General features: G+C 33.7%; 47 protein-coding genes, 3 pseudogenes and 1 other annotated feature (1 of these 51 cut by a window edge). Of the genes and pseudogenes, 26 read left to right on the forward strand and 24 right to left on the reverse strand.

Annotation, left to right across the window (positions count from 1 at the left end; genetic code table 11):
• From HMPREF0528_RS07460 to nagB, 3 genes are all read right to left on the reverse strand, one after another.
• A protein-coding gene (locus HMPREF0528_RS07460) for a deoxynucleoside kinase (protein ID WP_004896404.1) crosses the window boundary here: on the reverse strand, positions 1–82 show its beginning. The gene continues 593 nt to the left of window position 1, outside the view; only the first 82 of its 675 coding nucleotides appear in the window; the start codon lies at positions 80–82; its stop codon lies beyond the left edge, outside the window.
• Positions 83–103: 21 nt separating this feature from the next.
• On the reverse strand, positions 104–754 hold the full coding sequence (locus HMPREF0528_RS07465) for a deoxynucleoside kinase (RefSeq protein WP_034525317.1): 651 nt from the start codon (positions 752–754) through the stop codon (positions 104–106).
• 220 nt (positions 755–974) lie between these two features.
• Positions 975–1,694 (reverse strand): glucosamine-6-phosphate deaminase, encoded by a 720-nt coding sequence (gene nagB, locus HMPREF0528_RS07470; protein ID WP_004896407.1) that lies wholly within the window; start codon positions 1,692–1,694, stop codon positions 975–977.
• A 126-nt stretch (positions 1,695–1,820) separates the two neighbouring features.
• Between nagB and HMPREF0528_RS07475 the strand changes: the two genes are divergently transcribed.
• The gene (locus tag HMPREF0528_RS07475) at positions 1,821–2,660 is read left to right on the forward strand and encodes an aldo/keto reductase (protein WP_004896409.1); all 840 of its coding nucleotides are present in this window, start codon (positions 1,821–1,823) and stop codon (positions 2,658–2,660) included.
• A gap of 96 nt (positions 2,661–2,756) precedes the next feature.
• Here the strand turns inward: HMPREF0528_RS07475 and HMPREF0528_RS07480 are convergent.
• The 3 genes and pseudogenes from HMPREF0528_RS07480 to HMPREF0528_RS07490 all read right to left on the reverse strand — a co-directional run bounded on the left by HMPREF0528_RS07480 (position 2,757) and on the right by HMPREF0528_RS07490 (position 4,920).
• Positions 2,757–3,488 (reverse strand): annotated as a pseudogene (locus HMPREF0528_RS07480) (sulfite exporter TauE/SafE family protein).
• A gap of 61 nt (positions 3,489–3,549) precedes the next feature.
• Positions 3,550–4,455 (reverse strand): N-acetylmuramic acid 6-phosphate etherase, encoded by a 906-nt coding sequence (gene murQ, locus HMPREF0528_RS07485; protein WP_004896413.1) that lies wholly within the window; start codon positions 4,453–4,455, stop codon positions 3,550–3,552.
• A 15-nt stretch (positions 4,456–4,470) separates the two neighbouring features.
• A complete protein-coding gene (locus HMPREF0528_RS07490) occupies positions 4,471–4,920 on the reverse strand; it encodes a serine hydrolase (RefSeq protein ID WP_004896414.1) in 450 nt (149 codons plus the stop codon).
• A 9-nt stretch (positions 4,921–4,929) separates the two neighbouring features.
• Between HMPREF0528_RS07490 and HMPREF0528_RS07495 the strand changes: the two are divergent.
• Positions 4,930–5,538: pseudogene (locus HMPREF0528_RS07495) on the forward strand (PTS transporter subunit EIIC); the annotation flags it as partial.
• A gap of 69 nt (positions 5,539–5,607) precedes the next feature.
• Entirely contained in the window at positions 5,608–6,636 is a 1,029-nt protein-coding gene (locus HMPREF0528_RS07500; protein ID WP_034525373.1) for a serine hydrolase domain-containing protein, read from the forward strand.
• 65 nt (positions 6,637–6,701) lie between these two features.
• Here HMPREF0528_RS07500 and HMPREF0528_RS07505 read toward each other — a convergent pair whose 3' ends face one another.
• The 9 genes from HMPREF0528_RS07505 to HMPREF0528_RS07545 all read right to left on the reverse strand — a co-directional run bounded on the left by HMPREF0528_RS07505 (position 6,702) and on the right by HMPREF0528_RS07545 (position 19,587).
• Positions 6,702–7,772: a BMP family ABC transporter substrate-binding protein gene (locus tag HMPREF0528_RS07505; protein WP_004896417.1), complete on the reverse strand. Its 1,071-nt coding sequence runs from the start codon at positions 7,770–7,772 to the stop codon at positions 6,702–6,704.
• Between the two features lie 93 nt (positions 7,773–7,865).
• Positions 7,866–8,798, reverse strand: coding sequence for a phosphate/phosphite/phosphonate ABC transporter substrate-binding protein (gene phnD / locus HMPREF0528_RS07510; protein ID WP_004896418.1), 933 nt, complete (start codon positions 8,796–8,798; stop codon positions 7,866–7,868).
• 213 nt (positions 8,799–9,011) lie between these two features.
• Positions 9,012–9,938, reverse strand: coding sequence for a prenyltransferase (locus tag HMPREF0528_RS07515; protein ID WP_004896419.1), 927 nt, complete (start codon positions 9,936–9,938; stop codon positions 9,012–9,014).
• 19 nt (positions 9,939–9,957) lie between these two features.
• Entirely contained in the window at positions 9,958–11,703 is a 1,746-nt protein-coding gene (gene cydC / locus HMPREF0528_RS07520) for a thiol reductant ABC exporter subunit CydC (RefSeq protein ID WP_004896421.1), read from the reverse strand.
• A complete protein-coding gene (gene cydD, locus HMPREF0528_RS07525) occupies positions 11,700–13,517 on the reverse strand; it encodes a thiol reductant ABC exporter subunit CydD (protein ID WP_004896425.1) in 1,818 nt (605 codons plus the stop codon). The genes cydC and cydD overlap by 4 nt, the downstream gene beginning before the upstream one ends.
• Positions 13,518–13,535: 18 nt before the next feature.
• Positions 13,536–14,558, reverse strand: a complete 1,023-nt coding sequence (gene cydB, locus HMPREF0528_RS07530) for a cytochrome d ubiquinol oxidase subunit II (protein ID WP_004896428.1) — start codon at positions 14,556–14,558, stop codon at positions 13,536–13,538.
• The gene (locus HMPREF0528_RS07535; protein ID WP_034525319.1) at positions 14,558–15,949 is read right to left on the reverse strand and encodes a cytochrome ubiquinol oxidase subunit I; all 1,392 of its coding nucleotides are present in this window, start codon (positions 15,947–15,949) and stop codon (positions 14,558–14,560) included. Before HMPREF0528_RS07535 ends, cydB begins: the two co-directional genes overlap by 1 nt.
• A gap of 164 nt (positions 15,950–16,113) precedes the next feature.
• Positions 16,114–18,453, reverse strand: a complete 2,340-nt coding sequence (locus HMPREF0528_RS07540) for an ABC transporter ATP-binding protein/permease (RefSeq protein WP_004896433.1) — start codon at positions 18,451–18,453, stop codon at positions 16,114–16,116.
• 12 nt (positions 18,454–18,465) lie between these two features.
• Complete coding sequence (locus tag HMPREF0528_RS07545; protein ID WP_004896435.1) at positions 18,466–19,587, reverse strand: YdcF family protein; 1,122 nt, start codon at positions 19,585–19,587, stop codon at positions 18,466–18,468.
• A gap of 79 nt (positions 19,588–19,666) precedes the next feature.
• Here HMPREF0528_RS07545 and HMPREF0528_RS07550 point away from each other — a divergent pair, with 79 nt between their 5' ends.
• Entirely contained in the window at positions 19,667–20,314 is a 648-nt protein-coding gene (locus tag HMPREF0528_RS07550) for a CPBP family intramembrane glutamic endopeptidase (RefSeq protein ID WP_004896437.1), read from the forward strand.
• A gap of 16 nt (positions 20,315–20,330) precedes the next feature.
• On the opposite strand, the gene HMPREF0528_RS07555 is transcribed toward HMPREF0528_RS07550, so the two are convergent.
• A complete protein-coding gene (locus HMPREF0528_RS07555) occupies positions 20,331–20,840 on the reverse strand; it encodes a DUF1440 domain-containing protein (protein WP_004896438.1) in 510 nt (169 codons plus the stop codon).
• A gap of 50 nt (positions 20,841–20,890) precedes the next feature.
• Positions 20,891–22,345, reverse strand: coding sequence for a PTS galactitol transporter subunit IIC (locus HMPREF0528_RS07560; RefSeq protein WP_034525321.1), 1,455 nt, complete (start codon positions 22,343–22,345; stop codon positions 20,891–20,893).
• A 145-nt stretch (positions 22,346–22,490) separates the two neighbouring features.
• Between HMPREF0528_RS07560 and HMPREF0528_RS09630 the strand changes: the two genes are divergently transcribed.
• The 9 genes from HMPREF0528_RS09630 (at position 22,491) to HMPREF0528_RS09270 (ending at position 27,164) form a co-directional block, all read left to right on the forward strand.
• Positions 22,491–22,685 carry a hypothetical protein gene (locus HMPREF0528_RS09630; protein WP_004896442.1) on the forward strand — a complete coding sequence of 65 codons (195 nt, stop codon included), beginning with the start codon at positions 22,491–22,493 and terminating at the stop codon, positions 22,683–22,685.
• Between the two features lie 91 nt (positions 22,686–22,776).
• On the forward strand, positions 22,777–23,013 hold the full coding sequence (locus HMPREF0528_RS09635; RefSeq protein ID WP_004896443.1) for a hypothetical protein: 237 nt from the start codon (positions 22,777–22,779) through the stop codon (positions 23,011–23,013).
• 64 nt (positions 23,014–23,077) lie between these two features.
• Entirely contained in the window at positions 23,078–23,308 is a 231-nt protein-coding gene (locus tag HMPREF0528_RS09640) for a hypothetical protein (RefSeq protein WP_004896444.1), read from the forward strand.
• Positions 23,309–23,522: 214 nt separating this feature from the next.
• A complete protein-coding gene (locus HMPREF0528_RS07575; RefSeq protein WP_004896445.1) occupies positions 23,523–24,011 on the forward strand; it encodes a DUF805 domain-containing protein in 489 nt (162 codons plus the stop codon).
• A gap of 113 nt (positions 24,012–24,124) precedes the next feature.
• The gene (locus HMPREF0528_RS07580; RefSeq protein WP_004896446.1) at positions 24,125–24,799 is read left to right on the forward strand and encodes a DUF969 domain-containing protein; all 675 of its coding nucleotides are present in this window, start codon (positions 24,125–24,127) and stop codon (positions 24,797–24,799) included.
• A 1-nt stretch (position 24,800) separates the two neighbouring features.
• Positions 24,801–25,724: a DUF979 domain-containing protein gene (locus HMPREF0528_RS07585; RefSeq protein ID WP_004896447.1), complete on the forward strand. Its 924-nt coding sequence runs from the start codon at positions 24,801–24,803 to the stop codon at positions 25,722–25,724.
• A gap of 19 nt (positions 25,725–25,743) precedes the next feature.
• Complete coding sequence (gene pcp, locus HMPREF0528_RS07590; RefSeq protein ID WP_004896448.1) at positions 25,744–26,391, forward strand: pyroglutamyl-peptidase I; 648 nt, start codon at positions 25,744–25,746, stop codon at positions 26,389–26,391.
• A 300-nt stretch (positions 26,392–26,691) separates the two neighbouring features.
• On the forward strand, positions 26,692–26,922 hold the full coding sequence (locus tag HMPREF0528_RS07595) for a hypothetical protein (RefSeq protein ID WP_004896449.1): 231 nt from the start codon (positions 26,692–26,694) through the stop codon (positions 26,920–26,922).
• A gap of 23 nt (positions 26,923–26,945) precedes the next feature.
• The gene (locus HMPREF0528_RS09270) at positions 26,946–27,164 is read left to right on the forward strand and encodes a hypothetical protein (RefSeq protein ID WP_004896450.1); all 219 of its coding nucleotides are present in this window, start codon (positions 26,946–26,948) and stop codon (positions 27,162–27,164) included.
• 369 nt (positions 27,165–27,533) lie between these two features.
• Here the strand turns inward: HMPREF0528_RS09270 and HMPREF0528_RS07610 are convergent, their stop codons facing one another.
• A complete protein-coding gene (locus tag HMPREF0528_RS07610; RefSeq protein ID WP_004896452.1) occupies positions 27,534–28,394 on the reverse strand; it encodes a helix-turn-helix domain-containing protein in 861 nt (286 codons plus the stop codon).
• A gap of 101 nt (positions 28,395–28,495) precedes the next feature.
• Between HMPREF0528_RS07610 and HMPREF0528_RS07615 the strand changes: the two are divergent.
• Positions 28,496–30,072 (forward strand): annotated as a pseudogene (locus tag HMPREF0528_RS07615) (ATP-binding cassette domain-containing protein).
• A 220-nt stretch (positions 30,073–30,292) separates the two neighbouring features.
• Here the strand turns inward: HMPREF0528_RS07615 and HMPREF0528_RS07620 are convergent.
• The 4 genes from HMPREF0528_RS07620 to HMPREF0528_RS07635 all read right to left on the reverse strand — a co-directional run bounded on the left by HMPREF0528_RS07620 (position 30,293) and on the right by HMPREF0528_RS07635 (position 34,681).
• Positions 30,293–31,453, reverse strand: coding sequence for a cation:proton antiporter (locus HMPREF0528_RS07620; RefSeq protein WP_004896455.1), 1,161 nt, complete (start codon positions 31,451–31,453; stop codon positions 30,293–30,295).
• A 49-nt stretch (positions 31,454–31,502) separates the two neighbouring features.
• Positions 31,503–31,551, reverse strand: a sequence feature (sodium ion sensor (DUF1646 type); this cis-regulatory element may regulate processes involved in with the transportation of sodium ions).
• A 61-nt stretch (positions 31,552–31,612) separates the two neighbouring features.
• The gene (locus tag HMPREF0528_RS07625) at positions 31,613–33,493 is read right to left on the reverse strand and encodes a heavy metal translocating P-type ATPase (protein ID WP_004896456.1); all 1,881 of its coding nucleotides are present in this window, start codon (positions 33,491–33,493) and stop codon (positions 31,613–31,615) included.
• 78 nt (positions 33,494–33,571) lie between these two features.
• Positions 33,572–34,060: a cyclic-di-AMP-binding protein CbpB gene (gene cbpB, locus HMPREF0528_RS07630; RefSeq protein WP_004896457.1), complete on the reverse strand. Its 489-nt coding sequence runs from the start codon at positions 34,058–34,060 to the stop codon at positions 33,572–33,574.
• Positions 34,061–34,492: 432 nt separating this feature from the next.
• On the reverse strand, positions 34,493–34,681 hold the full coding sequence (locus tag HMPREF0528_RS07635; RefSeq protein WP_225844763.1) for a hypothetical protein: 189 nt from the start codon (positions 34,679–34,681) through the stop codon (positions 34,493–34,495).
• Between the two features lie 692 nt (positions 34,682–35,373).
• Here HMPREF0528_RS07635 and HMPREF0528_RS07640 point away from each other — a divergent pair.
• From HMPREF0528_RS07640 to HMPREF0528_RS07675, 8 genes are all read left to right on the forward strand, one after another.
• Positions 35,374–36,525 (forward strand): YncE family protein, encoded by a 1,152-nt coding sequence (locus tag HMPREF0528_RS07640; protein ID WP_004896459.1) that lies wholly within the window; start codon positions 35,374–35,376, stop codon positions 36,523–36,525.
• 2 nt (positions 36,526–36,527) lie between these two features.
• Positions 36,528–36,818, forward strand: coding sequence for a hypothetical protein (locus HMPREF0528_RS07645; protein ID WP_004896460.1), 291 nt, complete (start codon positions 36,528–36,530; stop codon positions 36,816–36,818).
• Positions 36,819–36,952: 134 nt separating this feature from the next.
• A complete protein-coding gene (locus HMPREF0528_RS07650; RefSeq protein ID WP_004896461.1) occupies positions 36,953–37,111 on the forward strand; it encodes a teichoic acid D-Ala incorporation-associated protein DltX in 159 nt (52 codons plus the stop codon).
• Between the two features lie 20 nt (positions 37,112–37,131).
• Positions 37,132–38,640: a D-alanine--poly(phosphoribitol) ligase subunit DltA gene (gene dltA, locus HMPREF0528_RS07655; RefSeq protein ID WP_004896462.1), complete on the forward strand. Its 1,509-nt coding sequence runs from the start codon at positions 37,132–37,134 to the stop codon at positions 38,638–38,640.
• A complete protein-coding gene (gene dltB, locus HMPREF0528_RS07660; RefSeq protein ID WP_034525327.1) occupies positions 38,637–39,860 on the forward strand; it encodes a D-alanyl-lipoteichoic acid biosynthesis protein DltB in 1,224 nt (407 codons plus the stop codon). Before dltA ends, dltB begins: the two co-directional genes overlap by 4 nt.
• 29 nt (positions 39,861–39,889) lie before the next feature.
• The gene (gene dltC / locus HMPREF0528_RS07665; protein WP_004896464.1) at positions 39,890–40,129 is read left to right on the forward strand and encodes a D-alanine--poly(phosphoribitol) ligase subunit DltC; all 240 of its coding nucleotides are present in this window, start codon (positions 39,890–39,892) and stop codon (positions 40,127–40,129) included.
• Entirely contained in the window at positions 40,122–41,423 is a 1,302-nt protein-coding gene (dltD, locus tag HMPREF0528_RS07670) for a D-alanyl-lipoteichoic acid biosynthesis protein DltD (RefSeq protein ID WP_004896465.1), read from the forward strand. The genes dltC and dltD overlap by 8 nt, the downstream gene beginning before the upstream one ends.
• Before the next feature lie 26 nt (positions 41,424–41,449).
• Positions 41,450–42,376 carry a serine hydrolase domain-containing protein gene (locus HMPREF0528_RS07675; protein WP_034525329.1) on the forward strand — a complete coding sequence of 309 codons (927 nt, stop codon included), beginning with the start codon at positions 41,450–41,452 and terminating at the stop codon, positions 42,374–42,376.
• Positions 42,377–42,615: 239 nt separating this feature from the next.
• On the opposite strand, the gene HMPREF0528_RS07680 is transcribed toward HMPREF0528_RS07675, so the two are convergent.
• Together HMPREF0528_RS07680 and HMPREF0528_RS07685 are read right to left on the reverse strand one after the other, a co-directional pair.
• The gene (locus tag HMPREF0528_RS07680; RefSeq protein ID WP_004896467.1) at positions 42,616–43,815 is read right to left on the reverse strand and encodes an MDR family MFS transporter; all 1,200 of its coding nucleotides are present in this window, start codon (positions 43,813–43,815) and stop codon (positions 42,616–42,618) included.
• Positions 43,816–43,910: 95 nt separating this feature from the next.
• The gene (locus tag HMPREF0528_RS07685) at positions 43,911–44,147 is read right to left on the reverse strand and encodes a hypothetical protein (protein WP_034525330.1); all 237 of its coding nucleotides are present in this window, start codon (positions 44,145–44,147) and stop codon (positions 43,911–43,913) included.
• A 165-nt stretch (positions 44,148–44,312) separates the two neighbouring features.
• On the opposite strand from HMPREF0528_RS07685, the gene HMPREF0528_RS07690 reads away from it, so the two are divergent.
• The 4 genes from HMPREF0528_RS07690 to HMPREF0528_RS07705 all read left to right on the forward strand — a co-directional run bounded on the left by HMPREF0528_RS07690 (position 44,313) and on the right by HMPREF0528_RS07705 (position 50,426).
• A complete protein-coding gene (locus HMPREF0528_RS07690; RefSeq protein ID WP_004896469.1) occupies positions 44,313–45,632 on the forward strand; it encodes a PTS transporter subunit EIIC in 1,320 nt (439 codons plus the stop codon).
• The gene (locus tag HMPREF0528_RS07695) at positions 45,616–46,533 is read left to right on the forward strand and encodes an alpha/beta hydrolase (protein ID WP_004896470.1); all 918 of its coding nucleotides are present in this window, start codon (positions 45,616–45,618) and stop codon (positions 46,531–46,533) included. The genes HMPREF0528_RS07690 and HMPREF0528_RS07695 overlap by 17 nt, the downstream gene beginning before the upstream one ends.
• 252 nt (positions 46,534–46,785) lie before the next feature.
• Positions 46,786–48,900, forward strand: coding sequence for an ATP-dependent Clp protease ATP-binding subunit (locus HMPREF0528_RS07700; RefSeq protein ID WP_004896471.1), 2,115 nt, complete (start codon positions 46,786–46,788; stop codon positions 48,898–48,900).
• Positions 48,901–49,028: 128 nt separating this feature from the next.
• Positions 49,029–50,426 carry an APC family permease gene (locus HMPREF0528_RS07705; RefSeq protein ID WP_004896472.1) on the forward strand — a complete coding sequence of 466 codons (1,398 nt, stop codon included), beginning with the start codon at positions 49,029–49,031 and terminating at the stop codon, positions 50,424–50,426.
• Positions 50,427–50,569 lie beyond the last annotated feature (143 nt).

The following is a 50,569-nucleotide window of genomic DNA, read 5'->3' on the forward strand; positions in this document are numbered from 1 at the left end:
TAGTACCCAAATATTTAGATAAGATACCTGTTAGACTGGATTTTCCGGCTCCAATGGGCCCGCTTAATACAATAACTGTCATCACGTTCCTTCTATTCGTTAACTAGTTCAAATTACCTATATCAGTAAGTTTCTGATCGATTGTGCTGATAACTTTCTTTCGCGCATCTTCATTGGCAACAAAGTCGTATTTATCACCATCAATCATCATCTTAGGGGATGCATTATATTTTTCGTACCAAGGCTCGTAATATGATAAAAGGCGAGCATAGTAATCTTTTAAACTTGGATCGGTTGACAATTGTTCAAACTTACGACCACGTTTTTGAATTCGATGAAGCATAGTATCAAGAGAAACATGAATGTAAATTAAAAGATCTGGTTTTTTACTTGGATTACCAGGTGCTTGCTCCATCATATTCTCAAGTAAACTATCATAAATCTTGAATTCCGTAGGATCAGCAATACCACTGTCAACATTCATTTTGAAAAATAGGGCATCTTCATAAATGGAACGATCGGACACGCTGTTATGATCGCGAATAGCTTGGTTAATTTGAGCCAAACGATGGTTTAAAAGATAAGTGTTTAAAAGAAAAGTATAGTGAGCCATATCTTTATAATAAAGTGGCAAAATTGGATTGTTATCTACACCCTCATAAAAGGCTTGAGTACCTAAATGTTCGGCAAGAAGACTGGTTAAACTGGATTTTCCGGCTCCAATGGGCCCGCTCAATACAATAACTGTCATCACGTTCTTTCTACAATATATAGTTTGCTTTAATAGTGTAATTCAATATCTGGTAGGTAGGCAAGCTATTTTTAAAAAAAGAGTTAGGTGAAAAAGTCAAGAGTAGATCTGAAAAAATATAGATTAAGGAGAAAAGAATTCTACTAATTTCATTCAATCAAATAAAAAACGAACTAATCTAAAAAGATTAATTCGCTTAAGTAAACGGTCTGATTAATGAGGATTAATTTCTATATTTTGGATCAAGTTTTGCGGCAGCAACTTTATCACAAATAACTGTTACATCTGGGTGATCTTGTAAGATAGATGCTGGCACTTCTTCAGTAACAGGGCCTTCAACTAAGGCTTTAACTGCATCTTGTTTTGATTCGCCAAATGCAAGTAAAACAATCTTCTTACTTTGCATAATGGATTTAATTCCCATACAAATGGCTTGACGAGGAACTTCATCTTCGTTATCAAAGAAACGTGAATTAGCTTTAATAGTGCTCTCAGTTAATTGAACTTTATGAGTTAAGCTGCCAAATGGAGTGCCTGGTTCGTTAAAAGCGATATGGCCATTTCTACCGATACCGAGGATTTGGATATCAATAGGATTAGCAGCAATAATGTCGTTATAACGATCAACTTCTTCATCGATATCCTTGGCCATTCCATTTGGAATATAAGAATGCTTAAATGGCTTCTTATCAAATAAGTGCTTTTGCATGAAATAGTGATAACTTTGATCATTATCTGGATTTAAGCCATAGTATTCATCTAGGTTGATACTAGTCATATCAGAGAAGTCTAGGTTACTGTCACACATATCGTCATACATTGGGATTGGGGAAGAACCAGTTGCTAAGCCTAAAACTTTATCGCCATCTTCCATCCCCTTTTTAATAATTTCAAATGCCTTAGTGCCGCCTTCAATATTATCTTTAGTTACGATGATTTTCATAATATATACCTCCTCATTTATTGGTCTAGTCCATTATAAAATATAAAATTGGTCTAGTCAACTTAAACCGCTAACATTTTTAATTTTATTTTTTTCTGCGGTAAAATTTAGGTGAGGTGAGAAGAGATGGAGAAGAGTTTTCAGGAAAGTAATTTATCAGGTTTAGGTATGGGAACTTGGGGAATCGGCGAAGACGCTTCAAAGAAAAAAGATGAACTTGCTGCCCTTCGTTATGGCTTAGATCATGGAATTAAAGTAATCGATACTGCGGAAATGTATGGTGAAGGAAAAAGTGAAAAGCTAATTGGCGAGGCAATTAGAGGGTATGACCGAAGTAAAATCTTTTTAATTTCGAAATTTTATCCATATCATGCTTCTCCAGAATTAGAGCGGCAAAGCTTAGAAAAAAGCTTAAAAAAATTAGGAACTGATTATTTAGATTTATATTTACTCCACTGGCGGGGAGACAAGCGTTTATCTGAAACGGTTCGGGGACTTAAAGAATTACAAAAAGAAGGACTAATTCGTCATTGGGGTGTGTCAAATTTTGACGTGACTGATTTAGAAGAACTATTTAGCGTTCCTGGCGGAAAAGACTGCTTTGCTAATGAAGACCTATATAATCTATCTGAGCGAGGGGTAGAATACGACGTTTTACCTTGGCAGGAAAAACACGGCGTCGGCTTTATTGGATATTCTCCATTTAATTCAGGTAAGGGTGATTCAATCAGAATTACTAATAATCTTAAGATTGTTGCTCGCGCTCACCATGTAACGCCGCATCAAGTGATGCTTGCTTGGACTTGGAGAAATGGAAATATTTTATCTATTCCAAAAGCAGGCAGTATTGAGCATATGAAAGAGAATATTGCTGCTAAAGATATTAAGTTATCTCCGGATGAAATAAAATTAATTGATAATGACTTTCCGCAACCGACTGAAAAAATGCCGCTTGCGATGATATAAGGGTGAAATGAAAGAAAATTATTTAAAAGTAACTGAAAAAGCTCTACCTGCGTAAAGGTAGAGCTTTTTACGTATTACAAATGAGTTAGAACTGTTTTATCTATATGCAGTATAAGCAAAGTAAGCTGCTTGAATAAGAGCTAAAACGGCAATTCCTAAGCGAATAACTTTAACGGGAATATGACGCGCATGATGCGAGGACCGGAATAACTCCCAATTAAGGCACCAATAGCCAATGGAATGGCGGAATCCCAATAAATTTTTGCAGTAAACATATAGATGATTAGGGCAACTAAGTTTGAAAGAGACCCAATTATATTTTTCATAGCATTAACTGTTAAAAAATCGTCATCACTAATGGCGTTCAATATAACGATCATTAAAACGCCACTTGCTGCTCCAAAATATCCTGCATAGATACCAGTAATCACTAGGCAAAGTAAAGATATAATTTGAAGAAGCCGGTTATTACCATCTTTTTCCAGATGAATTTCCCCACTGAATAAAATCATTAGACCAGAAAAAGCGATACAAAATGGAACAATTTTTTCGAATATTTTCCCGGGAAATTGTATTAAAAGCATACATCCTAAAGCTGATCCAACAATTGTAAAGATTGAATAGAAACTTACTTCTTTCCAATGCCCTTTTAATTCTTTTAGGGATGATGCAGTTGAACCAACTCCAGTCCAAATTAAGGCAGCATCATTGGTTGTATTGGCATATACGGGTGGAATTCCAACTGATAAAAGTATTGGGTAAGTTGCTAGCGATTGTTGATAGGAGGCCTCCTAAAATTAAATAAACAAATAAGAAAAAAGGACTCATAAATTCACCTCTCCTTGTAGATGTAAACATTACAATGGCAGGTATTATAAGCTCCTTACGTTTAGTCAGCAAGCTTCTTATTTAAAACTTCAGCAACATTTCCGTCTGTAGCTGATAATAAATTTTTTGCTTGGCTAAGACTTTGATTGTTTTTAAGCATGATAATAGCTAGGCCAACATCGTTATTGGTTTCTTTCAATGTATCTAGAGCTTTTTCAATAGATACGTTGGTAGTTGCTTGAATAATTCGACAGGCACGGTCAATTAATTTGGAATTTGTTGGTTTAACATCAATCATAATGTTTTCATAGACTTTTCCTTGTTTAATCATTACCCCAGTAGAAATTATATTTAAAATCATCTTTTGAGCAGTTCCAGCTTTCATTCTGGTCGAACCAGTTATTACTTCAGGACCAACAACAGCTTCAATTGCTATATCAGCAGAACGTCCTATTTCTGAATCTTTTACACAGGCAATAGAAATAGTTAAAGCTCCAACTTCATTAGCATAAGAAAGCCCGCCAATGACATAGGGTGTACGTCCACTAGCTGCAAGACCTAAAACTATGTCTTTTTTATTTAACTTTAGAGCATTTAAATCTTTTTTAGCTAATTTTTGTGAATCTTCAGCTCCTTCGACTGCTACATACATAGCTCGCTTGCCGCCAGCAATAAGCCCAATAGCTCGGTCTGGAGTAATTCCGTAAGTAGGAACTAGTTCAGCAGCGTCTAAAACACCAAGACGTCCACTTGTTCCAGCCCCGATATAGATTAAACGTCCACCTTCATGGTAGCGAATAGCTGCTTCATCTATTGCCTGGGCAATTTTTTGATCTTGGTTCTCTACAGCTAAGGCAACTTTTTGATCTTCTTGATTAATGGTTTTTACCATATCCAGAGTTGACATTGAATCAATATGCATAGTTGCTGGATTACGTTGCTCTGTAGTTAAATTCTTGATTTCCATAGTAAATACTTCTTTCTACTGTGTAAGTATTTTTCCAATATTTTGAATCATGTTTAAAATACCTTCGTAGTCTTCTTGATTTTGATAGTTTGTTAAAACACAACAATCAATTACTTCATTTTGTGATTTAAATCTAGCAATATCATGTTGTTCATGTAAAAGTTCACCAGTTTTATTAAATGTTTCAAACTTTGGATTACTATAAGCGACTAATTTATTTCTTACGGTTTGATGTTTTAATGAATTTAGAATTATTTGATTAACTTCGTTATTATCATTTAGCAGCCTTTGAAAAACATTCATTATGGAGTTTGCAGTGCATGTATTTTCTTTAGTGCTTTTCTCCATTAGAAATCTATTCAATGAGATATTTTGAAAATTTTGTTGGAGGAAGGAATTAATAGTATCTAAGTGGTAATAACTTAGCAGAGCATTAGTAGCACTATTGTCAGATAAGGATAACATTAGATCTATTGGTTTGTTTATATTGGGGGTTCAGGTACTATTTTAGGTCTATGTGTTTTATTAGCATTTTTATCTAAGTCTTCATTTGGGAAGACATTAGGCAAAGCTGTTATTATCCCAAGTATCTTCAACATTAATGAACCTATTATTTTTGGATTACCAATTGTTTTAAATCCATACTTTGCAATTCCATTTATTGTAACTCCTATGGTAAACGGTGCATTAACCTACTTTGCTATGGTTCTACATTTAGTATCTCGCCCTATTGCTTTGGTACCATGGACATTACCAGGCCCAATTGGTGCATATATGGCCACTGGATTTGACTGGCGTGCTGCTATTTTATCCATTATTAACATAATTATTTCTGTTATTATTTACTATCCTTTCTTTAAAGTTTGGGATAAAAAACAATTAGAAAAAGAAATGCGGGATAAGGAAAATAACACAGTAACAACAGAAACAAATAAAAACAGTAATGTTGAAACTTTCAACTTAAATGAAACTGGTAGAATATTAGTTGAGCATATATCTGTTAGAGAGTACGTAAAGAAAAGTATGAATTCATGTTTTGGTACTCTAATTAAGTTTAGAAAACTAGCAAAAATGAATGTGTGATTTTAGCTTAAGTAAAGGCCACTATAGCATATGTGTTATAGTGGGCTTTTTTGGAGAAATATAAATAAAATGAAAAATATTAATGAAATATCGATGTTAATGAGATCAGCGATCGAGAATCACGCAACTCCCGGCATTAGTTATACATTAGAAGATATAAAAAATAAGAGAACTGAAACATGCTTTTTGGGATATAGAACTTATAATAAAGAAGTACCTTTAAAAGATGGAGATCTTTATGATTTAGCTTCTTTAACTAAAGTTGTTGGGGTAACAAGTCGCATTCTTCAATTATTGGGGACAAAAAATATACGTTTAAATGACAAGGTAGAGAAATATCTTCCAAAATTTGATTATCATGACATTACTATAAAAAACTTGTTACTTCATAATTCCGGCTTACCAGCTGACATAGATAATGTATTTATGTACAAAAATAAAGCTGATGTAATAGACGCAATCTTTAATCAAAAATTAGTCTATCCAGTTGGTACGGATATGATATATTCAGATCTAAATTTTATCTTATTAGGATTAGTTATTGAAAAAATTGATCATAAAACTTTAGATGAGAGTTTAAAAATTCATGTTTTTGAACCATTAGACATGGAAAATACTGGATATTGCATCGATAAAAGCAAAAGTCATTTTGTACCTACAGAAAAAACACGAAGTAGAGGATTGGTCCAAGGGGTCGTGCATGATGAAACAGCATATATGCTAGAGGGAATTTTAGGAAACGCAGGATTATTATCGACAATTAGTGATCTCAAAAAATTTTGTTTAATGTATTTACAAAAAGGAAAATATAAAAATAGAACGATAATTCCATCGCAGATGATTGATGATTTATTTAAGTATGATTTCATGGGGAGAACTTTAGGATGGAAAAGATGGAAGATAAACAAGAGAATGCTTTGGCATACTGGTTTTACAGGAACATCTATTGCGCTTGATTTAGATAATTTTAGTTTCTTTATTTGCTTAACTAATCGTATAAATCCTACTAGAAAAAATAGAAAATGGATTGATATAAGAAAACTAGCAATAAGTTTATTTTTTAATAGTTTAGAAGAAATACCAGAGAATAGAAAATGATCTCAAAAAATTATTATTTGCAACCAAAAAGAGAGGTAAATAACTACCTCTCTTTTTTCAATCTATTAATCTGTATCAACCTTAATCTTCCCGTCAATGATTTTTTGCTTAGCTTTTTGAACTTTAATCCAGGTATGATAGGATAAATTCCCTTGAGCTAAAGAAATACCTTTGTTTTTAAGACCATACTTCAGAGTTTTACCACCTGGGAATTTTCCACTAGCAGTTTGGGTAGCGATATCTTCAACAGCAAGATCGGCACTTTTGATAACTGAAGTAAGAGTGAAATTAGATGGTTGTCCACCTTTTGCCAGGTAGTCGCCTAATTTTGATTGATCTTCATCAGATCCTATAACCCATACTTTTTGCCTTACAGGTCGAGCTTGATTGATTTCCTGCGCTGCTTTGAATACACCTTGTCCACTTTTACCTGCTGCTTGAAAAATGACGTCAGCTTTTTTATTGTACATTTCCTGGGCAATATCGTGTGCTTTATTAGCATCTGAAAAGTTTCCAACTGTCTGGCTCACTACTTTAATATGTTTATGAAGTTTATGATTTGTTGTTCTTACGCCTTGAATAAAACCTGCTTTGAATGAGGCCATTTCTTTACTATTTTGACCTAAGACTAAACCAACTGTTTGACTTTTAGTCGTGTAAGCAGCTGCTACACCAGCTAAATATGCTCCTTCTTGATTCTTAAAGGAGATACCGGTTAAATTTTTTAGTTTTGGAGTATAGGCATCAATAACGACAAAATTCTTTTTTGGATTATTTTTAGCTGCTTTAATAATATTTGGCTTAAGAGTATAGCCAACACCAATAATAGTTGAGAAATTTTTATCTAACGTTTCATTGATAGTGGTTTGATAATATTTCGGATCTTTAGGTACAAAATAGTTATAGCCTTTGTTTCCTTCTGGAAGATCATTTTTAGTACCATAATCTTTTAAACCATTCCAGGCAGATTGATTTAAAGAATTATCTTTAATGCCGTTAATGTCGGATATAAGAGCGATATGATTGTCTCCCTTTTTATTTGTTGGTTCCTCATGATTAGGTTTGCTACAAGCACTTGCTATTAAAAAGATAGCACTTGTGATCAATAATAGATTAAATTTTTTATTTAGCTTCATTTGAAAACCTCGATTAAAAATCTATTCTAATTTTAAACGAGAAAAAGACCATCCTACAAGTCAAAGTAGGGTGGTCTTTTAAAAATATTAAATTTATTTTTCAGCCTTTTTAGCTTCAGCTTCGTATTCACGAACAATATTGAAGTTAGAATCTTTAGAATCTACATAGCCATAGTGTTGGTAAATATTTTCAAGGATCTTCTTACCCTTCTTAGTCTTAGCAATATCTTTAAAGGCAGTAGCAAGTTTCTTTCTAAATGACTTAGACATGCCGCTTCTAACAGCAACAGTATCGTTTGGAATGTATTTAGTAAAGTAAATTGGAACAACATCTTTCATTACAGCAGGTGCATCTTTAGCAGCCAGAGGACGAGCGTCAGAGAAGACAAAGGCAGCATCGGCATCACCGTTGTAAACTGATAAAACAGCTTGATCGTGACCCTTAACTTGAACTAATTTACAATCTTTTGGTACATTTAAACCTTTCTTGTGAAGTTCCGCAATTGGAAGAACGTAACCAGAAGTAGAGGTTGGATCTTGAACGGCAATTGTCTTACCTTTTAGATCTTTCCAAGATTTGATCTTAGAGCCCTTTTTGACTACGATCATTGAACGGTAGCTATCCATTAATTTGTGGTTTTGCTTACCGCTTGGTTCGTCATAGCCATAACGTTGTGCTTGTAGTAAAACATCCGCTACACCACGTTTGTGAGCTAAGACATAAGCATCAGGTGGTAGGAAACCAACATCAACTTTCTTTGATGCCATTGCTTCAATTAAAGCAGAGTTATCAGTTGAAACAGTCACATGAACAGGCATATGTAATTGCTTTTCAAGCAAGCCTTGTAATGGCTTAGCTTTAGCTTCAAGTTTAGAAGCTTGGACACTAGGAACAAACTGAACGTTTAATTCTTTAGGAGTATAGCCATCATTTGCTTTAGAAGCAGACTTATTGTTTGAACATGCAGCAGTTGATGCGGCAAGTAAAATCATAGCAGCGCCGATTAAAAATTTCTTTATATTCATTTTTTCCTCCAGAACTATTTAATGAAGTTGACGATATAAAGATAGCAAACTATGGGTGTTAATTCAATAGAAAACATGTATATTTTTACAATAAATCAAAAATATTGTTCGTGTTTTGTTAAAGAAAACTAGTGGAATCAATGATTTTGCATACTGAAAGCACGAATTTAAAAACAATAAAAAATCCAGATGACTAACATCTGGATAAAAAGGTTATTTAATTCTAAGATTTAACATCAAACCGATAAAGAGACCTACTGCTTCAGTTACAAATAAAACTTGGGTATTTTGGACTACTTTAGGGAAAGATTTTGGCTTAGTTTGTATTTTCCAAAGAAAGCACATGTTTTTGTAGATTGTTGGAATACAAATCAAAATTAAAGCGACACTCCAAGGAAGGACTCCAACCCAAATTGCCCAACCTGTTAAAAAGAATCCTAAAAAGTAGTTAAATACGAATAAATAAAGACCGCCCTTAATTCCAATATAAGAAACTAAAGTGTGTCTTCCATTTGCGATATCTGCATCATGATCACACAAATTATTTCCAAGCATTAAAGTGAAGTTACAAATTTCAGGAATGCCGGCAGCAAGGATAATTGGCCAAACAAAATTCCAGTTAAATGGTACATGGGGATAAACGTTAATATAGACCATGATTAGAAAAATTCCAAATCCCATTGCAAAACAAGCAGCTATTTCTCCAAAAGGCCCGGCAGAAATTGTATGTGATCCAGTTGAATAGGAAAGAGCAATTGCGTAACAAATAATTCCTAGAATCCAAATATATAAATTAGTTTGAAAACCAATCATAAAAGCACAGGTGGCTGAAATAATAAATAAAATCCAAATAAGAACTAAAACATTTTTGGGATTAAGATGATACTTCCCAATTGGATTCTTTTTATGATCGCCAGTTTTAGCAGCTTTTTCACGCTTATAATCCCAATAACCATCATTTACATTCATAAAAATCTGTAGAACAATTGTAGCGATACACATTTCAATTGTTGGAAAAATTCTAAACAACTGAAAATTATATTCTGTGTACATGATTCCTAATAGGACAGGAATTATGGAGTTAAATAGGGTACGTGGTTCAACTAATTCATAGTAGCCTTGCTTTGCTTCAGCAGACATAATAAACTTCTTTCTATTTTTAAATTAGTCCTTGATCCATTAAATAAAGTTGATGAAAATGCTCATTGTGTTCAAATAATTCGTAAGGATTGCCCTGCATGGTCACTTTTCCATCTTTAAAGAAGAGAACTTCGTTCATATATTTTACACCTTGTAAGTGGTGAGTTACCCAAACTACTGTCTTCTTCTTTAAAACATCAAATACTAAATCTAATAATTTTTGTTCTGTTAGCGGATCTAGACCCACTGTTGGCTCATCTAAGAGGACAATTGGGGTATCTTGTAAAAGTACACGTGCTAATGCTAAACGTTCCTTTTGACCACCAGAAAAACGTGCGCCAGCTTCTGCGACTTCTGTATCCATTTTTTTAGGAAGGGAATTAATGAAATCAGCTAGCTGTACTTTTTCTAAAATTTCCATCATTTGATCAGCATTGGCATCTGGATTAGCCATTTTAAGATTTTCATAGATAGTAGTATTGAATAAAAATGGCTCCTGGTTCAGCACAGAGAATAATTTTGAACGCTCTTTTTGTAAGGACAAAACATTAATCTTATCCAAGGTGACAGTACCTGTATTTGGCTTTAAATCTCCAAGAATTAATTGTAGGATAGTACTTTTTCCAGCCCCAGATGGTCCAATTAAAGCAGCTTTTTGACCTCTTTTTAATGTGAGAGAGAAATTTTGAATAATTGGATAATCTTCTCCTGGATAAGTGAATGAAATATCAGTAGCTTTTAAAGTTCCTACAAAAACTGGATCAAGATATTCTTGATGAGGTAAATGGTTTTCAGGTACTGTTAATTCATTTAAATGCTTTACTGAATCGCTATATGTGTGCCATTCCTCAATACCTTGTCCAACGGGAATGAAAGCATCAGATAGAGGGAACAAGGCTAAAACAACAGCACCAACGTAATTTGCTGCTTCTTGATTATAGGTGAGGTTCTTGTTAGTGAAATAAAGAATAGCAACAGCCATTAAACCGAAGATAAACTCAAGAATAAAATCACGTGCCCAATCAAACTTGCCGGATTTTTTTTCATGCTTTCCTAAAGACTTTAAAGTGGTTTTAGTTTGATTGAAAAATGCATCCTTGCGACCAGAAATTTTCCAGTCGCCAGCACCTAAAACTTGATCAGTAAATTCTGTATAAAGCTGTGTTTTCTCTTTCTTTTCCTTACTGCGTACACTAGCTTGTTTTAGAAGTGAGAAGAATGGAACGAGAATAAGTTCCATAATCAATAAAATTGCTATAATACCCGCTAATGGCCATGAAAATAAGCCAAGCAAAATTACAACAATAAATCCTACTAGGTAACTTAGAATGGCTGGAAAGATAGTTCTCAAATAAAGATTTTGTAAGTGTCCAATATCATCAGTTAGGAGAGAAAGAATACTTCCTGTCTGAAAAGCTGAGCCGACTGCTGAAGTATTTTTTTCAGCGATATAAAAAAGTCTTCTCCTTAGAGAACTTGTGACCCGTAAAATCCAATTATGAGAAACTAAACGCTCTAAATATCTAAATAAAGGTCGTCCAATTCCGACAGCACGCATTAAGACGATTGGGACATAAATCATTAAGATGTTTTCTGGACGTGTTGCTGCTTTGTCAATTGTATAGCCCGCATAAAACATAAGCGCACCACCACAAAAGAACATAACGATGCCAAGAAAAATCGCTAAGAGAAAATTCCACTTATATTTTGCAAGGTAAGGTTTAACCCAATGTTCATGTTTCCAAGAAAATTTTTTGTTCATCATAGTAGATCTTCTTTCAATGGGTGAGTAAGTTTTTTGAATAAAGTTCCGTTTTTAGCTAAGTCACTAGGAGCACCTTGTTCTACAATTTCTCCATTTTCAATGACTAGGCACCAATCCATATCATTTAGCCAGTGCAAGCGGTGTGTCGTAAAGAAGACTAAATGATTTTCCATTAATTTCTTCATCGGCTCCTTTAATTCATACTCAGTTTCAATATCCAGGTGAGCAGTTGGTTCGTCGAAAAATAATATCTTTCGATCTTTTGCTAGGAAAGCACGGGCTAATGCAATGCGTTGTTTTTGTCCGCCAGAAATGCCGCGTCCATTTTCACCGATTCTAGTGTTTAAACCATCTTTTAAACTAGCAACAAAATTATTCAAATCAGTTGCTTTTAACGCAGCATCAATTTCTGTTTGACTAGCATTTGGATTATAAAAAGTTAGATTTTCTTTAATGCTAGTTGCGAACATGAAAGGATCTTGTGGAATATATGTAATTTGATTTTGCCAATTCTTTTGATTGAGTTGGGCAAGATTTTGCCCATTAATTGTAAAATTATCTTCTTTAAGATGGGGAGTAAGAAAGCCCGCTAAAATTCTCATTAATGTTGTTTTTCCAGCACCTGTTGGGCCAATAATGCCAACTTTTTGAAATCCTGTAAGCTTTAGATTAACATTACGTAACTCATCAGCTGTATGAGTCTTATCGGCACTTGTTTGTTCCTTTTTTACTACGGCGCTCATTTTTGCATTTTTATTAATACTAAAATGATCTTGATCAATATGACTATAGTTAAAAGAAACATCATTAGCTATAAAGACACTATCTTTGTTCCACGTGAAACTAGATAACTGATCTTCTTGGGGAGTGGTTGGAAAAGCTAGAATATCAAAAATTTGTCCTAGAGCATTTTTACCATTTAAAGTTGCATGGAAATCATTACCAAAATCCCGAATTGGTAAAAAGTATTCAGGTGATAAAATTAAAATCACTAATGAAGGATAAAGAACCAAGTTGCCATTGATTAAGCCAATTCCAAGAAACATGGCAATAATTGCAATGGATAATGTGGTAAAGAAGTCTAGCGTAAAGGTGGATAGGATTGCTACTCTTAAGACACCCATTGTCTTTTTACGGTAGTTTTCACTATTTTTATAAACAATATTTCCATATTTTTTAGCAAGACCCAAAACTTTTAAGGTGCTTAACCCCCGTAAAGCATCAACAAAGTGGTTTTGCAATTTAATATATCCAGCATATTGTTTACTAGCTTTACTTTGAGCAGCAGTTCCTAAAATGATCATAAATAAGATCAGTAAAGGAAAAACTAAGAGTAAAATCCATCCAGAAAGGGCATTTAGAGTAAAGATATAAATTAAAATCACCCATGGAGCAATTGCGAGGGCAATTAATTTTGGAAAAATTAGCGACAGATAATTGGAAATTTCGTCCATTCCATCTAAAAGAGTAGAAACTAAGTTTCCTGTTCCAATTCTTGAGACTAATGCAATTCCACCATCATAGGTTTTATTAAGTAATTGTTGACGTAAAAGAGCAGTTGTCTGATTTGCATAACGATTCATATACCATTTTTGAAACCAGTTAATTCCTTGTCTTAATAAATAGAAGATCAAAAAAGCTAAAACATCTTCTACAATATTAGCAAAAGACTGTCGTTTCCAAGAGCCGACAATTGCTCGAGCAAGGAAAATACCTTGGCCTAAAATAGCAAATGCTTGCAAGAACATTAGTCCTGCAAGCATTGCGAGCATGATTTTGGCTTTTGGTAATTTAAAAAGTCGTTTATCAATCATTTTTATTCCTGTTCTAGATTAGGCGTTTTGATTTACCTTAATCCGGTGTCTAAAGACTACGTATGACCAGATGATATAAGCTAAGGCGATTGGCAAAAGGATTAGAGCAACAATTGTCATTACCTCAAGTGTTAGTTTAGAGTTGGCTGCATTTTTAATTAAAAGTGAGTGGGCTGGATCAGTGGCGATTAATACGCGAGGGAAGAGTCCGTTAAATAAAAGTCCAACAACAGCTACTAAAGTTAATCCACTCGTTACGAAAGCTTTTCCTTGCTTATTTTTAATTAAGGCAATATCAGACCAAGCAGTTAGAACAACAATAAGTAAAGTAATAATTGTTGAAGAGATTGGTCTTAACTTAAAGAAATCAGTTTGGAAGAAAATCAATAAAGCAAAGACAATTTCTCCTAAATAAGCTACAAGATAAAGCTTCTCGTTTAAGTTAGCAGCACGCTTACTTAATTCTGGGTCATCAATTCTTAATCTTAAGAAGTTAATTCCATGAATTAAGCAAAGGAGCCCTCCTGCTACTCCTGCAACTACTGATAATGGGTTAACAATATTCCAAAAACTTAAACTCATATTTCCTTGAGCATCGATTGGAACACCTTGAATTAGGCTACCGAACATCATTGTAAGGAAAAATGGAGCTAATAAACTACCCCCAAATAGGGCACTAGTCCAGATTCTAAATCCGTGCTCAGTTTCGGCATGAGCAGAAAATTCAAAGGATACTCCTCTGATAATTAGAGCAAATAAGGTAAAGAATAGTAAGATGTAATATCCACTAAATAGACTTGCATACCAATCAGAGAATGACGCAAACATGGCACCACCGGCTGTGATAAGCCATACTTCATTTCCATCCCAGTGTGGTCCAATAGTTTCCATCATTACATGTTTTTCTTGATCATTTTTTGCTAAAAACTGTGTTGCCATTCCTACACCATAGTCAAAACCTTCAGTAAAGTAGAAAATCATGAAAAGAAGGCCAATTAATAGGAACCAAAGCAACTGTAAAAAATCAATTCCATCGATCATTAGTATGCACCCCTTTCAAGTGCACCAGCTACACCCATATCAAGTTGACGTTTACAGTAATAGATCATCACTCCGCCAAGAGTTGAGAAGATTAGGAAGTACATAATATTTGTGAACCAGAGCTCACCGGTGGTTGTACTTGCAGAAATTGAATCTGCAATTGTAAATAGACCATAGACGGTCCATGGGAAACGACCAAGTTCTGTAATGAACCAACCACAAGTATTAGCAATAAATGGAAGGAAGGTTGAAATACCTAAAATCCATAAGAACCAGCGTTTGTTTTCAATTGTATTCTTCTTTGGACGAGTCCAAATTAAACCTAAAATTGAAAGCAAAGCAAATAGGGCACCAAAACCAGCCATGATTCTAAAGCTATAGAATAAGGTCTTAACCGGAACATAATAGCTCATGTCTTTGCCAAACTTTTTATCGTATTTTGCATGCAATTCTTTATTGATTTGATTCATTCCCTTAATGGAACCACTAGTACTGTGATAAGTAAGAATGGTTAGAACATCAGGAATAGAAATTGCACCTTCATTTTTATGTTCTTTAGTATTTAAATTAGCAACTATATCCCATGGAGCGTGATCGCCTGTTGTTTCATAAACACCTTCAGTTGCTGCAAACTTCATTGGTTGTTCGTGAATTTCAACTTGAGTTTGATAGTCACCAGCACCAATTTCAGCAATTGAAGCAAATAAGGCAACCCAAAGAGCGATACGCATGGACTTTTTATGGAAGTTAACATCCCGTTTTCTAAGTAAGCCAAAAGCAGCCATCCCAATTACGACAAATGAAGCCGTAACAATAGCACCGATTACTACGTGTGGGAAACTAGCCCATAGTTGTTCGTTGGCAATTAAAGCCCAAAAATTAGCCATTTGCGCCTTACCATTTTTAATGACATAGCCAACTGGATGCTGCATAAAGGCATTAGCGGTTAAAATCCAAATTGCACTCAGCATTGAACCGATAAAAGAGATCCAAACTAAGGCACAGTGCAAGGCTGGCTTAAACTTGTTCCATGTAAACATCCATAAACCAATGAAGGTAGATTCCATAAAGAAAGCTAACAAAGCTTCAATGGCCAATGGAGCACCAAAAATATCACCCATGAAACGAGAGTAGTCAGACCAGTTCATTCCGAATTGAAATTCCTGAATAATTCCTGTAACTACCCCGACAGCAAAACTCAATAGATAAATTTTTCCCCAGAATTGAGCCATCTTTTTATATACTTCGTCCTTTTTAACGACGTAGAGTGTTTCCATGATTGATACAATGAATCCCATCCCAATGGAGAAGGGAACAAAGAAGAAGTGGAAGACTGTAGTCATTGCGAATTGGAAGCGGGCAAGATCTAACATTGTTACACCCGATAACATTTTCATTCACCTATTTCTATTTCCACATATATAACATCTGTTTCCTTAAGCATATACTTTATTGATGCCGTTTTCAATAAAATATAAGAATAAGTTCATAACTTTTTTCTTAGGTAAGTTTAGAGCAAAAAAATAAGGATTTCAATGTTGAAATCCTTATAGATCTATTCACTTCTTAAAGCAATTGCGGCGTCCTTTTTAGCAGCCATTCGAGCTGGTATGTGACCACCAAGCATTGTTAAAACAGTACTAATAATTACTAAAATTAAGGCTTGCATTGAGTCGAGTTGTGCAACGTTACTCATATTAGTAATTGCGTATAATACTGCGTTGATTGGGAAAGTGCATAAGTATGCAATCAGGATACCTAAAATACCAGAAAAGAGGCCGAGAATAAAGGTTTCAGCATCAAAGACACGGGTAATATCGCGTTTTCTAGCACCTAAAGCTTTAAGCACACCAATTTCTTTTGTACGCTCTAAAACAGAAGTATAAGTTAAAATACCAATCATAATCATGGAAGTAACTAAAGAAATAGCAGCAAAAGCAACTAAAACGTCAGTAATTCCGTCAAGCAGACCACCAGTTAACTTAGTGACCGTGCCTGACATATCAGTATAGATAACCTGATCTTTTTTAGCTTTACCTTTATTATATTTGTCTAAGTAATCGAGAACTTTATCTTTAGACTTAAATGAATTTGGATAGATAAGAATACCGCTAGGGATGCTAGAGCCACCAAGAGATGCAATAAATTGCTCTTTTTGAGTTTGGTTCATTGGCTGGTTGGTCATTACATTGGTAGTACTATTCTTTTGCGCCTTAACAATATTCGAATTTTCATTTTGCTTAATAATTTCTTGAGTTAAACCATCACTGTAAGCAATACCGTTATCTAGAAGGGCCATTTGACTATTATTTTTACCACGAATAACGGCACTTAATTTTAAGGTTAAGTTGCTAGAATCATACATTGATTTAGAAGCTTTTTGTGGAACAAAATTTCCAGTAGGCAATTCTTGATAGTAATTGTTGTTACTAATTACCTTAAAAGTACGGCCGACAATTTTGTTTAGATCAATTTTTTGACCATCTTTAATTGAAATCCCTAAATTCTTAAGTGCATTAATATTGGCTTGATTTTTATTATTTAACACAAGAACTACTTCGTTATTTGACGTAGGCCAGGAACCAGCAAGTAGTTGGTAATTATCCTTTAAAAAAGTTCCTTGCTTTGAATCAAGCGTTTTAGGAAAGACACTTGTGTTAATCCCTACACTATTCATCCCTTGAAGTTGAGCACTAGCAATAGCAGAACCGGAGCTGTTAACATTAGAAAATTCTACATGCTTAATTTTGCCATTATCATTAGTTAAAAGATTAAGCTGGGTTCCTCGAATAAAGGAGATGTTGTTAGCATATGAAGGATTAATTTTCTTAACATAATTGATATAAGACTGAGTAATCTTATTTTCATGTGTATTTTTCTCGTTGTCTGGTTTTGCGGCAACGAGATAGCCCTTATTTTTGACATTTTTGTCAGATTCAGTTCGGCTTGTAGCGGCGTTCATATCTGTTGCCGTTTGAGAAATAGAAATCGGGAATTTAGCTAGTGTTTTACTTTGCGTTTCATTAATTTGTTTTTGAAAACCATGTGATAAAGCTAAAACAATAGCAATACCAATAATTCCGATACTTGAAGCAAAGGCAGTTAAAAAAGTTCTACCTTTCTTAGTCATAATGTTAGTAAAACTAAGTTTTAGAGCATTCCAGTAAGACATTTTTGTCTTTTTGAGTTTAAAAGTATCCTTTACTTCTTTTTTAGGCTCAAAGGCATTTGAATCACTAAGAATTTTTCCATCCTGGAAATGGACAATTCTACTTGCATATTCTTCAGCCAGTTCAGGATTATGTGTAACCATGATGACTAATTTATCGTGGCTGAGTTCCTTGATTAGCTCCATAATACTTTCACTGGTTTTAGTATCTAAAGCTCCTGTTGGCTCGTCACATAGAAGAATATCGGGATCATTAGCTATTGCCCGAGCAATAGCGACTCGTTGCATTTGTCCGCCGGATAATTGATTAGGACGTTTCTTTAAATGGTCGCCTAGCCCAACACGCTTTAGCGCAGCAATGGCCTTTTCGTGGCGTTCATTACTACTTACGCCTGAGAGGGTCATGCCAAGCTCTACATTTTCAATAATAGAAAGGTGAGAAATGAGATTATAACTTTGAAAAATAAAGCCGACCGAATTATTGCGGTAAGCATCCCAGTCAGGTTGAGAGAAATTTTTCGTCGACTTACCATTGATGATAATGTCTCCAGAATCGTAATGATCTAATCCACCAATTACATTTAAAAGCGTCGTCTTACCAGACCCACTAGGACCTAAGATAGCAACGAATTCACTGTTACGGAAATTAATCGTAACGTCATCTAATGCATGTGTGACAGTATCACCTACGTGATAGGTCTTTTTTAAGTGTAAGAGTTGTAGCATATTTTTTCCTTTCTAAGCAATTATGTATTTGCCCCAGCCTAATACGGCAAAAATTGCTTGGATTATAAATAAAATTGCAATTAAACCAATGATAACAAAATGGCGTTTCTTATGCATGATAAAGACCCCAGCAAATTCACGAATTGTAGCATTAGGTAAGAAATAAAAACGTGTAGTTGCTCCGACACCATTGGCCTTTAAATGAGCCATTTTTGCATAAAGGCCCGCTCTAAAAAGATGATAGTTATTAGTGAAAAACTTAGCTTTAAATTTTGAATTTCCCCAATCACTGATTGCTACTTTTTTAGAGTAGAGCATGTTTTGATAGGTATTAGTTGATTTATCTTCTAATAGAATCAAGTTAGAGTCATAGCCATGTTTAACGGCGTAATCTTTCATAGCGGCTGCTTCAGAGAGATCCTCGTCTTTTCCTTGTCCACCTGACATAATTAGTTTTGGACGTTTATGTCCTTTATCATATTGTTTATTAGAAAAAGCAATAGCTCGGTCAATTCGTGCACCTAACAGGCGTGATACTTTCTTTCCATCAATTAATCCTGCGCCGAGAACAATTAGGTAATCTTGCTTGTAGCGACGGGGAGTAATTTGATACAAAACTAAATTAAGTAAAAAGTTATACATTACAAATAGAAGATAAAAGGCAATCAAAGTTGCTCCAGCAACTAGAGAATGAAGCCAGTCCGGTAGGCGGTGAAATACACCTAATCTATTTAAAGTCCATATTCCTACTAAAAATAAACCAATAATCAAAGTTAAAAGATTTGGTAAAGAATGACTTTCATATTTCCAAACAAAATACGCATTCCATAGAAAGAAAATCCAAGAAAAAGTTACTAAGAAAAAGATTCCAAATAGAATAGCCAAAGCAAGGAAAGAAAATGAGATAGTTAGTAAAGGATTGTGTTGAGAAATAATTAAAATAGCAGACCATACTAAAAAGCTAATCCCAAAGGCTGTAAAAATGAGTCCATTGATTAAACGTCGTGGTTCAATTAACCATGAAAGTAAAAATAAACTAAAAAATATAAACATAATCAAGGAAGTAAGGGTTACTTGATTATGTACAATAAAATTAAAAATTTGATGCAGAGATTGCATGAGTTGTGATTGCATGATTAAATGTCCTTATGTCTTTTTAATAAATAATTATAATGAAAAGAAATAGATAATTTCAATTAGAGGAAGTGTTCGGATGAAGACTTTTTTACGCTTTTTAGGGAATTTAGCAACAGTAATTATTGCTTTTGTATTATATACACTTTTGCAATTAGGATATGCGCAAAAAAAGGTAAACTTGTTATTCGCAGTTATTTTAGCAGTTTTAACTGTGGCAGTAATTTATTGGATGTATTGGATTTACAAACGAGAATTAAAGCAAGAAAATGATTGGTTCTTTAATGCTAAACCTCACTGGGATGTAAAACGAATAATTATTTCAGTAGCAGCATTTTTTACACTCGTAATTTTCCAAATAGCCTATGTCAGATTATTTGGTGGTAACACAATTTCGAAAAATCAAGAAGAGCTAGATGCAATCAGAAAAGTTGCTTCCCCAATGTTCAATGTTTTATTAGTGATAGTGGCACCAATCTGTGAGGAATTTATCTTTAGAGCTCTATTTTTCAACACATTTTTCCCAGTAGAAAATGTATTTAATAAATGGGTTGGAATTGTAGTAAGTGGTTTTATTTTTGCTTATGGACATGATCCGATGTTTAGTAAATTTATTTATTTATATTGGGTAATGGGAATGATCCTAGCTTGGACGTACGTCACTACAAAAGATGTAAGATATTCGATTTTGACTCATATGTTAAACAATATCCTGTCAATTTTATAGCAAAATAAAAAGAGCATTAATGCTCTTTTTTTCTTTGTCCTAATTGCTGTAAAACAATTTCAGCAATTTCGTTATTAGTCCACATCCATGCTATATGTCCTAAAGCCTCAGAAATATGTTCTTCCATTGGTTGGTTCTTTGGAGAAGGGACAGTTTTCATTAATGGCATAATTACTAGGTGAAAAGCAATCCAAACTCCTAAGCCAAATGGAACGCCCTGATCTATTGTTAACCACTTAACTTTCTTTTCAAGAAGAGCCGCATAGGCAGTAGCAAAAGAAATTGAAAAACCAAAGTGAACAAGATAACTAACCCAAGGTAGTTTTTCTCCTGAATAAGTATAAGTTGCATGAGTTAAGCGGGCTGGAACACCCATTTGCTCTAGTAATTTTTGTGGAGGGTTAGTCTTATTTCTTTCTGGTGTTCTTGGAGGAAGAATGTTTTCCCAGCCCAATTTAACTAATCCAGAAATAACACCAGCAGCAGTTCCAGCTACTAATACATTTTTCCAATTAAATTTTGACATTAAACTTCACGTCCTTTTAATTAGTTCTTTCATTTTTTATTGTAACAAATTCACTCTTTGGTAGAGGCTTTAAGGCTTGATTTTGCTTGCACGTTCTTAGCAGCCATTTTATTTAAGTAGGTCCAAATCTGTGGACGATATTTTCTTAATACAATGAGCAGTACTAAGTAAATAATAATGCACAAACTAATCCAAAGAGGATTTTTTGAGATGAAGGCGGCAAACACTGCTGCATTTAAGGGGTGAGCCATTAAGTTAAAGCTAGTGACTAAAACGATGCCTGCTGGAATAGCAGCTCCGTAGTGAGAAATCGCATTTGTGTAAATAGAACCTAACCAGCTTGAAGCATAAAGCCCTAAACTAAACCAAATAACTCCATTTGCAATGACTTTGAGAATATTACCGTTAGTAATAGCGACAATTGATTCAACCATGTAAGGGAGAGCAATTAAATCAACAACAGGTAAAGTTTTATTTCCCGGTAAAACAAAAGCAATGACTACCATGATTGGAATTAAAATAATTCCTGAAATAATTGTAGCTGGTTCTCCGTAACCGACACCATCATCAACTGCTAAAAACCAACGTTTACTATCTTGTATTAAGTCAATTCCTGATTTTGCATTTTTATTTTGTTTACGTTCTTGGTTAATTTGTTTAGCTAAAGGAATGAATGCTTTACTAAAGACTTTTGTAACTAAAGGGAAAATCGTCATGACAGCTGAAAGCTGAATAGAGAATTGAAAAATTTGTCCCCATGCTGCTACTGTGGCTAAATTTTTAATATTACCTAATATTCCAATTAAAAGCCCTAAGATGGCTCCTAAAGTCGTTGGTTCACCAAAAACACCAAATTTATTTTTAAATGCAGTTGGAGTCAAATTAGCTTTATTAAAACCAAGTAAATTCCAAAGTGGATCTAACAAAATGGCTGGAATAGTTTGAACAATATTTTGAAGTGCACAGACAGTGGTATTGTCAATCTTATAATACGTAGACCAACGATCTGCCTGAATTTCGGCCAGCAGTAATGTATAGAGAAGCATGAAAAAAGATAAGCCTAAAGAAATCCACCAATTATGTGTTACATAAAAAGCAAGAGTTCCCCAAATCATGAAACCAAAGTTGTTCCAAAGATTTGACGGCATAAAAACTTTTGTAATTCCAATAGCAAATAAAACAAATTCAGCCACTAGTCCGAATACAAAAAAAGTTAATCCAATTGGTGCGCTAAAACTCGCTAATGCTCCAGCTTGCCAACCGATATCAACGACTGGTAGCTTTATGCCGGTATTATTAACCATTTGACGGACTATTTTAGTAACTACTGGAGTAAATTCATTAATAATCCAAGAAAAACCAGTTAGACCTACACCAGCATAAAATGCACACATCATTGCTTTCTTTGGTTTTACCTTTAAAAACAAAGAAATGATAAAAATCATAATAGGGACAATGACACTTGCCCCAAAGGCATTAAAGAAATTATGGATGTTATTTAGCATTTGATTGCCTCTTTTCTCGTTCCATATTTTTAGTATAAAAAACAAGAAAAACAAAGTCTAATAATTAGGAAGATATTGCTTGGGAAATAAATAACAGAGTGTTTCAATAGACAATGAGAGGTAACTTAGTTTGGAGGTATCGATAATGAAAAAATTAGTTTCAATTGGCTTAATTGGTTTGTTAAGTTCTACGATGTTAACCGCATGTAGTAATTCACAAAATAATAGTTCTAGTTCATCAACTGAGAAGACAACAACAGTTAAGAAGAGTAGTAAGCTTACAGCAACTAATATGAATACTAAAAAAACAAACGGCAATTATAATTGCTTATGCTGGTGAAAAGTATACAGATATTTGGAAGAAGACTTTTAAGCAAGCACAAAACGATTCTGTAGTCGTAAAGCTTCATAATCGAAAAGATTTTTCATACATGCAAAATGGTAGTGATGTTGCATACGAAATCGCTACAGTTGATGGGGATAAATATTTCTATTACACAAAGAATGATCCAACAATTTTCTTCTATCACAAAAATAAGGAAATTGGTTCATCTGACATTAAAATGATGATTAAGTACCTCAACAATCATAACGACGGTAATAAAGTAAATAAGATCATTAAAAATGTCAAAGTAGTAGACGAAAGAAAGACAGCGAGTAAGAACTAAAAAGATTGCTGGAGATAAAGGCCTATATACTGTTCCCGCAAAACTGCAAGGTGAGTGGTACAGTATGGATAATAATCGCCGTACGCACAGTAAAGATACTAATCAATTAAGAAAAATTGAATTTGGTACCCATACTCTTACTACTGAAGATCATCAATATGAGCTTCATATTCCAGATAAAGAGTATTTCGAAAAGCATCAAAAATTTTCTAATGATTATCTAAACGATACGCACACTTGGGTTAAGGTTTTTAATAATACTGAGCCTTTGAAGGAGTCAATTATATTAATTTAATTGGTTGGACAGCTAAGGATAATCACCAAACTTCATATGGTTATACTCTTTTAGACCAAGAGCCAGTAATCATTTTAGCTAGTGGACAAGAAAAAATAACTGATCAGGCTTACTGGAAGACACCTGAACTAGCTAAAAAGCACCAGGACCAAAATTTTGATAAGCTAATTACGAAAGCAGAAAATAATTAGAAAGTAGCATTGAGGTAAGAGTTATGTCTGATAAACCTTATTATGAACAAGAATATCATGCACCAGAAAGTGATGTTCCAGATCCATCTGTCGGAGAAATTTTTAAGGGATTATTTCTCTATCCGTTCGCCTGGGTAGCGCGTAGTACTCGAAAGGCGTTTTGGGTAGCATTTGTTATCCAGTTCTTGTTAACAATTGTAATTGGAGTAGTTTCAATCTTGGCACTATGTACTAGTGGGATTTTTTCTGTTACTCCTAATAATGTTACCTGGGCTCTGTCGCATATTACATTTTTAACTTGTCTAATTGAATTAATCCTATCTATTTTACTGTTATGGATAAAATTAGGTCTTTTAGGATATGCGGTACGAAGATTGCATGATGCGGATTATAGTGGTTGGTGGCTATGGCTAATCCTTATTCCGTTTGGTTGGATTATTGTAGTTATTTTCTTATTACTACCTACTGTTGAAGAACCAGTAAGATGGGGTACTTACCTCTTTGTTGATTAAGTTATTTAAATAGAAAAGAGAAATGCGAAGGATTTTTGCCTTCGTATTTTTTGTTATATTTTGTATAATATTTTTATAGTATTTTTTTATTTTTTATTTAAGGAATAGGTAGTATGGAATATTTAAAGCTGTTAGGAATATTAATAATTGTAGTCGGCTTTGTTTTGAAGTGGGACACGACTGCAGTTGTAGTCATTGCAGCAATTGTAACAGGACTTTTCTCTGGGATGGATTTTGTTAAATTGTTGGAAGTAATTGGAAAGAGTTTTGTGGAAAATCGAATGGTAAGTTTGTTTTTCTTAACCTTGCCAATGATTGGGCTAGTAGAATCACATGGATTAAGAGACTATGCGGTTAATGCTATAAAAAAACTGAAAAAACTAACTGCGGGAAAAATTTTAAATATCTATCTTTTAATTCGTGAACTTGCTGGTGTATTTGGGATTTCTTTGCAGGGACAAGTTCAATTTATTCGTCCATTAATTGCACCGATGGTAATTGCTGCTGCAGAAGATCAAGATAAAAAGAAATTAAGTGAATCAGAGATTGATCTAATAAAGGGACGCAGTGCGGCAATTGATAATTTTGGTAACTTTTTTGCCCAAAACTTGTTTGTAGCATCTGGTGGTGTACTTTTGATTTCTTCAACAATGAAATCACTTGGTTATAAGGTTGATCCGGTAGGAATTGTTGTTAATACTATTCCTATTGCAATCATTACTTTCGTTTTAGTTTTTGCTTATAACCTATACTTTGATCGCCAAATGACTAAATGGGAAGGAAAATAATATGCAAAATACAATTAACTTTTTACTTGCCATTCTTTATGCATTAATTGGTTTATGTATGGCAATTGCTGGAATTGAAACATTGCGTGACAAAACTAATAAAGCAAGAATTGGAACAGCAATTTTCTGGTTCTTTTTAGCAATTATTTTTGCTTTTGGAGATTTGATTCCTGCCGTAGTGTCCGGTGCAATGGTTTTAGTAATCGGAATTTTAGCTTTGTTTAAGCAAATCCAGGTTGGTAAATTGCCAACTGTAAATCCTAAAACTGCTCAGGAAGGTGCTAAACGTTTGGGAGCAAAGGTATTTTTACCAAGTATTGTTTTGGCATTAACATCTATTATAATTGCACAATTTACTCCACTTGGTGGTCAGGTTGGAATTGGTATTGGTGCAGTTGTTTCACTAGTCTTAGCCATTATCTTGACTAAAGCGCCAGCAAAGCAAGTTTTCAAGGATTCCCAGAGAATGGTTAGAAGTGTAGGAGCACCTGGCGTTTTACCACAACTATTAGCCATGCTTGGGGTTGTTTTTACAACTTGTGGTGTTGGTAAGTTAACAGCTGACATGATTAGTCATGTTTTCCCAGCTGGAAATCACTTCTTAGGCGTAGCGCTATACTGTATTGCGATGGCCTTATTTACTTATATTATGGGTAATGCTTTTGCTGCTTTTGCGGTAATTACTGCAGCAATTGGAATTCCTTTTGTAATTGCACAAGGTGCTAATCCTGTAGTTGTAGCAGCAATTGGGATGACATCAGGTTATTGTGGAACTTTAGTAACTCCAATGGCTGCTAACTTTAATACTTTACCCGTAGCGCTTTTAGAGATGAAAGATCAGATGGGGGTTATTAAGCAACAAGCTCCGATTGCCGTTATCTTGTTAATTGTTCAAATTGGCTTAATGTACTTTTTAGCATTTTAATTATTGAAAGGATAAAATTATGAAAATTTTAGTAACAGGCTTTGATCCATTTGGTGGAGATAAAATTAATCCTGCAATTGAAGCGGTAAAGAGATTGCCAGCTGAAATTAATGGGGCTGAAATTATTAAACTGGAAATTCCAACTGTCTTTAATAAGTCAGCTGAAGTTGTTAGAAAGGCAATTGAAAAAGAAAATCCAGACTATGTTTTAAATGTTGGACAAGCTGGTGGTCGTTTTGGATTAACTCCTGAACGTGTTGCAATTAATATTAATGATGGCCGTATTCCTGATAATGAAGGCTACCAGCCACTAGGCGAACCAATTCATGAAGATGGAGAAACTGCCTACTTTACACAATTGCCAATTAAGGCAGAAGCAAAAGCAATTAGGGATGCTGGCTTGCCAGCTAGTGTATCAAATACAGCTGGTACTTATGTATGTAATCATATTATGTATCAAGTGCAATATATGAGAGATAAGGAATTTCCTAACATTAAGGCAGGATTTATTCATATTCCTTTCTTACCTGAGCAAGTTGTAAATCGTCCTAATACACCATCAATGGCTCTTGATGATATTGTTAAGGGTTTAACTGCAGCTCTTGGTGCAATTGTTGAACGTGACGGCAAAGGCGATATTAAGACAGTTGAAGGCGCAAATCACTAGAATATAGGTGACTCTATGTTTTGGATCTTTTTAAGTTTAGCTATTATCGGTTTTATTTTGTGCCTATTAGTTAGGCAGAGTTAGGCAGCACATTATTAAATATGGTTTTCCATTTGCTTATTGCTTAATTGGGATTATTGTTTCTAGTTTTGTTTGTTTAACTCAATTTGGTAACCATGATACGAATTTTGATTGGTATGGTTATCTAGTAATTGTGTTTATAGTTGAAACTTGGTATTTGTACCATTACTTTTTATTAAGATCATAATAATTAACTGAAAGAAGTGCAGGGTGATTAGAATGAATTTCATTAAATGGGTACTTAGCTTACTGGCTATTAATGTAGTAGGATTAATTTTCATTACAATTTACTCTACCTATTATAGTTTTGGAACTATGCTATTTGGTGTTCACACTGCAGCTGTAGTTAAAGACTTTTGGAATACTGAAATCTTAATGGGTACTATATTTCTTGTCTGTGTTAACGCACTTGCGGTAATTACTGCAGTAGCTAGACAGTTCAAGAAATAAATTGTTTTGAAAGGGATAATATTATGAAAAAATTAGTATTAGTTTTTAAGATATTACTAGGAGTAGTTCCTTTTTTACCTTTATTTGTAGATGCTATTTTCAAAACAAATATTCGTGTGTCAATTATGAATATGACAATGCAGTGGTCATTGTTGATTAAGGTTCCTATTTTAGTCATGTGTATTTCAGCATATCTATATTTCTGGTATGCAATTTTTAAAGAGATCCAAAATGGCCTATGAAAAATGTAAAATTAATCAGTTATTCTTACAGTGTAACAATAACTTTTACGCTACTAGCAGTGCTAAATTTGACATCATGGTGGGAAAGCTTTCCTTATCGTATGGTAATGGTACTAATGAACATAGTTGTTGGTGCGAGTATGGAATATTTAGTTAATAGATATTTTGTTACAAGGAGAAAAAACTTATTTAAAGGGCTAGTAGCTTTGGTATTATTAGTTACGAATATAGTTTGGATTGTTGCTACGATAGTTTGATCGTATTTTATAGTTACAAAAAACGCAGCTTTAAACTGCGTTTTTTATTATGCCTATTAAGTGATCGTGACTATATATTGGGATTGCTTAAAAAATGAATGTAGACGCTATGTTAAAAATTGTATTTTTTTCGCTGCGCTTTTAAATATTTAAACATATCTAGGTAGGTGGTGGCTTGGACACTGCATCCCAAATCTAAAACTTCTGAAATTAATGTAAGTATTGGTTTGTCATCACTATTTTTCATGTAATCAATTGCCTTTTGCAAATAGGTCAAAGTTAAGGTAAAAAACATTAAATATTGTGGTAATTCGATTTTTTTAAGCTCTTTGACTAATTTTTGAGCGTAAGACAATTCATTAAGTGAAATCAGCCGTAAAATGCCATCTGATAAACTTCCCATAATGATTTCTAAGTTAAAACTAGTTTCAGCTTCTTTAAGACGGTCAATATTACGAATGATTTGCATTGAACTACCATAAATTTGCTTAGGATTGAATAGAAAAATTGATGCACCAAATGCTGAAATATAGTATTGACTCCATAAATTGACTTTTGAAAAAATTGCAAAAAGCTTTTTTTGGTCAATAGGAGGTAAGTAATTTTTATGTTCGATGATAAAAAGTTGATTACATAGATTAGCAGCCATAAATAGGTCAAACTTATTATGATTTTTATGATACTTAGTTAGTTGTTTTTGTGTAACTCGTTTAAGAAACGGAATATTTTCTTTTTCAATAGCTTCAGAAAGTTCAGGATCTATTTCTGGCCGTGGTGAAAATTTGGACCAACCCATAAATTCATGACTAGTAATGTGAATTCTATTTAGTAATTTCATTGCCGTACTAAATTCAACCTCGACTTGATCATTTTCCCAGCGTGATAGTTTTGATTCAGAACAGATTCCGCGGCAAGCTTCTTTTTGCGTAATACCTTGTTCTAAGCGTAATTCTTTGAATTCATGACCATACATTTTTTCATTCTCCAAAAACTAACTTGCAGATCTGCAAGAGATTCATTTTTAAGTATAATCTCATCATATACTCTTATCAACAAGTTTAAATCGATGAGGGGATGAAGAAGATGCTGTTTAAGTATTCAAATAAATTTAGATTCGTATTGATGATTATCTTCGGCTTAATTGCTAGTTTTCAAAATATTATTATGGCCAATGTTGTGCAAACACTAACTAATATTGCTACTAATAAGAATTGGGATAAAATTGCACAATTTTTGATTATTATCATTGCAGCATTAGTTGTTACTTTAATTGCAAGTCTAGTATTTAACAGATTGAAAACTAATACAATTAAGGAAACTAACACTTATTTAAGAACACATATTTTGGGTGGAATGCTAGAAGAGTCAAAAGACGAAAATAATGATAGTTTAGGATTTTTAACTAATGATTTTAAACTACTTGAAACTAATCGTTTTAATGCTCAAATTGAAATTATTATGCAGATTTTTTCATTAGTATTAGCACTAGGCTATGCTTTAGCAGTTAATTGGCTACTTACATTACTATTCCTAGTTGGATCTTTTATTCCAATGATTGTTTCTAATGTTTTTCAAAAGCCGATTCAAGAATCTTCTGAAAAGTGGACTAGTGCTAATAGTAAGTACGTTAATCAGACTAAAAACTTCTTAGCAGGTGTTGAAACGCTACATTTGTATGATGGTCAAAATCAGGCGGTTGCTAAAAATAAACAAACAATTTCTAAGCTAGAACAAGCATTGAGTAAGATGAATCTCTTAAACCTTGATACGAACTCATGGATTAATTTTGTTGCGAATATTGTTACGTTTTTGATGCCATTTCTATTTGGAATTTATTTAGTTGTAAAAGGACAAACAAGTTTAGGAGCTTTATTTGCAATTGTGCAATTAGCCAATTCATTTATAAATCCAATTTTATTTATCTTAGATGATAGAAGTAAATTGTCTACTACTAGGAAGATTGTTGAGAAGGTTAATGACTTTTTAGATAAAGAAACAGATCAAGAAAATAGTAAAGTTGTAAGTTTACAGGATCTACAAGTAGAAGATTTGATCTTAAAGAGAGATGGTAAGCAATTAGCTACTGGGATTGACTTAAACATCAAGTCAGGTAAGAAAATTGCTGTCATTGGACCATCTGGAGCAGGAAAGTCGACTTTATTGCAGTTCTTACTATATGGAAAATATGGAAAAGCAGAGGCGATTAGATTAAATGATAAAAGAGTAAAAGCTGGTACATTTCCAGACTTATTCTCATATGCAAGCCAAGCACCGGTTATTTTTGCGGATAGTTTATTGTTTAATTTAACCTTAGGAAAAGATATTTCCCGGGAAAAGGTAGAGGAAGTTTGCGATAAATTAGACTTAAATGAATTAATTGAAGAAAAAGGTTTTGATTATCAATTGGGGGAAGCAGCTGATAAATTATCAGGCGGACAGTTGGCACGGATTGAATTAGCTAGAGCAATTTTAATGGAAAGACCAGTCCTATTACTTGATGAGATTAACGCTTCTCTTGATAAAAAACTTCTGATATAATTCATCAATATTTGCTAGCTTCAAATTTAACTTTCATTGAAGTAATTCACCACTATGAAGAAGATGAGTTAAAGCAATATGACGAAATACTTGACTTAAAGGACTATATTTAGATGAATTGGAAAAAGACATTATTTAGCATTGGCATTATTGTAATTATATTAGTTGGAGGATGAACTATGTTTAATATAGCTAATCAAAAATTGGTTAATCAAGATTATTCACTTTCTAAATTTATTAAAGTAGATATAGATATTCCAACAGGAAGTATTTCAATAAATTAGAATATGAAAAAAACGAATTAGCTACAATCACAGCTAATTCGTTTTTGCTTTAGTTCTTTTTTACTTCACGCTTAATATAGTAGTTCAAGATAAATGGTGAAAGAACTGTAGTGATAATAATTACCAAAATCAAACTTGAATAAATGTCTTCTGGGAATAAGTGATGGGTAATTCCAATTTGTGCTACAATCAGCGCTACTTCACCACGTGATACCATCCCTGCTCCGACAATATTTCCTTCATTCTTGGTAAAACCAAATAATTCACTTGAATATTTACCAGCCCAGAATTTCGATAATACTGCTAAGATAGTCATAACAATAATGAACCAGATATCTTTGATAAAGCTAGCAAATGTCATGGATAGTCCAATATTTACAAAGAAAACAGGAATAAAAATAGAGTAACCAATTGCACTAACAGAAGACTGAACTTCCTTATATTGTGGAGTTTGTCTAATTGCTAGACCACCAAAGAATGCTCCAACAACAGCACTTAAGCCTACAAAATCTGCTGCCCAGGCCATGGAGAGAGCAAGAACTAGGGAGCCAATAACTACTGCATAATCAACTTCCACTTTTTCAGCCAACTTCATAAAATATGGCGCAATAAATTTGAAGATAACCCAAACGGCAACGAAGTATATTACTTCAATAAGTAAGTTAAGGAAAAAGTTATTCGTTAAACCACTTTTTCCACCTTCATGACTAAAAGTGGTAAATAAACTTAAAACAATAACTGCTAAAATATCGTCAACAACTGCTGCTCCTAAAATAGCAGTACCAGCACGGGTATGAATTTGATTAGCTTCTTGTAAAACTACAACGGAAATAGAAACACTAGTAGCGGCAAAAACAATTCCAATGAAAAGTGCCTCAAGAAACTGCATCCCAAATAAGTAACTGGCAATTCCTGTGAAAAATACTGGTAAGATGACTCCAATTCCAGCAACAGTAAAACTTAATTTAAAATACTTTTTTAATAAATCTAAGTCACTCTCTAACCCAGCCAAAAACATTAATAGAATTACCCCAAACTCTGAAAAGAGGGAGACAATTTCATTTGGCTTGACCCAACCTAGAATTGCCGGTCCTAGTAAAATTCCCGATAATAATTGTCCAATAACTGCTGGCATATTAAGACGTGAAAATAATTGTCCTAAGAGCGTGGTCGCCAGCAAAATTAAGATTAATTCTCCTAAAAAGTGCATTTTTTCCCAGCTTTCTATAACTTTGTGGCAAAATAAAAAACTTTCAAGCGCTTATTGACCCAAATAAGCAAATCTTGAAAGTTTTTTAAAACCCAACCACTAATAAAAATATTTAACTAAAAATTAGTTTAGCTAAAAATATAGTTAGTTGCAAATTAGTTATTGTTTTTCTATTCCCGTTTGTTTAGGGTTAGTTGGCTTAGTTTTAGCAAGTAGAGCTAACAAAATAGTGATTAAATCAACTACTTCTTGTAAAATTGCACCCCAGAAAGCTGGGATAATACCAGTAAAGGCAATCAACTCAATTAGGATAACAATACAAATAGCAGTAATAATATCAACGTGGGCTACTTTCATTGTATGTTTAGAAATAGCAACAGCATCATTAACTTTAGAAATATCGTTAATCATGATAACGGCATCAGCACTTTCACTAGCTGCAGTTGCTCCTTTAGCACCCATAGCGATCCCAACATCAGCAGCCATTAAACTTGGTGCATCATTAACACCGTCACCTACCATTACAACCGGTCTTAAGTCAGGTTTAACATCTCTGATGGCTTGAATCTTTTGAGCTGGAAGTAAGTCTGCATGAACTTCACTTTCTTTAATTCCAGCTTCTTTGGCAACTTTATCAGCTACAGATCTACGGTCCCCAGTTAACATCATAATTTGCTTAATACCTTGACGACGTAAACGAGCAATTGTTTCTGGTGTATTCTTTCTAATTTGATCTTGGAAAGTAATATATCCAGCAAATTTATTGTCAATTGAAACAAAGACCGCAGTTGATTGAACAGTGATTTTTTCTTGATCCGGATCAACATAAGAAAGCTTACCAACTTTAACTAATTTGCCGTCTACTTCACCGCTAACTCCTTTAGCAGTAGCTTCTTTTAAGTTGGTAACTGGCTTAATTAAATCCTTATTGGTACTTTTAACTAATGAAGTAGCAATAACGTGACTTGATTGTTGTTCAACGCTAGCTGCCAAGCTTTGTAATTCTTCTTTTGAGATAGAACTATTTTCTGGTAAAACAACTTGATCAATAACTAATTGATTTTCAGTTAAGGTTCCTGTTTTATCAAAAGCAAAAGTTAAGGTACGGGATAACTTTTCAAGAGTGGTACCAGATTTAACAATAATGTGGCTTCTTGACATTGAGCTCATTCCTGAAACCATTGCTACTGGTGCTGCAATTAACAATGGACAAGGAGAGGCAACAACCATAACTTGAGCAAAACGTAAAAAGTGTGCTTGCCAGCCAAGAGCTGGATTAGTTACAGCTGAGGTAATCATAGCAGCAATACCAATGATTAAGGAAATAATAGTGAATGGTACAGCATAACGATCAGCCATTTTAACAAACTTAGCTGGTTTTGCTTCAGAAGATTTAACTAAGGCAACAATTGACTGATATTCAGAATCTTTAGCAACTTTAGTAACTTTCATTTCTACAGCTGCATCCCCATTAATAGATCCTGACATTAAGTCATCGCCAACTTTTTTATCAACGGGAACTGACTCACCAGTCAAAGAAGATTGATCAAAACTAGAGTTTCCCTTAATAATTTTTCCATCGACTGGTACTTGACTACCAGGTTTAATTAAAACGATATCGCCAATTTTTAATTCATCAACTTTAACTTCTTCGATCTTACCATTTACTAATTTATCAGCAATCCTTGGAGAATTTTTTAGTAAAGAGCGTAATTCTTTATCAGCTTGACTTGTAGCGTAATCTTCAAGTGATTCACCACCGGTCAACATGATTAAAATCATCCAAGCAGCCCAGTAATCGCCGACAATCATTGTTGAAACAACAGCGATGATTGCCAAGATATCTACGCCCCAACGACCAGATTCAAGTGTCTCAATCATTTCGCGAAGCATAGTAATGGCCATAAAAATTCCGAAGATATCAATTAAGATACCGGAAATTGGCCATCCACCAATCTTAGGTGCTCCACATAGGAAGTCTAAGATTGCTGCAACAACACCAATTCCAAGAATTGTGAAAAATTTCCATTGATGTTTCATTAGCTTTCCCTCCAACTAATTTAACCATAATACTAAAACACTACTACTATACCACTTAATACATTAAATTTAATCAATTTAACTTTCTTTTTGAGATCCATTCTTTTTAGTAATGTCATATTTTTCTTCAATTGAATGAGTTACATAATTAAAGGCCTTAATCCATTCTCGCCTAGTTAGTAATCCTTGAAAAACATTATTGTCATTTACAACTGGAATAAAAGGATGGTCAACTAGAAGATGGAGTTGCGTTTCAAGATTAGTACAAGCAAAATTAATTGTTTCAAAATCCGTCTGCATTACGTCTTTAACTTTTAAGTCTGATAGAGGTTCAATCACAATATTATCAGAGGTCAGCATCTTATCTGTAATCATGGATAAGCTAATTAGGCCAACTACTTTTTGATCTTTATCCAAAACGGGAATTTTTGAATATTTCATTTTAGTAAGAACTAAAAATGCATGGTAGAGTGGGTTTTCATCCTCCACAAATGCAATTCTAGAGGCAGGAATAATGAAGGAACCTGCTTTTTCTGCAATCAAAGACTGAATCGCGGGTGAAAACATAAATAATCCTTCCTAGGTAATTGAATTTATTACTTTATATTTCTCTTACTATTATATGAAAGTCTAGAAAATAAACCCACAAAAAAAAAATCCGCGCTGGGAAAGACGCGGATTTCAAAATATATAAGTATAGGATCAGTCAAAGACTGATAAATGTATTCAATCTACTTGGAGGAGTAAGAATGAAAATAAAAAGTTGGATGTTAATGCTAATAGCGATGGGTTTTGTCTTCCCCGTTGCTATGGTTTATATATTAGAATGAAAATGTGAACAAATTGTGACGTTTTTTATTAAAAAAGTTAAATTTGATTAAGAAGCTGAAACGAATTATAAACTTGCACCTCAAAGATTATTTCCTAGCTCGTTTAGCGAAAGAAGTTTATTCCATAGTTTTTCTTCTTGCGAGGTAAACGTGATATTATCGGAAAACTTTACAACAGGGGCGTGATTAAAAAATATTGCAGTTGACCTGTGAAAGCAACACCATTGCTAGATTTAATTGTGTTTAGACTATCTGTAAGAAAGTTAGTAAATTCTGAATGAGGATCTGTCTTATTAAGTAAGGTAACGAATTCAGGCAATATGGTAATAATTTCATCTTTAGAAACCATCTTTTTCACCTTCTGGATCTTTCGATAAATTTAGAAATGATTCTTTGTAAGATAATCGTATTATGGAAGCAGACTTTATACAATTGTTTTTGAAAAATTATAAAATTGGTATACCACTAACATTAAAATGTGATCTTAACACGTAAACTTCTTATGCATTAGCTGTATGAATACTAAAATATATTTGAAAAAATAATTGAAATTTATAATTGGTATGATAAAGTTTAATTATATGAAGACGCTTTCTAATTTTCCAAACTTAGAGGTAAACATCATGAAAATAAGAAATTCAGTTTATGCTAGATATACTCAAGATAAAAATGCATTAGACTTTATCCATTGGGGATAAATGAACAGACAATTAAAAGAGGTATCCAAATGTGAAAGGAGCCTCTTTTTGTTTTACTGCAAAAGAAAAGACCTATGCTGGGAAGTGATAGGTCTCTTCGAAGATAGATAATCAGCTTTAAGCTGATCTTGTTATTATTCAATCTACTTGGAGGAGTAAGAATGAAAATAAAAAGTTGGATGTTAATGCTGATAGCAATGGATCATAAGTAATCCACTACTACAATTTATTTATTATAGTACAAAATCGAAAGAAATATAAGATAGCTGCTTATTTTTAATTTTCGGTAGTTGGCAGACGATTCAGGTATAATATCGAATTGAGAAAATTATTTATTAGGTAGGGAAAGCTAATGAAGAAATTTTTAAAGATTCTATTTAAGTTGGTTTTGATTCTCGGAATTGCTGCAGGAGTGGCATATGGAGGATACTATGGTTATCAACAATACCAAAAACGGGAACAAGCAAAAGCTACTTTTACTTCTAGACCTGATGTAGAAAAAGCAAAAGATGGGACAAGTATTAGTCCGGGTCATCATAATTTAGCTTATTTCAAACGACAATTAAATGAAAAATATCCCGACGTTTATAGCGCAGCTTATGAAACGCCACGGGCAAGTAAGATTGGAAGCAGCGTGGTAATACCAGGCCAAGTTGTAACGCCGAGTTATGACTTTAATAAAAAGAAAGTTACATATGCGGACTCAATGACACCGCAAGGGTTAACTGTAGCAGGAAAATATTTATTAATTTCGGCTTATGATTCAACTCATAATCATCGCTCGGTCATTTATTGTTTAGATAAAAAAACAGGAAAGTATTTAAAGACTATTCAAGTTCCAGGAGCACCTCATTTAGGAGGAGTTGCTTATGATCCGGTTGCTAAAAATATTTGGGTAACGGGTAGTCAAGATGATTCATCTGCACTAATGTCTTTTTCGTTAAAGAAATTAGAAAAATATAGCTATAATAAGAAAAAGCAACCTATCGAATATGATAATGTGATTTCTTTACCAACAATTGAAAGAGCATCTTGTGTTACTTATTACGATAATCAATTATTTGTTGGCTTTTTTAATACTGACGGTCAAGGACAAATTGCTAGCTATCCGATTGCTCGTTCAGGAGACTTTAAGGGAACAATTACTAGCGATCAAATTAAAGCAGTAACAGGCCAAGTTTCTTGGGCTTTAGGTTCAGGAAGTGCTTCAATGGACCGACAGATTCAAGGAATTGCATTTTATCAGAATTGGATTATTTTAAGTCAATCCTATGGAAGCAAAGATTCTAAGTTGTATTTTTTCCCAATTTCAGCTTTGAATAACTTAGATGAAGGAAATGCGGAAAAAGTTGTTATTATGCCGCCATATCTAGAACAAATTTATGTTCAAAATGGGCAACTACTGATGTTATTTGAATCAGGATCAAAAGCATATGCACGTGATCAAATAATGATTGTTGACCGAGTTCTATCGGCGAATATAAATGCCTTATTAGGGGGTTAAAAATGATTAAGAAAATATCTTTTTGGGTACGATTAGCAGGTTGGAGTGGTTTGATATCCGGTAGTAGTGTTTTAGTTTTGTATCAATATACACACAACATTATGTTTTTAATAAATATAATTACAATTATCTTATTTTCAGCATATGCTCTTGCTACTGCTAATGATAAAAGGTGGACAAATACTGATTGGCTTTTACGAGTTATTTTAATAGTGTTGGTATTTGTTTCAATTCTACCGACAATTTTCTTAGGGATAGGTTATTTTATCGAAAGAAAACGTAACCAACACTAGTGAACTATCCATAACTAGGGCTATTTTTGGTATAATTATCTCTGTTCATGCTATTTTTCTAAGAAATAGTAAAAATATTAACCTATTTTATAACAATGTTGTAAAATTTAGAAAAAAGATTACGAGGTGTAAGCATGGCAGAAAATAAAGATAAACAAAGCGATACAAAGAAAAAAGAGGTAGGCTTGTTTATTGCTAAAACTCTCTTTTACTTTGCAGTGCTTGTAGTGCTAGTTTACTTGTACTTATATAGTGGCATTGGGGCTGCAAAATTTATTTATAAAGATTTCTAGAACTGAAAGGGTCGCATTAAATGATTAAAGATGTAATCAAGACAATCGATCAAATTGCTACTGAAGATCCACAACGGATCGCTTATGATTATCTTGGCGAAACTAATACTTATGGAGATCTAAAAGCTAAATCGGATGCATATGCAGCTAAGATCAACGAACTAGATCTTCCTGAAAAAGCTCCAGTAATGATTTGGGGTGGTCAAAATTTTGAAATGATTGCTAGTTTTATTGGTGCTGTTAAAGCAGGACATGCTTACATTCCGATTGCTAGTTATTCTAATAGCGAACGTTTATTGATGATTCAAGAAGTTTCTGAAGCTCCTTTGGTAATTGCAATTGATAAACTTCCTATTGAAATGGATAATATTAAGGTTTTAACTCCTGAAGAAGTTTCTGATAATCATCCAGAAATTGATCAAAGTAAGTTTGTAAGTGGGAATGACAATTTTTACATTATCTTTACCTCAGGAACAACAGGTAAGCCTAAGGGTGTACAAATTAGTCATGATAATCTGCTTAGTTTTGTAAATTGGGAGTTAAATGACTTTTCACTTCCAGAACATCCTAGTTTCTTAGCTCAAGCACCATATTCTTTTGACTTATCTGTAATGAGTTTATATCCTGCTTTAACTGCCGGTGGTAAGTTAGTAGTTTTACCTCATGATGTAACTGAAAATATCGGGCAGCTTTTCAAAACTTTACCTCAATTAAAATTCAATGTTTGGGTTTCAACTCCATCATTTGTAGAAATGAGTTTCTTAGATCCTACTTTTGATGCTAAGCATCATCCTGAATTAACTCACTTCTTATTCTGTGGTGAAGAATTAAGTCATAAGACAGCTAAAATGCTTAAGCTGAAATTCCCAGATAGCCATATCTTTAATACTTATGGCCCTACTGAAACAACTGTTGCTGTTACTCAGGTAGAAATTACTGATGAAATTTTAAATAAGTATGATCGCTTGCCAATTGGTGTTTCTAAAGATGACACAAAGATTTCAATTGATACTTCCAAGGGTGAAGAAGATAACCAAGGAGAAGTTGTTATTGAAGGTCCAAGTGTTTCTAAGGGATACTTAAATAATCCAGAAAAGACTGAGGCTGCTTTCTTTAAAGAAAGTGAACATGGAAGTTATCGTACTGGTGACTTAGGATTTTTAGATGGCGACATGCTTTTCTACCGTGGAAGAATTGATTTTCAGGTTAAGTTTAATGGTTATCGAATTGAACTTGAAGAAATTAACTTCTATCTTGCTAAGAATCCATTAGTGCGTTATGGCGTTGTTGCTCCAAAATACAATAAGGATCATAAAGTTCAACAACTAGTTGCTGTAGTAGAATTAGCAGACGGTGTACGTGAGAAGTATACTGATGCTGAACTAACTAAGAAATTACGCAAATCATTAAGTCAAGATATTATGCCATATATGCTTCCTCAACGCTTTATCTACCGTGATGAAATGCCAATCTCTCAAAACGGTAAGGTAGATATTAAACAAGTAATTAAGGAGGTAAATAACGCGTGATCAATATTCAACCATATAGTAATCCGCGTTACTTTGTTATTCTTTTTATTGCGCTTTTGCCATTAATTATTGGTTTATATCATGGACGGCGCTTTAAAACATACGAAGCTTTCGTTTCCTTACTATTCTTGTTTTTAATGTTTAATGATAAAGACTGGCTACAGGGAGTTCAATTAATTGGATACATCATTTTCCAATTTATAGTTACTTTTGCTTATCAAAAATATGTTAATTCTGGAAGGAATAAAACCTCTGTCTTTTGTTTAGCAGTTATCTTAGCAATTTTGCCATTAGCAGCAGTAAAGATTGCACCATTAGTGCCAAATAAAACTGCTGATTTGATTGGATTTTTCGGAATTTCATATTTAACTTTCAAAACAGTGCAAGTTATTATGGAACTTCGCGATAAAACAATTAAGAAAGTTGATCCAATTACTTATGCAAGGTTTTTGCTTTTCTTCCCAACTATTTCTTCAGGTCCTATTGACCGCTATCGAAGATTTAAAGAAGATTACGATAAAGCCCCTGAAAGAGATAAGTATATTGAAAATTTAAAGTTTGGTACAAGATATATTTTTCAAGGATTCTTATATAAATTTATTATTGGATATGTATTCGGTACCTTATGGCTTCCTCAATTAGCTAAAGATGCAATTTTTTATGGGCAAGCTAATGGGGGATTACGCTTATCTTGGGCTCTGCTTGGTTATATGTACTGCTACAGTATGTATTTATTCTTTGACTTTGCAGGGTACTCCTTGTTTGCGGTAGGTACGTCATATTTTATGGGAATTAGAACTCCTATGAACTTTAATAAACCATTTATTTCTCAAAATATTAAAGATTTCTGGAATAGATGGCACATGACTCTATCTTTCTGGTTCCGTGATTTTATCTTTATGCGTTTTACATTCTTTGCAATGAAGCATAAATTGGTGAAAAATAGAATCAGATTATCGCAATTAGCATATTTTGTAGATTTCTTAATTATGGGTTTCTGGCACGGCTTAACGTGGTACTATATCGTATATGGTATTTACCATGCTTTGGCAATTATCATTAATGATATTTGGTTAAGATTTAAGCGTAAGCACCGCAAGCAAATCCCACATAATAAATTTACAAAGTGGTTTGCAATTTTCTTAACATTTAATGTTGTTTGTTTCAGTTTCCTAATTTTCTCAGGTTTCTTGAGTACATTATGGTTTGGCTGGAAGTAGTTTATTATTTTTGAAAGGATTTTCTTATTATGGATACAAAGCAAGCTGTTTTAGATATTTTAAATGAATTAACTGGTGAAGATTTAAGTGACCAAATGGATGAAAACATTTTTGAAAATGGTTTGTTAGATTCCATGGCAACTGTTCAAATGTTACTTGAATTACAAGACAAGTGTGATGTAACTGCACCAGTATCAGAATTTCACCGTGAAGATTGGGATACTCCAAACAAAATCATTGCAAAGGTAGAAAGCTTAAGAAATGAGTAATAAACGTAAACTGTGGCAGATTTTCGGCCCAGTTCTCTGTGCTTTCATTTTGCTAATAATTTTATTTTTAATTCCATGGCAAAATGGTGAAAAGTCAGATAATGCTCTCTTTAAAGCTTCAGTTTCACAATCTCAAACTGTCTTTAAAGGTCAATCAATTAAGCAAGCTGCTTTTGAGAAAAACTATGTTCCATTTTATGGTTCTAGTGAATTATCAAGAATGGATGCCTTGCACCCAAGTGTCTTAGCTTATAAATATAAAAGAAATTATCGACCTTTCTTACTAGGAGGACCGGGAAGTCAATCCTTAACTCACTTTTTCACTATGCAGGAAACAGTAAATCAGCTTTCTAATAAAAAAGCAGTCTTTATTATTTCTCCACAGTGGTTTACTAAGCAAGGTCAAAATCCAGCAGCTTTTGGGATGTATTTTTCTCAACTTCAAGCAGTTGATTGGATTTTGACTGCTAAGGACAGTGTAGCTACTCGTTATGCTGCTCGGCGTTTGTTAGATATGCCAGCTGGAACTGCTAGTGAGACAACAAAGTATGCATTAATGACATTAGCTTCAGGACAAAAATTGTCTAAGTATCAAACTTTGTATTTGAAAGCTAGACGTCGAATGTTAGCGAATGAAGATAATTTCTTCTCATCTATTGGGATGACTAATAATATTCCTAAGATTCAAAAAGAAGCAGGTAAACTGCCAGGTACTTATGCATATGATAACTTACGTCAATTTGCTAATGAGCAGGGACAACAGGGAACAACAAATAATAAGTTTGGTATTTTTAATGGTTTCTTTGACAAAAAGTTAAACAATAAGCACTTAAAGCACCTGAAGAATTCTCAAAGAGATTTTGATTATACTCAGTCACCAGAATATGCAGACTTTGAATTGGTATTAAATGAACTTGCGCATGAACATGTTAATGTCTTGTTCATTATTCCACCAGTTAATGAAAAGTGGGCTAAGTATACCGGTTTATCTCAGACAATGTATCAAGAATGCGTTGCTAAGATTACCAAACAGCTTACATCTCAAGGTTTCAATAATATAGCTAACTTATCAAAAGACGGTGGAAAGAAATTCTTCATGGAAGATACAATTCACCTTGGTTGGAATGGATGGTTAAAGGTAGATCAATATGTGAAACCGTTTATGGAAGAAAAGAATCATCCAGTCAACTATAAGCTAAATAGTTACTACTTTACTAAGACATGGGGCAACAAAACGAATGTAAAGATGCCTAATGTTAAAAGTAAGGCGGCAGTAGATATAAAAAAAAACTAGCACAAGCAGGTATAACAGGTAATATCCTGGCGATTAAGAATAATAAAGTAATTCTTAATGAGTCTACAGGCTATGCAAATATTAGTAAAAAAGAGCATAATACACCCAAAACAGCTTTTTTTATTAATTCAGTTAATAAGGTTTTTACTGGTGCCCTAGTTATGAAACAAGTTGAGCAGAAAAAGCTTAAACTTAATGACAAATTATCGAAATTCTATCCTCAAGTACCCCATGCTAATCAAATTACGATTGGGCAGCTTCTAACTATGGAAGCCGGATTACAAGGAAAAGATGAATCGAGTTATGGAACGCCAGTCTTTAAAAACAATCAAGCTGGAATTAAATATGATATTAAGCATAATATAGTTTTCAATAAGAAACAGTATAATCAACGTTTCTACTCATCTAGTAACTATATTTTATTATCGGGTATTTTAGAAAAAGTGACGCATCACTCTTATGAAAGTCTAGTGAAAGAGACCTATATTAAAAAATTAGGTTTATCTGAAACAGAATTTTATTGGGATATACCTAAAAATAAACGTATTAAGGTTGCGGTCCCATATACTAAAAATTCTCAGGGTTACTTAGTACCACATAGTGTTGCGGTAGATAAAGTACACGGAGATTTGGGCGCTGGAAGCTTAGTCATGTCAAATAAAGACTTATATCGAGCTACAAGTGCGATTTTAAATGGAGAAATCATAAAACCTTCATCAATACAAACTGTTTATGCTCCAGCTGATCCTGCTAAATATAATGCTGGTTTTTATAACTTCCCTGATTTTCATTCTTCAAATGGTTCAGGCGATGGATATACAACTTACTATCGTATTTCAAACAATACACGCGATGTATTAGTAGTTCAGTCTAATTATCCAGTTAAGGATTATTTTAAAGTGAGAGAGATATGTAACGATCTCATGGAAAATTTAATAAAATCGCCTTCATAGAGATAGGAAATAATATTTCCTATCTCTTTTTTTATGATTTTGACTTCCTTAAAAGCGGTTGTGCAAGTAGGGCTGCTGTGCTAAGATTTACCTGTACCGTTGTAGCAAGGTGCATTTTCTACGGTAGCGAAAGTGTATCTTTTATTTGGTCAGAATAGCGGTACCTAACACTGTGTGAGCCTGATTCCGATGTTGGTGGAATTAGGCTTTTTTTGTAAATTAGAGAAAATAAAAAATCGCTATTCAGCGATTTTTTTCTTGTTATAAGCATTAATGATTGCAAATAGAAGGACAGAAATTAAAACTAAAACAGTGCAAACTACAAATAAGGTCAAATAGGAAAAATTATCAATTACTAAAGCTCCAATTAGCGGTCCTAGAGCTCGACCAGCTGATGTAACTGATTGAACAATTCCTTGGTATTTCCCCTTGTCTTTATTACTAGCACGATCATTAACAAAAGTTGAAACAGCAGGAAATGCTAAAATTTCTCCGCATGTTAGAACGGCCATGGCTAAAACAAAGTTAAAGTAGTGGGTTGCTCCAATTAGTAGTAAGAATGCTAGCCCAAACAGACTAAAACCAATATATAATCGTCCATGAAGATGTGCAGTTAGCCAGTCATCAAAGTAAGTTAAAAGCGGTTGAATGAGGACAATTAAAATAGCATTTAGAGTCCAAAGTAAACTATATAACCGAACGCTCATGTGTAAGCCAAGCATGTAGGAGGAAATATTAGAATTCCATTGTTCATATGCAATCCAAGCAGCTAGAACACAAATTAAGATAGAGAAAATAGCTCTTTTTGCGCCGTAAGGAATTTTTTCTTGATGGGCAGCTGTAGTCGCTTTTTTATTTGTAGAGGCATGAGCCTGGTTTAAACCACGATATTCAAAAAAGATTACAATGCTTAAAAAGGCAAACATAATAAAAGCAAGTAAGAAAATATAAGTAATACCAAAAGGTAGAATGAATCCCACCATTAGGGAACCAAATACTAAACCTAAATTTTGAGTGAAATACAAGACATTAAACACATAGGAGGCATTCCGACTTTTAATTAAAGTAGCAATTGAATTTAAGCCAGTTACTACAATACCGTTGCCTAAGCCTAAAGTAATTAACAAAATTGGATAGGCTGGCCAGCCATGAAACAACACTAGTAAGAAAGTGGATAAGGTAGAAATACTGACACCAGTTAAAATGGTTTGGTAAGGATGCCATTTATCAAATAAAAGGCCCCCAACTGCATTTCCAACCATTGTAAAGGTTGAATTTATGAATAAAACAATCCCAGCTACTGTAAGTGTCTCATGAAGATAATTATGAATATAAATGGTAGTTAATGGCCAAATAAAACTGACACCAGTATTAATTATTAAAGAACCAGCAAATAACCAGATTAACTTAATTGGATCTAGCACATGTTTTTTTAGCATGTATTTTCCTCCTTTTAATTAAGGATAGTTGTATAAAAATAAGCTGACAAGTGTCAGCTTATTTTGCCGGAAGGTATGACTTTATGCAATGAATATTAAGACTCGCCATTAATCCAGCTACTATTGAAAGTACGAAGAACTTCATTAGCTGGAAAAGCATCTTTTCCGGTATGTTTAACTGCTTCATGGACTTGCCTTTGAGTTAAATGGTCACATACATAGCTTTTAATTGCTTCATTAATTACTAAGTCCCATTCTTTGTCTGAATGATTTAAATAGTAGTTGAGTAGACGGTCAGTTTCATCATTAATCGAAAAAATTCGTTTAGCCATAATTTTTCTCCTTTTTATTTTCCTCATCATTATAGCATGTTCTTTATATAATCTGGGTTTAAAGAAGCTTGTCTGATTTAAGCTGTATTTTAATAAAAAAGAATAGGTTTCTTACAATATTTAATTTAAACTAGGAAATAGATTATTAGAGGTAAGGATTAAATTATGGAAAAAATTATTTTTAAAACTATTGTGCGACTTCGTAGGTTAGCATTTTTTAGAGTAACTTATCGAACTCTGATGATGCTAATGCCACTTGCTGTTGTAGGAAGTATTTTTCAGTTTTTATGGCAGAGTGTTTTTTCTCCAATGAGTTTAATATCTAATATTTTTTATTTTGATAAATGGTTACCGGATCAGATTTTTAATGCATCCTGGTATGCCTGTCAGGGCGTTACCAGTGTAATATTTGGTACTTTTGGACTATTTACTGCATATTTTTCAGCACAATATACTGCACGTTTATATCAAAAAGATGCCCAGATGGCTGGTATTTCAGGAATGCTAGCTTTGCTGTTATGTGCATATCGTTTTAGAGATATTAGAGATTTCCAATTATCTTTTAACTGGCGTTTTTTTAATATTAATAGTTTTTTATTTGCTCTCTTGATCGGTTTTGGAACGGGACTCATTTTTAGATTTCTTGGAACTGACTATCATCATCGCCATGCAGAAAGTGCCCAAGTAATAAAGCAAAAAGCTTTTAATTCATTTCGTCCGATGCTTGCTACTTGGTTAATTGGATTAGTAATTGGAATTTTAGCTAGTTTAGTCCATGTACGAATGATCGCCACAAACTTTTATCAATTTTTCCAAAGTCAAGGACAGAATAATTTAAATCTGGGTATTTTTATTCCCTTATTACTTCTAGCATTGTTGTTAAACTGGTGTGGCATTGGTCAGCCTTTAGTATCTCTTACTGCTGGTAGTGATAGTGCGACTAATGTTGCTAATTTAAACTATGCTTTGACACATGGCTCAAGTTGGAATGTACCTAATCCATATGTGGGAAATTCTTTATATCAATCTTATGGGAAATTTGGTGGTAACGGCCTAACCTTAGTGATATTGATTGGCATTTTAATTTTTATTAAGAAAAATGATATTGCTAGAGTTGCCCGCTGGAGTTTTATTCCAACTCTATTTGGCTCTAATCAGGGGGCTTTAATTGGTATTCCGATTATCCTTAATCCATTATTCTTACTGCCTTATGTATTTTTACCAGTTGTAAATATGCTTTTAGCTGCAAGTATGATTGCAATCCATTTAATTCCGGCTTCAGCCTATAATGTATTATCTGGAACTCCGGGACCTTTGTATGCCTTTATTGCTACAAATGGAAACTGGCAAGCGCTAATTTTCTCAATGCTTCTGTTTGCATTTGATATTTTGTTATATCTTCCAATTGTGAAGATGGCCAAGGATGTTCAAGACGAAATTGATTTGTTAAATGATGAGGAGGCTAGCTATGAATGTGTTAAATAAAAAGAGGATATCGAAAAATCATTTGCTTTTGCTAGGTACCTTCATCTTTTTAATAGTTTTGTCTATTCCAACATTTTTTTGGATTAAAAGTGCTAATCATGATTTAGCTGAAAGACGAAAGTCACAAATGTCTCCTGTAATTATGATTCCAGGATCAAGTGCAACCACTGAGCGTTTTAATGAATTGGTTAATCTGCTAAATAAAGATACTCTGGAAAAGCATAGTCTATTAAAAATTCAAGTGAAGAAAGATGGAACAATGAAGTATAGCGGTAAAATTAATCGTAATGATAATGAACCGTTTATTGTAGTAGGATTTGAAAATAATCATGATGGTTATGCCAATATTAAGAAACAAGCAGGTTGGTTTGACGAGGCTTTTGCTCAGCTTAGTCAGCAATATAAATTTAATAATTTTAAGGCATTTGGACATTCAAATGGTGGATTGATTTGGACATATTGGCTAGAAAAATACTATGCAGATTATAGTGATGAAATCAAGATAAAGAAATTGATGACCCTCGGGACACCATATAACTTTAATGAGAGTAATGTTGACCATAAAACCGAAATGCTGAATGATTTTATTAAAAATCGGAAGAAAATTCCTAAGAATTTAGATGTATATTCAGTATCAGGGGGAGAGAATTATGAGTCGGATGGGTTAGTACCTGAAAGTAGTGTGGCAGCAGGAAAATATATTTTTCAAAATCAGGTAAAGCACTATACGACGATGACAGTTACAGGATCAGACGCACAACATTCTTCTCTTCCGCAAAATAAACAAGTAGTTCAGTTAATTAAGCAGTATTTGCTTGAAAACAATAATGGAAACAATATTCCTGGCAATAATCAAAGACCCCAGGACAAGCATAAAAAGAAAAAGATAATAAATGATTAAATTATTTGAAAATTAATAAAAATAAATAATTTCAGAACTATGTCATAATATTAATTCACAAATTTTTTAAGCGTAAAATGCTTTATTAAGCACTTTGCGCTTATTTTATTCACAAATTAAAATAATCTGTGGAAAAAGATGAAATAATATTTGGGTTTCTGTGGATAACCTGCTATAATAAAAAATGTGAGTAGGTAGCACTTATAACTAATGAGTGCTAAAATTTTTGAGAATATGAGGAGTGTGTAAAGCATGGCATACTTTGACAATGGAAACTACAATTTTGATGATTTGTTTAATGAATTAAACAGAGATTTTTTCAATGATGGAAGAATGACCAATGGTCAACAACCAATGAGATATAGTGCTGGTCAAGCACCACAACAAAGTGCTCAAAATGGCCAACAAAAGGAAAAGCCAATTGGTGTTGACTTAACTGAACAAGCTAAGAATGGTAAATACGATCCTGTCATTGGACGTACCGCTGTTATTGATCAAGTTATTGAAATTTTAAGTAGACGTAAGAAGAATAATCCTGTTTTGACTGGTCCTGCTGGTGTTGGTAAAACTTCTGTAGTTGAAGGATTAGCTCAAAGAATTGTTGATGGAGACGTTCCTGAAAAACTAAAGAATGCTCATATTATTGAGTTGAATATTAATGAATTAGTTGCAGGTACTTCTCTTCGTGGTAGTTTTGAAGAAAAACTAAAGAAGATTATTGATAAAGCTAAGGGTGACAAGAATGTTATTCTCTTTATCGATGAATTACATAATATTGTTGGTGCAGGTTCTACTGATTCAGAAAATAATTCTGGGGATGCTGCTAATATCTTAAAGCCAGCATTAGCTAGCGGTGAAATTCGTGTTATTGGTGCAACTACTACTAGTGAATACCAACAAATCGAAAAAGACCCTGCTTTAGCTAGAAGATTCCAACCAGTTCAAGTTCCAGAACCAACAATCAAGGATGCTATTCAAATTTTGAAGGGCTTAGCTCCAAGATATGAAAAGTACCACAATGTTAAATATGATCCAGAAGCTTTGAAGCTTGCTGCAGAACTTTCAAATCGTTACATTAATGATCGTCACTTACCAGATAAGGCCATTGACTTAATGGATGAAGCTGGTGCTAAGAAGTCCTTAGGTATGGATCAAAAAGATGAAACTTCAATTAAGAACAAGATTCATGCCTTAGAAGGTAAAAAGGCAGAAGCAGCTAAGAATGAAAAATATGATGAAGCTGCTAAGATTAAGAAAGAGATTGAAGACCTTAAGAAAGATCTTAAGAATGCCGGCAAAGCTAGTGAACTTAAAGTTACACCGGAAGATATGTATGCTTTAATTCAAACTAAGACTGGTATTCCAATGAGCGAAATTAATGCAAATGAAGCTCAAAAGAATGCTAACTTAGCTTCTGACTTGAAGAAAGTTGTTATTGACCAAGATAAGGCCATTGATATCATTACTGATGCAATTGCACGTAAGCAAGTATTTAAGGATTCTAACCGTCCAACTGGTTCATTCTTACTTACCGGTCCTACTGGTGTTGGTAAAACTGAATTGGCTAAGCAATTAGCAATTAAGTTATTTGGTAAGGCAGATGCATTGGTACGTTTGGATATGTCCGAATACCAAGATCAAATGGCTGTTAATAAGTTGATCGGTTCAGCACCTGGTTATGTTGGTTATGGTGAAGGTGGTCAATTAACTGAAAAGATTCGTCACCAACCATATTCATTGATTTTGCTTGATGAAATTGAAAAAGCAAATCCTCAAGTCTTTAATGCTTTACTTCAAATCATGGATGATGGTCGTTTAACTGATGCACAAGGTAGAACAATTTCCTTCAAAGATACAATCATTATCATGACTTCAAACGCTGGATACTCTGACAAGTTACTTAAAGGTGACGATCAAGATGCTTTACGTAAAGCTCTTGAAGCTTACTTCAGACCAGAATTCTTAAACCGTCTTGACGCAATTGTTCCATTTAATTCATTAACTAGTGAAGATATGCTCAAGATCTTAGACCTTTACTTAGTAAAGATGGAGAAGTCTCTTGCTAAGAGAAACATTAAGCTTCATGTTACTGATGATGCTAAGAAGTATTTGGCTAAGAAGGGTTATGACAAGGAATTTGGTGCTCGTCCATTGAGAAGAGTTGTTGAACAAGATCTTGAAACCCCAGCAGCTAAGTTGATTGTTTCTAAGCCAGATACTAAGGAAGTTAAATTCACTATTGATGATAAGCATTTGTACTTAAATGGTGAAATTCTTGAAGATGTATTGTTTGACAAGGAAACTCGTGAACAAGAAAAGAAAGACTTCAAGGAAGCTGAAAAAGCTGATAAAAAAGAAGAAAAATAGTTAGCAATATTTTGAAAAAAGACTATGAATTAAATTCGTAGTCTTTTTTTTTAATTAATTTTAATCATAGGGTAGAAATAGCTATAAAATCAGGTATAATAATTAAAAATAAATTAAGGAGAGTTGGAATGAAAAAATTCTTTAAGAAAGTTCCAGTAAATACTTTTTTAAAAGCAGATTCTCGCTTAACTAGACATTTAAATGCTCGTGATTTAGTTGCGTTGGGAATCGGGGCAGTTATTGGAACAGGAATTTTTATTTTGCCTGGTCATGAAGCAGCACAGCATGCTGGTCCAGCAGTTGCTATTTCTTTTTTATTAGCAGCAATTGTTTCTGGTATAGTGGGAATGGCCTATGCTGAATTTTCTTCTGCAATGCCAGTAGCTGGCTCTGCCTATTCTTTTGGTTCAGTGATCTATGGAGAAGTAGTAGGGTGGATAATTGGATGGGGATTATTATTAGAATATTTTTTAGCTGTTTCTGCTGAAGCAACTGGTTTTGCTTCATATTTTAATAATAATATTTTAGCTCCAATTGGAATTCATTTGCCTAAAGCACTTGAAGCTGGACCAATGGAAGGTGGAGTAATAAATATTTCTGCTGTTTTAATTGTGTTAATCGTTGCTTTGATTTTATATCAAGGTGCTAACTTATCGAAACGTGTGGAAAATATAGCAGTAATTATCAAAGTCGCAATTATTATTTTGTTTATTGTGATTGGGATGTTCTATATTAAGGCTGACAACTATGTCCCATTTTATCCTAAGAAATTCCAAACACCACCATTAGGGATTGGGGGAATATCTACAGCTGCAGCCACTGTATTCTTTGCATTTATTGGTTTTGATGCTTTAGCAGCAAACAGTGCTGAAACAAAGGATCCTGAAAAAAACGTTGTTAAAGGAATCATAGGGACAGTGATTATTGCTGTTCTATTATATGTAAGTTTTTCTCTAGTTTTAACTGGAATGGTTAATTACAAACAATTAAATGTTGATGATCCAGCAGCTTATGCACTAAAAGTAGTTGGCTTAACTGCGTGGAATAAATTGATTACCGTTGGAGCATTAGTCGGAATCTTTACCGCAATGATTACTATGTTGCTGGGCGGCTCAAGATTACTCTATGCTTTAGGAAGAGATGGATTATTACCGGATTCCATGGGAAGTGTGCATGCTAAAAAGATGATTCCTGATCACGCAGTAATTGTCTCTACAATAGTAGCAGCTGTTTTTGCTGGATTGGTTCCTTTAATGGAATTAGCTTCATTAATTAATGCAGGGACATTAATCGCATTTGCTTTAATTTCATTTGGAATTATTCCTCTACGGCATCGAAAAGATATTGTGAATGATGGATTTAAGATGCCACTTTATCCGGTACTGCCTATAATTGCTGGATTACTAAGCGTATATTTCATTTGGATGTTACCAAATACGACAAAAATTATGGTGGGAATCTGGTTAATTGTGGGAATCATTGTGTATGCAACATACGGTATAAAACATTCTAAACTACAGAATTAATCAAAAAGGTCTCAAATTGAGGACTTTTTTCAGCACTATAAAAAATATTGCTAATTTTTGCAAAAAGGGTTGACGAAAAGTGAAAAAGCCTGTAAAGTAATACATGCTGTTTGAGGCAAGCGAAAAGAACGAATAAAAAGTTC

Origin of the sequence: Lactobacillus johnsonii ATCC 33200 (assembly GCF_000159355.1) — a bacterium.
GTDB lineage: Bacteria > Bacillota > Bacilli > Lactobacillales > Lactobacillaceae > Lactobacillus > Lactobacillus johnsonii.

Excerpts from the sequence above, each read along its gene's own strand:
- nagB (WP_004896407.1), bottom strand. The coding sequence starts at position 1,694 with ATGAAAATCATCGTAACTAAAGATAATATTGAAGGCGGCACTAAGGCA.
- HMPREF0528_RS07475 (WP_004896409.1), top strand. The coding sequence starts at position 1,821 with ATGGAGAAGAGTTTTCAGGAAAGTAATTTATCAGGTTTAGGTATGGGA.
- murQ (WP_004896413.1), bottom strand. The coding sequence starts at position 4,455 with ATGGAAATCAAGAATTTAACTACAGAGCAACGTAATCCAGCAACTATG.
- HMPREF0528_RS07490 (WP_004896414.1), bottom strand. The coding sequence starts at position 4,920 with ATGTTATCCTTATCTGACAATAGTGCTACTAATGCTCTGCTAAGTTAT.
- HMPREF0528_RS07500 (WP_034525373.1), top strand. The coding sequence starts at position 5,608 with ATGAAAAATATTAATGAAATATCGATGTTAATGAGATCAGCGATCGAG.
- HMPREF0528_RS07505 (WP_004896417.1), bottom strand. The coding sequence starts at position 7,772 with ATGAAGCTAAATAAAAAATTTAATCTATTATTGATCACAAGTGCTATC.
- phnD (WP_004896418.1), bottom strand. The coding sequence starts at position 8,798 with ATGAATATAAAGAAATTTTTAATCGGCGCTGCTATGATTTTACTTGCC.
- HMPREF0528_RS07515 (WP_004896419.1), bottom strand. The coding sequence starts at position 9,938 with ATGTCTGCTGAAGCAAAGCAAGGCTACTATGAATTAGTTGAACCACGT.
- cydC (WP_004896421.1), bottom strand. The coding sequence starts at position 11,703 with ATGATGAACAAAAAATTTTCTTGGAAACATGAACATTGGGTTAAACCT.
- cydD (WP_004896425.1), bottom strand. The coding sequence starts at position 13,517 with ATGATTGATAAACGACTTTTTAAATTACCAAAAGCCAAAATCATGCTC.
- cydB (WP_004896428.1), bottom strand. The coding sequence starts at position 14,558 with ATGATCGATGGAATTGATTTTTTACAGTTGCTTTGGTTCCTATTAATT.
- HMPREF0528_RS07535 (WP_034525319.1), bottom strand. The coding sequence starts at position 15,949 with ATGTTATCGGGTGTAACAATGTTAGATCTTGCCCGCTTCCAATTCGCA.
- HMPREF0528_RS07540 (WP_004896433.1), bottom strand. The coding sequence starts at position 18,453 with ATGCTACAACTCTTACACTTAAAAAAGACCTATCACGTAGGTGATACT.
- HMPREF0528_RS07545 (WP_004896435.1), bottom strand. The coding sequence starts at position 19,587 with ATGCAATCACAACTCATGCAATCTCTGCATCAAATTTTTAATTTTATT.
- HMPREF0528_RS07550 (WP_004896437.1), top strand. The coding sequence starts at position 19,667 with ATGAAGACTTTTTTACGCTTTTTAGGGAATTTAGCAACAGTAATTATT.
- HMPREF0528_RS07555 (WP_004896438.1), bottom strand. The coding sequence starts at position 20,840 with ATGTCAAAATTTAATTGGAAAAATGTATTAGTAGCTGGAACTGCTGCT.
- HMPREF0528_RS07560 (WP_034525321.1), bottom strand. The coding sequence starts at position 22,345 with ATGCTAAATAACATCCATAATTTCTTTAATGCCTTTGGGGCAAGTGTC.
- HMPREF0528_RS09630 (WP_004896442.1), top strand. The coding sequence starts at position 22,491 with ATGAAAAAATTAGTTTCAATTGGCTTAATTGGTTTGTTAAGTTCTACG.
- HMPREF0528_RS09635 (WP_004896443.1), top strand. The coding sequence starts at position 22,777 with ATGCAAAATGGTAGTGATGTTGCATACGAAATCGCTACAGTTGATGGG.
- HMPREF0528_RS09640 (WP_004896444.1), top strand. The coding sequence starts at position 23,078 with ATGGATAATAATCGCCGTACGCACAGTAAAGATACTAATCAATTAAGA.
- HMPREF0528_RS07575 (WP_004896445.1), top strand. The coding sequence starts at position 23,523 with ATGTCTGATAAACCTTATTATGAACAAGAATATCATGCACCAGAAAGT.
- HMPREF0528_RS07580 (WP_004896446.1), top strand. The coding sequence starts at position 24,125 with ATGGAATATTTAAAGCTGTTAGGAATATTAATAATTGTAGTCGGCTTT.
- HMPREF0528_RS07585 (WP_004896447.1), top strand. The coding sequence starts at position 24,801 with ATGCAAAATACAATTAACTTTTTACTTGCCATTCTTTATGCATTAATT.
- pcp (WP_004896448.1), top strand. The coding sequence starts at position 25,744 with ATGAAAATTTTAGTAACAGGCTTTGATCCATTTGGTGGAGATAAAATT.
- HMPREF0528_RS07595 (WP_004896449.1), top strand. The coding sequence starts at position 26,692 with ATGAATTTCATTAAATGGGTACTTAGCTTACTGGCTATTAATGTAGTA.
- HMPREF0528_RS09270 (WP_004896450.1), top strand. The coding sequence starts at position 26,946 with ATGAAAAAATTAGTATTAGTTTTTAAGATATTACTAGGAGTAGTTCCT.
- HMPREF0528_RS07610 (WP_004896452.1), bottom strand. The coding sequence starts at position 28,394 with ATGTATGGTCATGAATTCAAAGAATTACGCTTAGAACAAGGTATTACG.
- HMPREF0528_RS07620 (WP_004896455.1), bottom strand. The coding sequence starts at position 31,453 with ATGCACTTTTTAGGAGAATTAATCTTAATTTTGCTGGCGACCACGCTC.
- HMPREF0528_RS07625 (WP_004896456.1), bottom strand. The coding sequence starts at position 33,493 with ATGAAACATCAATGGAAATTTTTCACAATTCTTGGAATTGGTGTTGTT.
- cbpB (WP_004896457.1), bottom strand. The coding sequence starts at position 34,060 with ATGTTTTCACCCGCGATTCAGTCTTTGATTGCAGAAAAAGCAGGTTCC.
- HMPREF0528_RS07640 (WP_004896459.1), top strand. The coding sequence starts at position 35,374 with ATGAAGAAATTTTTAAAGATTCTATTTAAGTTGGTTTTGATTCTCGGA.
- HMPREF0528_RS07645 (WP_004896460.1), top strand. The coding sequence starts at position 36,528 with ATGATTAAGAAAATATCTTTTTGGGTACGATTAGCAGGTTGGAGTGGT.
- HMPREF0528_RS07650 (WP_004896461.1), top strand. The coding sequence starts at position 36,953 with ATGGCAGAAAATAAAGATAAACAAAGCGATACAAAGAAAAAAGAGGTA.
- dltA (WP_004896462.1), top strand. The coding sequence starts at position 37,132 with ATGATTAAAGATGTAATCAAGACAATCGATCAAATTGCTACTGAAGAT.
- dltC (WP_004896464.1), top strand. The coding sequence starts at position 39,890 with ATGGATACAAAGCAAGCTGTTTTAGATATTTTAAATGAATTAACTGGT.
- dltD (WP_004896465.1), top strand. The coding sequence starts at position 40,122 with ATGAGTAATAAACGTAAACTGTGGCAGATTTTCGGCCCAGTTCTCTGT.
- HMPREF0528_RS07680 (WP_004896467.1), bottom strand. The coding sequence starts at position 43,815 with ATGCTAAAAAAACATGTGCTAGATCCAATTAAGTTAATCTGGTTATTT.
- HMPREF0528_RS07685 (WP_034525330.1), bottom strand. The coding sequence starts at position 44,147 with ATGGCTAAACGAATTTTTTCGATTAATGATGAAACTGACCGTCTACTC.
- HMPREF0528_RS07690 (WP_004896469.1), top strand. The coding sequence starts at position 44,313 with ATGGAAAAAATTATTTTTAAAACTATTGTGCGACTTCGTAGGTTAGCA.
- HMPREF0528_RS07695 (WP_004896470.1), top strand. The coding sequence starts at position 45,616 with ATGAATGTGTTAAATAAAAAGAGGATATCGAAAAATCATTTGCTTTTG.
- HMPREF0528_RS07700 (WP_004896471.1), top strand. The coding sequence starts at position 46,786 with ATGGCATACTTTGACAATGGAAACTACAATTTTGATGATTTGTTTAAT.
- HMPREF0528_RS07705 (WP_004896472.1), top strand. The coding sequence starts at position 49,029 with ATGAAAAAATTCTTTAAGAAAGTTCCAGTAAATACTTTTTTAAAAGCA.